We start from the raw sequence: 57671 nt of genomic DNA on the forward strand, positions 1-57671 counted from the left end.
TTTATGCCTCGTGCGAAACGGTATTTCGTCCAGACCTGCGGGGGCTACCCGTCGTCGTTCTCAGTAACAATGACGGCTGCGTAATTGCCCGGTCTGCTGAAGCGAAGAAGCTCGGCATAAAAATGGGTGATCCGTTCTTCAAAATGAAAGATGACCTGCGCCGCCACAGGGTGCAGGTTTTCAGTTCAAACTACGCGCTTTATGCCGACATGAGCAGCCGCGTGATGATGACGCTGGAAGATATGGCGCCCAACGTAGAAATTTATTCGATTGACGAAGCTTTCCTGAACCTTTCAGGCATGCGCCGGCTTAAGCCGCTTGAGAATTACGGGCGCGATATACGGGAGCGGGTAAAAAGCGAAACGCATTTGACCGTGGGCGTCGGAATAGCGCAAACCAAGACGCTGGCAAAGCTGGCAAATCATGCTGCCAAAAAGTGGAGCCAGACGGGTGGCGTCGTGGATTTATCTAACGTTGAACGGCAGAAAAAACTCATGGCGCTGGTGGCGGTTGAGGATGTGTGGGGCGTGGGCCGCCGCATCAGCAAAAAGCTCAACGCCATGGGCATCGTCACGGCTAAAGACCTGTCAGAGCAGAGCACGTACATCATACGCAAACACTTCAATGTGGTTCTTGAGAGAACGGTCAGAGAACTGCGCGGCGAGCCATGCCTTGAGCTGGAAGAGTTTGCGCCAACCAAGCAGCAGATTGTTTGCTCCCGGTCATTTGGACACCGCATCACCGATTATATGGAGATGAGGCAGGCGGTGTGTGCTTTCGCTGAGCGTGCTGCAGAAAAGCTGCGGGGCGAAAAACAGTATTGCCGCCATGTCGCCGTATTCGTCAGAACCAGCCCTCATGCCGTGGGTGAGGTTTTTTATGGCAATCAGGCCATGAGAAAGCTGAGCACCCCGACCAACGACACCAGAGACATTATCCGTGTCGCTATGGAGGCACTGGATCGTATCTGGCTGAGCGGTCATCGCTATATGAAAGCTGGCGTAATGCTGGGTGATTTTTTCAGCCAGGGCGTTGCGCAGCTCAACCTCTTTGATGAATTTAAACCACAGGCCAATAGCGAGGCGCTTATGCGCGTCGTTGACGGTATTAACCAGAGCGGTAAGGGGAAACTATGGTTTGCAGGGCAGGGTATCCAGAAAGCGTGGGCTATGAAGCGAGAGATGCTGTCACCGGCATACACAACAAGGTATTCGGACCTTCCCGTTGCGAAGTGACTTTTATCCTTCAGCCGCTGCAGCAGATACTTCCTACCAGTCGGACGTGTTACCTGACTGAGTGGAAGGGGCGCAGTTGCATCGTTGATGAATTGAGGCGGCCACAGAACGGCGATACCGTGCTGCTTGATATGTCGGGCTTATCGGAATGGGGGCAGATATTTTTCCATCCATACAGGATCATCACTGACAATGGATTGACGTTGGTAGATGACTGGCTTGAGGATGTGGTAGTGGTCAGGGTTGTTACGCATGAAATCAGCATACTACATCAAAATATTGACGACATTGCACTTTGAAAGATTTAAGATTTTTCATTAGTCTAGTATAAAAATTTCTCCATTATATAAAGCATCGAATATAAAAGCAGCCGTAAGAAGATGCTTTTGCCTGGGTTTTTATCAGTCCGGGAGAAATGTGAATTAACGGCCTGAAGGTCCTTTAAAAAAAGCTAAGCGAAGTTGTTGATTTTATTTATTAATGTAAAAACTGATTTTACATAGCTTTCTGCGCTTTCCTTTGTAATCTTCATATCTGTTCTGCGATTGGCCATGTTTCTAACTGAGTTTAATTCCCTGAATAAAATTTGTTCGTCATCACCGATCAGTTCATAATTACGAAAAATGCTGGCCATTCTAGATAAAGTCAAGGAGGATGGGTTTCTCTTTAACAGTTTTAAATTCTTATTTGATATCCTACCAGAGTCAGTTAATTTATCAAAAGCGAAGTAAGAAGTTTGGTATAGTTTGTTAAAAGACCTAATGACAGCTTCAAAAGGGCTAAATAAAAGAAATTCTTGGTAGTCTTTATCTAACGCATCTTGATTTTCGTCAGCTATAACATCAGCTTGAGAGGCAGCTTCTTCTATTCTTTGTTCGAATAATATTTCAAATTTATCGTATTTAAATGATTTGAGCTCTCTAACAAGTTTGAGAATATCATTTCTGCCGAAATAGAGTGTGAAAATTACTACAAATGGCCATGCTATTGATTTAATAATTGATGATAAAAACGTTAAAAAATCCATGGAGTATCGCCATGTGAATATATTGGTGGAATAGTAATCTAAGTCAATTGCAATCACTAAGTCAATGATTTTTATGGCATACTTTAAATTTTAGTTATGGAGATAGGAATTAAATGCATGACTTAATGTAAGAAATGGTTTTAGATAGGCTGGTTATGTCCTTTATATCAATAGGTTACTTAGCAATCTCACGATGTGTCTGCCTGCGACATCAAAGCTGTAAGCCAACAGAATAATCCATAAAAGCAAAGGCAAGCTAGGATTAGTAAAAAATAATCTAATAACAATTTTGTCTCAATGCGCAAGCGGCTTAGTGAAGGCATACTCGCAGGATAGGCATCAACCAATGAGTATGCTTATCACCTGATACAGTTGGCCACCATGGTTGAGCGCACTCCAGCATTCAGGCCCATTGTAGAGAAATGGTTGTGATAAATTATGCGATGAAGTAACTCCAAAAGCATCAAAAATAATTTTATAGAAAATAATTTAATAAATTCCTAGCAACAGTGCATTAAATCTTCCTGTATTTTGAATACAAGTCCCACAATGGAAAAGCGACGCGTGCCAGCAAAACTCCACATATGACGCCAATTACCACGTCACCCATTGTGGTAGATATATGATCAAATAGGTTTTCTGCTCTGCCAAAAAACTTTATGTATACGTAGGAAAAAATAAGCGTTCCTAAAGCCAAAAGGTTTGCGATAACATCCATATAGGCTTTTAAAGCCTTTTGCCTGTTCGGGAATGTTCCATAAATACTGTAAAGCATTAAGAAGTATATAAAGCAAACACAACCTACGCCGTATATCCCTATCCATGCATTCTTGTGTTCATGCATAAACTTACTCATGAACATAATACCAATTACCAAGAGAAGGGTTGCAGCTCTCATCCACCACTTAATTATGTAAATAACATCATTTTGCATTACATTTTGAGTAGGTTTTTGTTCGCCATTATATTCATTTTTACTGTTTTCCATCTGAGTCTTCCTTACCTTATTCCATTCCTAATTTTTGTATTACGTTGATTAATATAACGAATTGCTGCGCTAATTTTTGAGCTATAGATGCAAGGGTATTGTGGGAGTATTGGGTGTTTTGCTGCTCCTGAATGTGACCGGCCGGAAAATTCTTAAATCTAATTATAGCTAGAAAAGTGTCTCTTTCGCTGGAAATCATACCAAATCTGTAAACTCAGACTCTCGTCGTTCGATGCTAAATTTTTCAAGTCGTGTCATATAACTGCAAGGGCTGTGTGAATATACAGTTCTGTTATGCGCTTTGAAACGTTAAGGTAAGAGTTTAATGTTACAGATGCCTCCTGACCTTACTTGGAAGAAATGCCCGCTGAGAGGCGGGCATTAGTCTTAACGATTCGAAATGTACAAGGTCACTTCAAGACCGAGACGCATATCTACAAATTCTGGCTTCTTCCACATGTTGGATTCTCCTGAAAGTTCTGAAAGTCCCAACCCACTAGAATAACTTTAAGTGAATTGAGTACATAAATGAGTACATATTTTTTATGACCCATTCCATATTATCCTTTAATAACAATGGGATAATGTAAAATAAGCCATTGTTTTTTACGAGTATTCATAGTTTTGGCGGTTTTGCAGCTGCAAACCCGGCACGCCGTTGAGGCTTTCCGAGAGGTTGACGCGCGGCGTGGCGTGGCGCATCTCATCGCCGCTCACCACGCTCAGTGCGGCAGGGGTATCTAATTCGGACAGGCCAGCGCTGGCTGGCGCGGCGCTGACCACCAGCGTTTGATTGACGCTTTCCGCTGCCAGTAGCGGAAAAGGAAGGAGCGCAGGCAGCACCCAGAGCGGTGCCTGCTGCAGTCGTGTAATTTTCATTGTGAAAGACCGTATAAAGCGCGGCGTCTGCCGCCGAAGTAACAAAACGCGCTCAGGGTAATGGTTTTGTCGCATTTTGCAAAACGCGGTAACAGTAGCACGGACTATGCTGCCCGGTGCGGGCAAAATGCGATGCGCGGTGGCTGACGGCGCAATTATCTGTCAGTCTCAATGTTTGGTCTGAAGCTATTTAAGGAAGAAATCATGAGTCAGCAACCGGCAGTTGCCGTACTGGGCTTAGGCGCAATGGGTCACGCCTTTGCCGCCAATCTGTTGAAAAAAGGCTTTGTGGTGCGCGGCTGGAATCGCACGCGCGCCAAAGGCGAGGATTTGATTGATGCGGGCCTGCACCTCGCAGCTACGCCGCGTGAGGCGGTAGAGGGCGCCGACGTGGTGATCGCCATGCTCGCCGACGGCGATACCACGCGTCAGACGCTGCGTGAAGCCGTGCCAGGGCTGAAGCAGGGTGCAACGGTATGCCAGATGGGCACCATCGGCATTGACGCAACCGACGCGCTGATCGCCGATCTTACGCAGTCGCGCCCTGACGTGCTGTTTATTGATGCGCCGGTTTCCGGCACCAAAGCGCCAGCGGAAAATGCACAGATTCTGGTACTGGCCAGCGGCGATCGCACGCGGGCGCAGGCGGCTGAGCAGGTGTTTGCCGCCATCGGCAAAGGCACCCAGTGGTTGGGCGAGGCCGGGGCCAGCTCGCGCATGAAGCTGGTGGTCAACAGCTGGCTAATTGGCCTGATGCAGAGCCTGGCAGAAAGCACACGCCTTGCGGCGGAGTTTGGTTTTAGCACCGACGACCTCTGGCAGGTATTGGACGGCGGCCCGCTGGCTGCACCCTATGCCAAAATGAAGCTGGGCATGATCGCCAGCGGCGATTACACCCCGCAAATGCACCTCAACTGGGCGTTGAAAGATGCCCGCCTGGCACTGGACGCAGCACAAGAGGCGCGCCTGCCAGCGCTGGAAAACATTGTTGATGTCTGGCAACAGGCCGTCGACGCAGGCTATGGTGAGCAAGATTTGGCGGCGGTCTATCAATATCTCGCCACTCCCTCACGCTAACGCAATCAGGAGTCGATCATGCCCGATTTTCTCTTTTACAAAAAAGGCCGTCAGGTGGTGGCAGTAGAACGGCAGGACGCGCAGAGTGCGGAAACGCTGGTGGCGCAGGGATTTGAGAAGCAGTTCAACGAGGTGACCGCCACCTGCGCCGAAAATGCCCTGAAGCGCTATTACGCCATTCGCAAAGATGAGGCCGATCTGGAATATGGCTTCATGACGGGAGGCCTATTTGGCCTGGTGACGCTACTGGTGCGAGGGTAAAGCGAGGCAGAGCAAGCGGGGCGCAATTCAGCACGCTGCCGAATCGCGCTCCGCGTGCCGTTTTACCACATTAAATCGTCGGGCACTTTAAAGTCGGCGTAGGGATCGTCTTCGTCCAGCGCATCCTGCGTCAGGGCGCTGTTCAGAACAATATAGCTGGCGTCGCGCTGGGCGATTTTATCCGCTACGCTGGCGGGGATCAGCGCATAGCGTGGCTCACCGTCGCGGTCTGCGTCTTCGCGCGCAATCGCTAAGCGCCCGTTAACCAGCTGCGCGTGCGTCAGCTTATTTACCGTGATTTTTTTAATCAGGCTGCCGTCGGTGAAGTTAAAAGCGATATCGCCTTGGGCAGCGGTAAGCTTGTTCATTGCGATCAGCTGTTTGATCTGCGCCTTATACTCTTTGGCTAATGCGTCCTGCTTTTGCTGTTCGTTCAGCTGCTTATCGCGCGCCTGCTGCGCTTTCTTATTTTCTTCCACGGCTTCACGCGCCTCGCGCGCCTGCACGCGGGATTTCTTCGCGGTGCGCTGGACTTTCGCCATTTTTTTGCTGCTAACCAGACCGGCCTGCAGCATCTGCTCTTGTAAGGTGAGTTTGCTCATTGTCATCTCTGAATGCGGTACATGATGCGCGGGATTATAGCGGCAGTTGGCGGATGCGTCACAGCGGCGTAGCATACGCGCATTCTATTTTAGGTAATGCGTTATGTTGAATCCTGTGTTTGATGGCCACAACGATCTGCTGCTGCATTTGTGGCTGCATCATCGTGCCGATCCCGCCGCCGCGTTTTTTAACGGCATCGCTGGCAATCATCTTGATTTCCCCCGCATGCAGCAGAGCGGCTTTGCAGGCGGCCTGTTTGCGCTGTTTGTGCCGCCGCTGCGCTATGTCAAAGACGTGGCGCCTCAGCGCGCAGCCGATCGCTGGCAGCCGCTGGATGTGCTGTGGCAGCAGCTGGACATTCTGCACACGCTGGCGGCGCGATCCGAAGGGCGGGCGCGGGTGTGCCTTACCGCCGCCGATATCATTGCCTGTCGCGCCGACGGCGTGCTCGCCATGGTGGCGCATATTGAAGGGGCGGACGGGTTTGACGCCGAGGGCGATGCGCTGGCGGCTTTTTATCGGGCTGGCGTGCGCAGTCTCGGACCCTTCTGGAATCTCCCTAATCGCTTTGGCGCAGGCGTCACCGGTGCCTTTCCCGGCACGCCGGACAGCGGCCCAGGTTTAACCCCCGCCGGTGAGGCGCTGATTGCCGCCGCCAATCAGCACCGTATGCTGATCGATGTTTCGCACATGAATGAAAACGCCTTTTGGGACACGGCGCGTCTATCGCGCGCGCCGCTGGTGGCGACGCACTCCAACGCCCACGCGCGCTGCGCGCAGCCGCGCAATCTTACCGATGCGCAACTGCGCGCCATTGCGGCCAGCGGCGGCGTTGTGGGGATAAACTTCGGCAATGCGTTCTTGCGCCCCGACGGCAAACGCGACGGCGACACGCCATTGATCGAAATTGCTAAACACCTTGCGCATTTGATTGCCATAATGGGCGAGGAAAACGTAGCATTTGGTTCGGATTTCGATGGTGTCGCAGTGCCTCTCGCGCTGAAAGATGTCACCGGCTTACCGCGCCTCTGTGCGCTGCTGCGTGAGCTCGACTATGATCAGTCAACGCTCACGCGCATTACGTGGGACAACTGGCTGCGGGTGTTACAGCGAATTTGGCAGGAATAGCGATCTTTTCCCGTCAAATCAGGCTTGATCTCTCTGTGACATTGGCGCAACATCGCCGCGCGTTTGGCTGTGCTGTCAGTGGATTCGTTCACTGATGCGCGCGTTTCTCGCAGATTTGCTCTGCGTTTTACTTAATGAGGATAAGAGTATGTGGAAAAAACCTGAATTTGTTGACCTGCGTCTGGGCCTGGAAGTGACCCTTTACATTTCCAACCGCTAAGACCTCTTGCCCGCCTTCTGTGCGGGCTTTCTCTTTTTTAGCTGGCTTTTTCTCATGTTCATCAAAGTTCTTGGTTCCGCAGCAGGCGGAGGCTTCCCGCAGTGGAATTGCAACTGTGCGAATTGCAGCGGTTTACGCAACGGCACGCTGCAGGCGCAGCCGCGCACGCAATCCTCCATTATTGTCAGCGATAACGGTGAAGATTGGGTGCTGTGCAACGCTTCGCCGGATATCGCCCAGCAAATTGCCCACACGCCAGAGTTGGTGAAGCAAGGCGTTCTGCGCGGCACGGCAATTGGTAGTATCATTTTGACCGACAGCCAGATCGACCATACCACCGGCCTGCTAAGCCTGCGTGAGGGCTGCCCGCATCAGGTATGGTGCACGCCAGAAGTCCACGGCGATCTCACCAGCGGCTTCCCCCTTTTTACCATGCTGCAGCACTGGAATGGCGGCCTGCAGCATCATACGTTAACGCCGCTTGAACCGTTCACGGTGGCGGTGTGTTCAACCTTGCAGTTCACCGCTATCCCGATCCTCAGTAACGCGCCGCCGTACTCGCCCTATCGCGATCGGCCGCTGCCTGGCCACAACGTGGCGCTGTTTATTGAAAATCTCGCCAACGGCCAGACGTTGCTGTACGCCCCGGGGCTCGGTGAACCCGATGCGGTCATCATGCCGTGGCTGCATAAAGCCGACTGCTTGCTGATTGACGGCACCGTGTGGCAGGACGACGAACTGCTGACCACCGGCGTGGGCAAAAATACCGGCAAAGCCATGGGCCATTTGGCGCTGGCGGAAGAGCAGGGGCTGATGGCGCTGCTGGCGTCATTACCGGCCAAACGCAAAATTTTGATCCACATTAACAACACCAATCCGATTCTCAACGAACAGTCGCCGCAGCGGCAGTATCTGACGCAGCAGGGCATTGAAGTGAGCTGGGACGGGATGACGATTCATTTACAGGAGCGCGCATCGTGATCATTACCGACGCACTGACGCCCGCTGAATTTGAGCAGGCACTGCGGGCCAAAGGGGCTTTCTACCATATTCATCATCCGTACCACATCGCCATGCACAACGGCGACGCTACGCGTGAGCAGATTCAGGGCTGGGTAGCCAACCGCTTCTATTACCAGACCAATATTCCGCTGAAAGATGCCGCCATCATGGCAAACTGCCCGGATGCCGCCACGCGCCGCAAATGGGTGCAGCGCATCCTCGATCACGATGGCAGCAACGGCCAAGAGGGCGGCATTGAAGCCTGGCTTCAGCTCGGCGAGGCGGTGGGCCTGCCGCGCGACGTGCTGCTGTCGGAAAAACTGGTGCTGCCCGGCGTGCGCTTTGCCGTGGACGCTTACGTCAACTTTGCGCGCCGTGCGAACTGGCAGGAAGCCGCGTGCAGCTCGTTGACTGAGCTGTTCGCGCCGCAGATCCACCAGTCGCGCCTTGACAGCTGGCCGCAGCACTATCCGTGGATCAAAGAAGAGGGGTATTTCTACTTCCGCAATCGCCTCAGCCAGGCGAATCGCGACGTGGAACACGGCCTGGCGCTGGCGCTGGAGGTGTTTACCACCGCTGAGCAGCAAACGCGGATGCTGGAGATCCTGCAATTCAAACTCGACATACTCTGGACGATGCTGGATGCCATGACTATGGCCTATGCGCTGCAGCGTCCGCCGTATCATACCGTCACCGACCAGATCGCCTGGCATAGCACGAGATTGGTATAACATGATGAAAGACAACCTGATTCCGGCATTTCGCCGTGGTTATCGTCTGCAATGGGAACCGGCGCAGGACAGCCATGTGGTGCTCTATCCAGAAGGCATGGCAAAACTCAACGAGACCGCGACGGCGATCCTTGAATTAGTCACCGGCAAGCAGGATGTCGCCGCGATCATTGCCACGCTTAACGCCCGTTTTCCCGAGGCGGGTGGGGTGGATGACGATGTAAAAGCCTTCTTGCAATCCGCCATCGAACAGAAATGGATCCAGTGCCGTGAACCCGAATAACCCTGCTACACCGCCGCTGTGGCTGCTGGCCGAGCTGACGTATCGCTGTCCATTACAGTGTCCTTACTGCTCCAATCCGCTGGATTTTGCGCAGCAGGAGCAGGAGCTCACCACCGCGCAGTGGATTGAGGTGTTTCGTCAGGCGCGCGCCATGGGCAGTGTGCAGCTCGGCTTCTCCGGCGGTGAACCGCTGACGCGCAAAGATCTGCCCGAACTGATTCAGGCCGCGCGCGATCTGGGTTTTTATACCAATCTGATCACCTCTGGCATTGGCCTGACCGCCAAAAAACTCGACGCCTTTGCCGACGCCGGACTGGATCATATTCAGATCAGTTTTCAGGCCAGCGACGAAACGCTGAATGCCGCGCTGGCCGGCTCAAAAAAAGCCTTCCAGCAAAAGCTGGAGATGGCGAAAGCGGTCAAGGCGCACGGCTATCCGATGGTGCTGAATTTTGTGCTGCACCGGCACAATATCGATCAGATCGGCAACATCATCGACCTGTGCATCGAGCTGGAGGCCGATGACGTGGAGCTGGCTACCTGCCAGTTTTACGGCTGGGCGCACCTGAACCGTCAGGGACTGCTGCCGACGCGCGAGCAGATCGCACGCGCGGAAGCGGTGGTGGCAGAGTACCGTGCGCGCATGAGCGAGAGCGGCAATCTCACGAATCTGTTGTTTGTGACGCCCGATTATTATGAGGAGCGGCCTAAGCCCTGCATGGGCGGTTGGGGATCGATCTTCCTCAGCGTCACGCCGGAAGGCACCGCGCTGCCTTGTCACAGCGCGCGCCAGCTGCCGATTGAATTTCCGTCGGTGCTCACCCAGAGCCTGCAGGATATTTGGTACAACTCGTTTGGCTTCAACCGCTACCGCGGCTTTGATTGGATGCCGGAACCGTGCCGCTCCTGCGACGAAAAAGAGAAAGATTTCGGCGGATGTCGCTGCCAGGCGTACATGCTCACCGGTAACGCGGATAACACCGATCCGGTTTGCAGCAAGTCTCCGCATCACGGCAAAATTCTTGAGGCGCGGCGGGAAGCGAGCTGCAGCGACATTAAAATCGCACAGCTGCAGTTCCGCAACCGCAGCAACTCCGATCTGATTTTCAAACAGCGGATCCGCTGATGGGCGTGCGTCAGCTTGTGCTGGCCAACGGCCTGCGCTGCCACCTACACCACCAGCCCGAGGCGCGAGAGGCGGCCGCGCTGGTTAGCGTGCAGGTGGGAAGCCTGAATGAGCCCGAGGGCTGGCCGGGACTGGCGCACCTGCTGGAGCACACGCTGTTTGGCGACTGCCAGCACTTTAACGATGCGCAGCGGCTGATGCCGTGGGTTCAGCAGCAGGGCGGCGAGGTCAACGCCACCACGCAGCTAAGCCAGAGCGCATTTTTCTTTCAGGTGCCTGCACCCAAGCTGGCAGCAGGCGCAGCTCGCCTTAGCGCCATGCTGACGACTCCGCAGTTTAGCGCGGCGTCCGTGGCACAAGAGTGTGCGGTGATCGACGCCGAATACCGGTTATTGGCGCACCACGGCGAAACGCTGTGCGAAGCGGCGCTGCTGGCGGCGGCAGGGGAACCTTACACGCGCTTTCGCATTGGCAGTCGCGCGGCTTTCGGTGACAACGTCACCGAGGTGCAGCACGCGCTGCGAGATTTCCACCGCCGTTTTTACCACGCGGGCGCCATGCAGCTTTGGCTGCAAGGTCCGCAGTCGCTGGCGGAGTTGGCTGACGTTGCGCAGCAGTTCGCTTCGCTGCCGTCTGGTGGCGACGCGCCATCGCCGCTGCCGTTACCGCAGGTCAGTGACACCCTGTTGCAACTGGCAGGCGATGAGCACTTTTGGCTGACGCTTCTCTTAGACGCCCCTGCGCCAGTTTTACGTGACGCTGTCACTTTGGTGGGGGCTTTTTGGCAGGATGACGCGCCAGGTAGTCTACTGGCGCAGCTGCGTCAGGCGGGCCTGTGCGATTCACTCCACATGCAGTGGCTGCAGCTTGCCTCCGACCATTGCTGGCTGGCGCTGCGTTTCAGTGCGCCGCGCATTACGCCCGCGATGGCGCAGCAGATCGAGTCGATGTTCTGGCAGCATCAGACGGCGCTGTGTGCCACGTCGAGGTGCCAGCGGCAGCACTATCAGCGTCGGGTGCAGCAGGACTTCAACGCCCAGTCGCCGCTGGCCCAGCTGCGCGCGCGCGCATTCGGATTCGCGCCCGGGCCGACGCTGCCGGATAGCGAGCCGCTGTTGGCCGCGCTACCTCAGGCACCGCGCCGTCGTTTGCTCACCCAGCGGGACGTGACGCAAGGCGTGGAGGTTCACTCGCAGGGCCTCACTTTGCAGCTGGCCGCGTGGCCGCCTGGTGCTGCGCCCGCAGCAACGCCCGCAGTTTTTACCTTTTACCCGACAGCATCGGCACCCGAGCCGCTTACGCTGCCGCCGCATCCTCAGCCGCTTTTGCTGGTGCCGATGTATCAACCCGGCCGCCTGTTACTGCTGCGGCCCGCGTTTTATCAGCCGCTGAGCGAACCCGCGGCCCGCGCACGCCAGCGCATGCTGCGCGGCGCGCTGGCGCTGCTGCGCCATGCGGGAGGCGCGGGCAGTTGGCAGTTTACGCAGGGGGCGTGGCAGCTGCGCCTGGATTTGCCGCCCGCGCCCGATCTGCACAGCGTGCAGGCGGTGCTGGCGGCATTAAATGCGGATGAAGCGTGCAGCGTGCCTGCGCCCGAGGGCAACCTCGCCATCCGTCAGCTCTTGGCGGCCATGCCGACGGCGCTGATCGCGCCCGTTGTGGAACCCGCCTGGATCGCGGCGTGGTGCGGCGAGGAGGGCGCAGAGGCACAGACGCTGGCGCATCTGCTCAGCCAGCTGCGCGCGCCGCTCACCGATCGTGCCCCTATGCTCGTCGTGCAGCGCGGCCTGACGCGCATCGCCTGCGGCACAGCCGATCACGCGCTGCTGATTTTCATGCCGCTGCTGAATGCCGATGACCAGCGTCTCGCCGCGCTTCAGGCGCTGGCATTGATGCTGGGCCCGCGCTTTTTCCAGCGGCTGCGGGTGGACGAGCCGGTTGGCTACGTGGTGTCGGCGCGCTACCAGCGCGTTGCCGATATCGACGGCATCCTGCTGGCGCTGCAGTCGCCCGCGACACCGTGGCCGCAGTTGCTTAAACATTGCCGTGCTTTTCTGCGTGAAATGTCACAGGCGCTTAATGACGCCCCGCCCGCGATGCTGGCCGCCTGGCAGGCCACGCTGCGTGAGCAATGTGTGCCAAAAGATAACGCGGATGCGGCGCTGCAGGCGCTGCGTCAGCAGCAGGGCCTGGCAAACCTGACGCCTTACGCCATCGATGCGCTTACTGTGCCGCTGATTCAGGATGTGCACGAGACGCTGCGGCGCGGGCGCCGCCGCTGGCGCGTGCTGGTCGCGGGGCAGTAGTGGGAAGTTTACGGCAGTAATGACGTTATACGCTTACGCCCCGCTCGCAGCCCATGGTACGGCACAGGAGTTTGCAGGTGCAGCGCGATAAGATCGGCCTTTGCGCAGGAATAGCTTTCTCCGTGTGCAGAACAACCTCTTGAATGCACCCAATGTATGCGCGATGAATCCATCATTCGATTACGACGCGCATGCGGCGCGCGGGTTAACGTTCTCGTGCTGCGTTTCAGTAATAAGCACGAAGCCCCGGCAAAAAATACGCTGGCCGAACGCCGTGTTTCTGGATAAGGTCAGGGTGTGCGACCGAGTATTAAGGCGCGTCGCGACATGTAAGGGCAGAAATGTATCCACAGGCCAGGCTCGTTTTATAAGGAAATAAAGTTCATGAAACTGTTAAAACCCGTGATGCCACTGCTGTTATTAGGGCTCATCTCCACAGCGTCATTAGCGAATGAGGCCCACGTTTGTCGTTCAGCCGCGTTGCCACAGTCTAATAAAGATGCGGAACTGTCTGACACCACATCCTTTACCTGTGGACGCGGACTAACGGGCACGGTTTCCTCACTGTCACAGGCCGGATGGCAAATCACGCATGTGATTGAGCAGGCGGATACCACCGCGTTATCAGCGATAAAACCCGGCCAAATCCCGCCAAACCCCGAAGAGTTAGCAAAAACCTATTGGGTGCTGGTCATTCAGAAGTGACGGGTATAAACGTTGCTGGGGCCTTCATCGGATAGTTGTCGCAGCGCACTGGGCGAATCAGCATGCGCCAGCTTGGACAGTTCAACATGCACGCTGCAATGCTGAATAAAGGGGCAATCCTGAACGCTGCGTATTCTCGCTTTTTGGCTGACCAGATTACGCGTCTTGAACAACGTCGGTGAGTGAATTCTCTGCTTTGTGCTGGGCGCGGACATTTTCAACATCGGCAGCTACGCATCCGTGGAGAACAATTTTCACTGCACCGTCACGCGGAAATATCGGAATTAAACGTGCTTCAAGGTTTACTCAGCGTAAACGCAGGAAAAGGCCATTCCGCTACAGAATCGCGCTGAGTAGCGTACGGCGGTGCCGTTGACACCTGTTATAAAAAATAGACTTTTTACCTGGATTATTGATATGAGAATACTCTTTTTATTGCTTTGCCTCTTCCCTACACTCGCGCTCGCTGAAAGCGATGAGGCTGCTGTTATGAATATCTGCGGTAAACACCCGCAGAGGGAGGACGTAATGAAAGCGTTGACCATCCAGCCTCTGGACCTGACGATTAAAATCCCTGAGAACTTCACCAAAATGCCAGATGTGTTAGCGGACATTAAATATCCATCGTTAAAAAATAAACCTAAATATATTTATGCTAACGATGATGGTGCCGTCTCTTTGGGGTTAACTGAAAAAGCCTCGTCGGGTCTTGTTGATATTGACAGTGTAAAAGAGGGAATGTTGGATCTTGTAAAAGCGCTAAAGCCCAAGGCGTTACCCGTGACTGTCGATGGGAACAAAGCTTGGCTGATTGTTTTTAAGTCAAACGCCAAAGATGGCAGTAGCATATTAAATATCCAATTATTCACACTGACAGAGACAAAGTTCGTAGTAGGGACATTCAACATGACGGATAAATATATCAATCAATATTGCGATGTAGGCGTCTTATCTTTGATGTCTTTGCAAGCGGCATCGCGGTAATTTCAGGCAAAAATGACCTCATGTTTTAGCATTGAGATTCCGTGTAGCAGGCCACGCGGCAGGAAAACTCCGCGCAGCGTTTTGCATTCAATCGCACGCGCTGCGCTGCGTATTCAATTACCTCGTGGCGCTCAACGGCCTTGCTGCTCACGCCGCATCTATCACGCGATAACCGTCCCACACCTGCATGATTTCCGCGATCGCGTTGTGGAGTTCCTCAATGCTGACTCCGTCACGCGCCTGAATGGAAATACCGAAGAGAAAACCGCAAAACAAGGCGGCGAGGGCAGTGATGTTTGCGTCGTCACGCAGCTCGCCTGCCGCGATACCACGTTGGATCGTTGCGATGACCCCCGCACGCGTTCGCTCGCGCGAGCGCATCAGCGGCTCTGCCACGGCTTTATGCTCGGAGGAGGTCGCGCTCATCACGCCCAGCGACACCATGCAGCCTGCCGGATGGCCGGGCTCGCACTGCATTTTGGCGGACTGGCGTAACGTGGTTTCCAGGGCTTCGCGTGGAGAGAGAGCGCTGTCCCACAAGAAGCGCGTTACCTGGCCATAGGTTGCCAAATAGCGCTGTATACACTCGCGATACAGCGCCTCTTTTGAGCCAAACGCGGCATAAAAACTGGGTGACGAAATACCGTTGCCCATGGCTGCTTTCAGTTGGGCAAGCGACGTAGACTCGTAGCCATGCTGCCAAAAAAGCAGCATCGCTTGCTCAACGGCATTGTCCCGATTAAACGTTCTGGGGCGTCCCATCGTTGCCATCTGTCATCTCCACGCATCCCATTGTGACTAATATACTAAACGATACACATGTAGTTGACAAACCCTGCGTGTCTCACTAGTTTACCAATCAATACATAAGTGGGGCGACTCAAGCGCCTCGGGTGATGCGATGCCCAAACAGCCTACGCTTATATATATACCGGTCGATACATAATTGTGAGGGAACCTATGGAGAATAAAAGAGCCGTGAGCAGAAGCGAGGCACGTGTGGAGCAACCAGACGTACTGCCTGTATCAGCCCTGCTGGCGCTGGCAATGACGGGCTTCATTTGCATTATTACGGAAACGTTGCCTGCGGGGCTGCTGCCCCCAATGGCAGAAGGGCTGGGGGTTTCACTTTCGCTTGCCGGACAAACGGTGACGGCCTACGCGCTGGGTTCGCTGATCGCCGCGATTCCGCTGACGCTGGCCACGCAAAGCTGGCGGCGCAGAACGGTATTGCTGCTCGCCATTGTGGGTTTTCTGATCTTCAACTCGGTAACGGCGTGGTCGAGTCACTACGGGTTAACCCTCATCGCGCGTTTCTGCGCCGGCGTCGCGGCTGGCCTTTCCTGGAGCCTGCTGGCTGGCTATGCGCGTCGAATGGTGGCGGTTTCACAACAGGGCAAAGCCATGGCAATTGCGATGGTTGGCACCCCGATTGCGCTGTCGCTTGGGCTACCCCTTGGCACGTGGTTAGGCGGATGGCTTGGCTGGCGCGTGGTGTTCGTCTCAATTTCTGCGCTGACGGTAGTGTTGATCGGGTGGGTGCTGGCCTACGTCCCGGATTATCCTGGCCAGCCGCGCCAAAAAAGCGGGGGGATTGCGCAGGTGTTCACCACACCCGGCGTGCGGCCCGTTCTGGGTGTGGTCATGGGCTGGATGCTGGCGCACAACATCCTTTACACCTATATCGCGCCGTTTCTCACCTTATCAGGGCTGGAGGGGCGGACGGATACCGTCTTGCTGGTGTTTGGGCTTGCAGCCCTTGCGGCCATTGCCGTGACGGGGCGGCTCGTCGACCACGCTCTGCGCCTTAGCGTGTTAATCAGCTTGGTGGGTTTCATGCTGGTGTCTCTCGCTTTCCTCTTTTACGCACACACGCCCGCCGTGGTGTACGCAGGCGTGGTGATCTGGGGGCTGACGTTTGGCGGTGCGGCAACGCTACTGCAAACCGCATTGGCCGATGCTGCAGGTGCCGGCGCTGATATCGCGCTTTCCATGAACGTGGTGGCCTGGAACGGCGCCATCGCCGCTGGCGGTGTGACGGGGGGAATTCTGCTTGAGCACGCAGGCGCCGGGGCATTTCCGCCCGTGCTGATCGTGCTTCTGCTCGTGGCGTTTTACATCGCCTGGCAGGCAAAACATCACGGCTTTAAAACCGGCGCGCGCGCCAACCACAGATAACGCACAGGAAAAAATATGTTTAATCGACTCGTTACCCCGTTCAAGCTTCTCATTCTGCTACTCGCCAGTGCCACGGCCGTTGACGCCGAGGCGTTCCCTCTGCCTCAGGGGTTCACCAGCGAATACCGCGATATTGACGGCGTGCGCATGCATTACGTGAAAGGCGGCAAAGGTCCGCTGGTGTATCTGGTGCACGGATTTGGGCAGACCTGGTATGAATGGCATCAGTTGCTGCCTGAGCTCGCGAAAAACCACACCGTTGTGGCTCCGGATCTACCCGGCTTGGGTGAGTCTGGCGTGCCGCGATCCTATCGCGCAACAGAAGTCGCGCCGATCCTGTATAAATTGGCTGTGACATTCAGCGGGGGAAAACCGTTTGATGTGGTCTCCCACGATATCGGCAACTGGAATACCTATCCGATGCTGGTGAAGCATCAAGATCAGTTGCGTCGCGTGGTGCTGATGGAAGCGCCTATTCCCGATGACAGCATTTATACCTTTCCGGCCTTCACCCCGCAGGGAGAATCACTGGTGTGGCACTTCAGCTTTTTTGCCGCGCAGAACCAACTGGCTGAAACGCTGATTAAAGGAAGAGAGTCGGCCTTTTTCACCCATTTCATCAAAGAACACGCCACTAATAAGGCCGTTTTCACCGATGAGTTACTGGGCATGTACGCACGATCCTATGCTAAGCCCCACAGCCTGCATGCCGCATTTGAATATTATCGCGTGCTGAATCAGGGCGTAGAGGACAATAAACGCCTGTCGCAATCCCCCATCGACGTGCCGGTTCTGGCCATTGGCGGCGGCGGCCATGGCGGCATGGGGGAGTATCAGGCACAACAAATTCGTCACTTTGCTTCTAATGTGACAGGCAAAGTGTTACCTGGCTGTGGCCACTGGCTCCCTGAGGAGTGTTCTGCGGCGCTTAACGCGGCGGTGCTTGATTTTCTCAACGCCCCCTAAATCTACGCCTGACCGCTGAGCGTGCGCATCTGCGCGTCGCGTCAGGCTGGCGCAGGGTGGAGAAGGCCAAAGGTCGAGCGTTCGGCCTTTGGCGCCTATACCGCAGCGGGGCGGCAGCCACTCCCGGAAGCCGTCCAGGGTAAGCCAGCGTCACGGGAAGCGACCCGCGTCTACGACAGCCCCACCGACTGAGCGGCCAGATTCCGCGTCCTCCGTTCCCCCAATAATGAGCGTGCAGTCACAAATCAAAGCGAAAGCAAAATTATCCCACGCTCACCAAAACAGCGGCGTGATTTAAATGCGCGGCTAAGCTACAACCTGCTGAAATAAAAAAGATAATATTTATTGCGCCCGCGCTTCTCTCCGTGATGTTAATCACAAAAAACGCCTCGTGGCGCCCTTTGTCAACGGTTCTTGCCGCGTAATACGTAATGAATATGTGATCTCACTTGCAAATACAAAAGCCTCAGCCCGGAACAATGTGCCTCAGACGCAATTCACGGGAGCGCGGCAATGAGAATTGGCATAGCGATCAGCGGCGGAGATGTAAGCGGTATTAATAATTTCATCTATCAAATCTCGCGCATGATGCAAGCAGAGATGGTGTTATTTAATGGCGGCATACCCGGGTTGCTGGAAAATCGTCACCAGGAAATATCCTCGCGCGATTTAGTGGATTTTTCTATCACCGCCATTCCGATTATGCAGTCCGGGCGCACCACGCGGAAATTAATGCGTCAGGAGTATGACGTGATTGCCAAACAGCTCAAGTCGCTGCGCATCGATGTATTAATTATGGCGGGCGGGGATGGTTCGCTGCAATTTCTCCATGCGCTCAGTGAATGCGGGGTGAACTGTTTTGGCGTGGGCATGACAATCGACAATGATGTCTTCGGCAGCGATTACACCATCGGCTTTTCTACCGCGTGTGAACAGGTATTAAAAGAGGTCACTAAATTACGCAATACCGGGCGGGCTTTGACCGGCCGCGTATTTATGGTCGAACTGCTCGGCGGTTATTGTGGTGAATTAACGCTGCAATCAGCGATTAAATCCAACGCCGACTTCGCGCTGATTCCGGAGTGTCAAATCGCGCCTGCGCTATTAGCAGAGCGCATCACCCAACGGCTGGCGGCACAAAACAGCGTAGTGATTCTGTGCTCGGAGGGCTATACGCGCGAATATTCTCCCGGCTTTCAGGGGGCAATAGATACGCTGATCAAACAGCTCGAGCCGCTGATTGGGGTACGTATTCGCAAAACCATTATCGGTTACGGGTTACGCAGTGGCGATCCCACCTGCGAGGAAATATACCAGGGCACCATTATGGCCAGTGAAGTCGCGCGCTGTATTCAATCGGGAATGCGCAATAAGGCGGTGATTATTAATAGCAATCATCGACCGATACCGATCGATTTAATAAGCATGAAAAAACGCCTGGTTGATGTTGAAGGGCACTATTACAAACTCGCTAAACAATTGCATATCCTGTGAGGAAATAACCATGCTGAAAATATTATGTGTGTGTGGCTGTGGTTTAGGTTCAAGTTTTGCGATCGAAATGAGCGCGAAGTCGGTATTAAAAAAGCTTGAAATCGATGCGGATATTGATCACACCACCATTTCTGAAGCCAACGCCTTTAAGTCTGACATGATTCTCACGCAAAAAGCATTTGCCGATGTATTAAATGCTGATGCCAGCCCGGAACAAATGAAACGCGTCATTATTCTTAATCGCCTGACTGATAAAGCGGAAATCGAAGAGAAAATCGTCGCATTTATGAAAGAGCACAATATTAAGGCAGCCAGCCATGAATAGTGTAATGAACTTCCTGATTAAAGATTTGCTGGGCCAGGCCTCCATACTGATTGCATTTATCGCGCTTATTGGTCTGGTGCTGCAAAAAAAATCCCCGGGCAAAGTGGTGGAGGGCACCTTTAAAACGCTGCTGGGCTTTTTAATTATGATGGCCGGCATCAACATTATTGTGGGTGCCTTGACCTTCCTCAATACCATCTTCACCCACGGTTTTGGCATGCAGGGTTATATCACCGACGTGGCCGCCATTGCCGGATTAGCGAACCGCGAGCTGGGTTCAGAAGTGGCGCTGACGCTGCTGGTGATCTTTGTGGTGAACATCATCATCGCCCGCATTACGCCGTTTAAATACATCTTCCTCACCGGACAAGCGCTGCTGTGGATGGCCACGATTGGCGCGGTCATTGGCTACAAAGCCGGGCTCACCGGTCTGCCGCTGATTCTCACCGGCGGCATTTTTGGCGGCGTGATGGCGGTGGTCATGCCCGCGCTGGCACAGCCGGTGGTGCGGCGCATTACCGACTCTGACGATGTGGCGCTCGGCCACTTCTGCACCATCGGCTATCTGCTAACGGCGGCGGTGGCGAAAGTGGTGGGTAAAGGATCGCGCTCCACTGAGGATCTCAAGCTTCCCGATAACTTCAAGTTTCTGCAGGACACCTATCTGTCGATGGCGGTAGTCATGGTGCCGATGTACCTGATCCCGGCGCTGGCGGCCGGCCCGTCGTTTATTGCGCAGTACAGCAACGGCATGAACTACCTGATGTACGCCTTTATGCAATCCATTCAGTTTGTCGCCGGGGTATTTGTGCTCTACAGCGGCGTGCGGTTACTGCTGAATGAGCTGGTCCCGGCGTTTCGCGGCATTGCCATGCGCCTGGTGCCGGACGCCAAGCCCGCGCTGGATTGCCCGGTGATGTTCCCGTACGCGCCCAACGCGGTGATCGTCGGCTTCCTCGCCACCACGTTGGGATCGGTGGTCGGCATGTTGGTGTTCCCAATGTTCGGGCTGGCGATGATCCTGCCCGGCCTGCTCACCAACTTCTTTGCAGGCGGCACCGCCGGCGTGTTTGGCAACGCGTTGGGCGGTCGACGCGGCGCGATGATTGGCGGTTTCGTGCACGGCCTGTTTATCACCTTCCTGCCGGCCATTTTGGTACCGATGCTGGAGAGCTATGGCTTCACCGGTGTGACCTTCAGCGATTCTGACGTCATTAGCACCGGACTGGTGCTGGGACACGCTTTCCAAAATAACTGGCTGTTTGTCGCGCTGTTTGTCCTGTTCATTACCGTCATTGCCTGGTTTGTTAACGGAAAATCCACTCACTCCCACGAGGAAAAACCGCATGAAACTGTATAACTTCACCGAGCTGTTACAGGTGGCTAAACAGCGTGATTTCAAAGCGCTGGGCTCCTTCAACCTGCACTGTCTGGAGATGCTGCCCGCCTTTTTCAGCGCGGCGGAAAAAACCCACAGTCCGTTAATGATTCAGATTTCAACTGGCACCGCAAAATACCTCGGCCATAAACTGCTGGTGGATGCCATTCGCTCGCTGTCAGAAAGCCGCGATGTGCCCGCCTGCTTGCACCTCGACCACTGCTCGGATTTACCGGCGATTCAAACGGCCATCGACGCGGGCTTTAGCTCGGTAATGTACGACGGCTCGCATCTGCCGATTGATGAGAATATTGCTAACACGCGGCGGGTGATCGACATGGCACGTCCGGCGAATGTTTCGGTTGAGGCTGAGCTGGGCGCCATTGGCGGGTCAGAAGATGGCAAGTGCGTCGCCATGAGCGAAACCGCGTTTACCACGGTGGATGACGCCCGGCGCTTTGTGCAGGAAACCGGCGTGGATATGCTGGCCATCTCCATCGGTACCGTGCACGGCCTCTATACCGGCAAAGCGCAGATCCAGCACCAGCGGCTGGCTGACATCACTGCCGCCACACACACGCCGCTGGTGCTGCACGGGGGAACCGGCGTCAGCGACGAAGATATGCGTTTGGCGGTGCAAAGCGGTATCGAAAAGGTCAACGTGGGCACCGAAATGAACGTGCAGTGGGTCGCCAACTGCAAACAAACCTTTGAAAAGGGCAAGGTCAACGACAGCGTGCGGAATTTTCTGGTGCCGGCCAACGATGCCGTGACGCATGTTTTAGTGGAGAAAATGTCGCTGTTCCGCTAGGCCAGCGCATTCACCATGTCCCTTTCACGTCAGGCAGGAGACGCTATGTTTGGATTATTTAAAAAGGGCGCCGACGCAGCGCGCCCGCAAAATCAGGACATTGAGCAGCAAGCCGAAAGCCTCAGCGCTGAGATCCACCAGCTGGAGCAGCGGTTGGCCAGCGCACCGCGCGAGACAGAAACGCAAAAACAGCTGATGCTCGCCTATAACCGCGCGCTGCCGCTGTATGCGAAAAGCGCGCGGTTTCGTCCGGAAATCGACGCGTTATTCGTGAAGATTGATGCGCTGCGCAACACCATTCGCAGCTCAATCCAGGAGGCGGGATGAGCATAAAACAGTTGCTGCAGGAGGCGGACGCCATTCAGGTGGGCATTACCACCAGCGACTGGCGGGAAGCGATCGCCCTGGCCGCCAGCCCTTTGGTGAAAGGCGGCTACCTCCAGCCGTCGTATCCCGAGGCCGTGATCGCCAATACCTTAACCCACGGCGCGTATTACGTGTTTGACGAAGGGATCGCTATTCCGCACGCCCGGCCGGAGAGCGGGGTGCTGAAAGACTGTTTTAGTCTGGTGGTGCTGACGCATCCCATCTCCTTTCAGGGCAGTGAAAAAGCGGACATTGTGATCCTGTTCGGCGCGCGCGACAGTAATGCCCACATTGAAGAGGGGATCCGCGCCATCGTCACGTTATTGGACGATGAGCAAACGCTGGTGCGCCTGCGTCACGCCAGCAGTGCAGCGGAGGTCATCGATATTCTATGAATATGTCCTGCAAACAGAAAACGGTGGTGCTGGTGAACGGTATCCCGGCGTCGGGAAAAAGCACGTTGACTCGCGCGCTGGCGCAGCAGTTGGGTTTTCCCGTGCTGACGCTGGATAGCCTTAAAGAGCCGTTTATGCGCTATTTTGCGCCGGTGGATCGCCAGCGTAACCGCCAGCTAGGCTGTGCGGCCTATCAGGCGATGTGGAACGTGGTGGGTCAGGCGCCAGCCGAGTGCACCTGGCTGATTGACGCCTGGTTCGGATTTCAGCCAGTTTCGGTGCTGCAGGAAGGGCTTGAGCAGGCTGGCGTCACGCGCGTGCTGGAGCTGTGGTTGGCGATCTCGCCGGATGAGGCGGTGTCACGCTACCAGGCGCGTCTCACGCAGCGCCTGCCCGGTCATCCCGGCGCGGAATACCTGCCAGAACTGCATAAGCTGGCGGAGACGGCGCGTCCGATGGCGCTGGGGCCGGTGCTGTCGCTGGCGGCAGGCGCGCTGGATGTTGACGCCGCTTGCCGCTGGTTGCATGGTCAGCTTGCAGCGTCGGCCTTGCCATCGCGCCTGTCACGTTCGGGCTAACGCACTCCCGCAGGCAGAGAATCTTCGCGCGTAAGGTATCGAAACGCAGCGGCTTTTATGCTTAAAAAAAGCGTGGATTGCCGATCTCGCTGCGTTTGCAAAATGCACCATCCTCTTCCATATATACATCAACGCCTGTTATCTCTTGCTTCGTTTATTTCTTTCTCGCGCAGAGTTTTCTGCGCTTTTTTTTTTAGGAGCGGCCTGTGCGTATTCATCATCTTAACTGCGGATGCATGTGTCCTGTTGGCGGTGCGCTGTTTGATGGCGTTAGCCGCGGGCTTTTCGCCCATCTGGTGTGTCACTGCTTATTACTCGAAACCGAAAGGCAGGGACTGGTATTAGTGGATACCGGTTTCGGCCGTGAGGATGTTGCGCATCCCGCCCAGCGACTCTCCGGCTTTTTCCGTGCGCTAAATAATATTCGCTACCGCGAGTCCTTATGCGCAAAAACGCAAATTGAATTATTGGGCTTTCGTGCGGCGGACGTGCGCCATATTATTTTGACCCACCTCGACTTCGATCACGCAGGTGGCATCAGTGATTTTCCGTCAGCGAAAATCCACCTTTTGCAGCATGAACTGGATTACATGAGCCAGCGCAACGCCACCTGGCTTAATCGACAGCGCTACCGGCCCCAGCAGTGGCGCACGCATGACGGCTGGCGCGGCTATCCCAGCCAGGGAGAGCGGTGGTTCGGGTTTGATGCCGTGCGCGCGCTGGATGATTTTAACGATGACATCTTATTTGTGCCGCTGCCGGGACACACGCCGGGCCACAGCGGCGTGGCGATCCGCCATGCGGGCGGCTGGCTGCTGCACGGCGGAGATGCCTGGTTTTATCGCGATGAAATGCGCCATACCGAACGCCACTGCACACCCGGCCTGCGTGCGTATCAGCGTCTCATGTGCAGCGACGTGGCCGCCTGGCGACATAATCAACAGCGGCTGCGCGCGCTCTCTTTAGAGCATGCCAGCACGATCCAACTGTTTTGCAGCCACGATGCGCGCGAACTGGCGCAATGCCAGTCCGCCCCCTAGCTTTTCGCGATTCATCACCGCGGCATGCTTTATCTCTACTAATCTTTTACAGGCGGTGTCGCGCTGCGCGGCGACCGTCGGATAATAAACAGGAATAGGGAGAGTAACATGCTGTATACCTCGGGACGATCGCGACTCGGCGTGGCGATTTACACGCTGCTGGAGCCGCTGCCGCTGGGCTTTTTCTTTGCTGCCTGGCTGTTTGACATCATTTATCTGCAAACCTTTGTGATTATGTGGACCAAATCCGCGAGCTGGCTTATTGCCTTTGGACTGGTGCTGGCTATTCTGCCTCGACTTATCAGCCTGATTTACCTATTTCGCGGCGCGACAGCGGGAGAAAAGACGCACTTCTGGCTGACGCTGGCCGCCATTGTGCTGGCGATTGTGAATGCGTTTATTCACAGCCGCGACGCCTATGTCGTGGTGCCGCTTGGCGTCACGCTCTCCACGCTGGTGGTGGCGCTGATGCTGCTGGCCAATCTGCTACAAACGCTGCGCGCGCCGCGTGTGCTGGGAGGTCAGCCATGAAACCGATGCTCAGTGTAATCGCCCTGGCGGTGCTGCTCAGCGGCTGTGATGACGGCGCCAGACTCGATCCGCAAAAACAGATTGGTCCCAATCCGGAATTGCCGCAGGCGCAGAACTTTCTGATGCCGCCGATGCAGGTGCCGGAAGGCGTCGCGTGGAAAGCGGGAGAGATGCCGAAGGTGGCGCAGGGATTGAAGATTGAAAAAATTGCCGACCAGTTACAGCATCCGCGTCAGGTGCTGGTGCTGCCGAACAATGATGTATTGGTTGCCGAGTCAAACGGGCAGCCCAAACCCATCACCGCCCCCAAACAGCTGATCATGGGGATCGTGCAGAAGGCCTCAGGCAAGGGCGGCGAGGGCGGCAACCGTATCACGTTGCTGCGCAATGTGAATGGCAAATGGGAGCAGCATCGCTTTATTGAGCACTTAACGTCGCCGTTTGGCATGCAGCTGGTGGGCAACACGCTCTACGTAGCCAATGCCGATAGCCTGGTAAAATTCCCCTATGAAACCGGGCAGACGGAAATTCGCACCCCGCCAGAACTCGTCACCGAGCTGCCTGGCGGGCCTATCAATCACCACTGGACCAAATCGCTGCTGGCAAGTCCGGACGGCAGCAAACTCTATGTCGGCGTCGGATCGAACAGCAACGTCGGGGAAAATGGCCTGGGTGAAGAGTATCGCCGCGCGGCGGTGCTAGAGGTGGATGCGGCAAGCGGCGCAAGCCGAATTTTTGCCAGCGGCATCCGTAATCCAACGGGGCTGCAGTGGGAACCGCAGAGCGGCAAGCTGTGGGCAGTGGTCAACGAACGCGATGAGATCGGCTCCGATCTGGTGCCGGACTATATGACGTCGGTGCAAGATAAAGGTTTTTATGGCTGGCCCTATAGCTATTTTGGTCAGCACGTTGACGTGCGGGCGCAGCCGCCACGGCCCGATCTGGTGGAGAAAGCCATCAAGCCCGATTACGCGCTCAGTTCACACGTTGCGCCGCTGGGGCTGCTGTTTTACGGCGCGGAGAATATGCCGCAGTATCGCGGCGGCGCCTTTATTAGCGAGCACGGAAGCTGGAACCGCACGCCGCTTAATGGCTATCAGGTGGTGTGGGTGAAATTTGAAAACGGCAAGCCCGTGGGGGAACCGCAGCCGGTGGTGACCGGTTTCCTGACGGACGATGGCAAACAGGTGCGCGGTCTGCCGGTGGGGTTAGCCGCGGATCAGCAGGGAGGTGTGCTGATCGCCGATGACGCGGGGAACGCCATTTGGCGCATTAGCGCTGCGCAGTAGCCCACAGCAGGCATAAAAAAAGGATTTGGCCCCTAAAGCCAAATCCTTATTTTTTTGTTCGCGTTGCGGCTGGTAACCGGACGGCGAACGGGTGCTCAGCACTCCTCACAGGGCAAATCATAAAATGTGACGGGAAATATTTCAAGTTTCGCTAAAATACTGTATGTTTATACATGTGTTGAGTGATGAGCGCGACCTCATTGGTTTTCTGATGACTCCCAGGGGCGCGGATAGTAAATCCCGGCAGGTTTCAGGTGGTGCTGGCCTGTGGCTTTTACCATGAGAGCCGCTCAGCACTCCTCACAGATGTGCTCAGGCCGTCGGCGGGTGGAGTCAAAGCCCCGGTAGCTGAAAGGCGCGCTCCTGTCAGAGGAGAAGGAAAGTGATGGAACTTGTTCGGTTAATCCTGGATCTGATCCGGGTGATCCTGCAAATCATCGTTGCCCTTTTGCAACTGACCGGTCAGGCGCACTGACCGGAACTTGAAACAAGGCGGAGCTCACCCCTCCGCCTTTTTTCGCGTGACGGTTTTAACGTTGTGCCGCTCAGCGATCGGGCGTCAGCGACGAGTGCAGCGGCCAGGAATCGAACAGATAGCCGTCAAAGTCGATATCATCCACGTCGGAAAACTCCAGCAGGCGCTGTTTAACATTCTCCAGGTGCTGCCACATGGCCTGCTTTGCCGCTCGCGCATCTTTTTTGATCAAGGCGGCCAAAATCTTTTTGTGATCCTCAAGCCACTGTTTGCGGTAATCGCTATCCACCAGATGGCGGTGCAGCTGGCTCCACATGACATTATCTTCGCGCCACTGCCAGGATTGCTTAAACAGCTCCACCAGCATGCTATTGTGCGTGGCTTCGGCAATCGCTAAATGAAAGTTGCGATCGCCATCCTCACTTTGGTCCACGGTGGCCTGCGCCAGCTCGCGCTCTTCCAGCGCCAGCGCCTGCCGCATTTTAACGATGTCGTCGCGCGTTGCCTGCAGCGCCGCAAACTCAGCGATGTTACTTTCCAGCAGCTGTCGCGCCTGCAGCATTTCAAACGGGCCGGCATCGTTGCTGGCGCTAGGGACTGCGGCGCGTGCCACTGGCGCGTCGTTGATCACGTAAATGCCCGCACCGCGCCGCACCTCTATCAAGCCCTCCAGCTCCAGCATGATCAGCGCCTCGCGCACCAGCGTGCGCGTCACGTTCAGCTGCTGCGCCAGTTCGCGCTCGGGCGGCAACCGTTCACCTACGGCAACCTGCTTTTGCGTAATCATGTTGCGCAGCATTTCTCCCACTTCCTGATAAGGGCGCTGCGGCGAAACCGGTGTTTTCATAAGGCGTAATCTGCTGATTAAAGAAGTCATGGGACGGATTGATGCGCCCGGCACTATAGCACAGGGCGCGGTGTTCAAGCCGCCTTCTGGGTAAAGTAGCGCTGGGCGTTGGTGAAACAGACCGCTTTGACCAACTCGCCCAGCATCGCTTCATCATGCGGCACCAGGCCCTGCAGCACCCACTCGCCAAGGCGATTGCACAAGATGCGCCGGAAATATTCATGCCGCGTATACGAGAGGAAACTGCGCGAATCGGTTAGCATCCCAACAAACTGGCTCAGCAGACCCATTTGCGCCAGCTGCTCTAGCTGTCGCAACATACCGTCACGCTGATCGTTGAACCACCAGCCCGAACCAAACTGCACTTTTCCGGCGATACCGCCGCCCTGGAAATTGCCTGCCAGCGTGGCCAGCACTTCGTTGTCGCGCGGATTCAGGCAGTAAAGAATGGTTTTAGGCAGTTGATTGTTGCTGTCCATCGCGTCGAGCAGCCGCGACAGCGGCCGCGCCACCGGATCATCGCCAATAGAATCAAAACCGCTATCCGGTCCCAGCAGCCGATACATGCGGCTGTTGTTATTGCGGATCGCACCGATGTGCAGCTGCATCACCCAGCCACGGCGGGCGTATTCACCGCCCATCCATACCAGTAGGGCGGTACTGAACTGGGCGATCTCCTCCTCTGTGAGCACCTCACCGCGCCGCCGTTTCGTGAGAATCGCGTCCAGCTCGCGGTCATCCGGCACGGGCGCGAAACGCGGCGTTTCAATGCCGTGATCGGACGCGCGACAGCCGTGGGCAGCAAAGTGGTCCAGCCGACGCAACAGCGCCGCGCGCAGGGACGCGATGCCGTCGATGGCGATATCGGCTACCGCTTCCAGTTGCGTGAGATAGTCAACGAATCCCTCAAGCTCAATCTTAAAGGCTTTGTCGGGTCGCCAGCTGGGTGCGACCTCAATATCAAACGCGCGGTCAGCCGCAATCGCCCGATGGTGCTGCAAGCTGTCGAGAGGATCGTCGGTGGTGCCTACCATGCGGACGTTCATTTGGCGCATAATGCCGCGCGCTGAAAAGGCGGGCGTTGCCAGCTGCTCAGCGCAGGCGTGCCAAATAGTCTCTGCGGTATCTGGACCCAACAGCGTGTTGCAGAGGCCAAACGGGCGGCGCAGCTCCAGATGCGTCCAGTGATACAGCGGATTCCCCAGCGTTTTGGGCACCGTATGCGCCCAGGCCAGGTATTTGTCGTAATCGCTGCGCGTGTTGCCCGTGATCAGGGATTCATCCACGCCCGCCGCGCGCATCGCACGCCACTTATAGTGATCGCCTTCAAGCCAAATCTGGCTCAGGTTGGCAAACTGCCGATCTTCCGCAATATCCTGTGGATTGAGGTGGCAGTGATAGTCGTAAATCGGCATCGCGGCCGCGTAATCATGGTACAGGCGGCAGGCAACCGGGCTCTGCAACAGAAAATCGTCATCCATAAAGGGTTTCATTGGTCCTCCGGGAAGAGGGCGGCGACGGCGGCCTGCGCACCGTGCTGACATAAAGCGGCATAGGCGTTCTGTAGCGTCTCAACAAACGCTGCATGCGCGGGAAGATCATCGGAAAAGATCGCACGCAGGCCTAACAGTGCCGTGACCCTGTCACGCCCATCGGGGTGCTGCTGATTGATCTGCTGTACTGTGACATAAAGCGGGTCCACCACTTCATAAGGTTCACCGTGCTCATCTTCGCCCAACACATAGCGCATCCAGCCCGCGACACCCAAGGCCAGACAGCGGTAGTCACCGCCGTGCTGTAAGTGGTAGCGCACGCTGTCCAGCATCCGCTGCGGCAGCTTCTGGCTGCCGTCAGAGGCGATTTGCGCCGTGCGATGACGCAGCGAGGGATTGCTGAAGCGCGACAGTAAGGCATCGGCATAGGCATCAAGATCGATATCGTCAGGCATTCGCAGTGTAGGACGCTGTTCATTCAGCATCAGCGCGCGCACTGCCCGTCGCCAGGCTGGCTGCTGCATGGTTTCCGCCACCGTGGAATAGCCGGCGAGAAAGCCCAGCCAGGCGAGGAACGAGTGGCTGCCATTGAGCATGCGCAGCTTCATCAATTCAAACGGCGCCACATCGGCGACCAATTGTGCCCCGACGCGATCCCACGCCGGGCGTCCGTTAACAAAATTATCTTCAATGACCCACTGACTAAATGGCTCACAGAGCACGCCGCAAGGATCGTTAACGCCGAGTAGGGCGGCGATCTCTTGCTGCGTCTCTTCGGTCACGGCGGGAACAATGCGGTCCACCATGGTGCAGGGGAACGTCACCTGCGCTTCAATCCATGCCGCCAGCGTCGGGTCGCGCAGCTGCGCCAGCCCCACCACGGCGGCTCGCGCCACATGGCCATTTTCGCGCAGGTTATCACATGACAGCACAGTAAAGCCCGGCAGCCCCGCATCGCGGCGCAGGCGCAGCGCTTCAACAATAAAGCCCACGGTAGACTTTGGTGTGCCGGGATCGCTGAGATCGTGCTGGATCAGCGGGTGGTGGCCGTCGAGTTTGCCGCTGGCGGGATTCACGCAGTAGCCTTTTTCGGTGACGGTTAAGGACACGATCGCCGTTTCCGGGCGGGCCAGCGTGTGCAAAATCGCGTCAACGCCGTCCAGGGCCGGATGCAGCGCTTCTTTAATCGCGCCAATGACCGTTTGTGTCTGCCCGCTCTCGCCGCTTTCCGTCACGCTATAAAGCATCGCCTGCTCGCGCAGCTGTTCAACCAGCCGTTTACCGCTCTCGGACATCAAATTCACTGCGCAGATGCCCCAGTCACAGTCGCTGCTCGCCAGCAGCCGGTGCAGATACACCGCCTGATGCGCGCGATGAAATGCGCCACAGCCAATGTGTACGATCCGCGGCACCAGGCGCGTGCGATGCCAGGCAGGGCGGGGCACCGTGAGTGCGGCATCGGGATGGGCAAGGTTAAGTTCCATAGTGACTCCGTTTCGGCACGCTTGAGTTCAGAAAAAGGCGCGGTGGATAGCCAGTTCAACGCCGCGGATTTCCGCCAGGCCTTTGAGTCGGCCAATCGCCGAGTAACCTGGGTTGGTTTGCTTATGCAGGTCGTCGAGCATCTGATGGCCGTGGTCTGGACGCATGGGGATCGCCGCGTTGCGGCGCCGCTCCTCTTCCGCAATGGCTTTGATCACCGCAAACATGTCCACGTCGCCCTCAAGGTGGGCCGCTTCGTGAAACGTTTTTGGATTCGCCTCACGCTGAGTCGCTCGCAGATGGAGAAAATAGATACGCGGACCAAAGCGGCGGATCATGCCTGGCAGATCGTTTTCCGGCAGTACGCCATAAGAGCCTGTGCACAGCGTGAAGCCATTCGCCGGGCTGCTGACGGTATCGATCATCCACTGTAAGTCTTCTGCGGTGGAAACAATGCGCGGTAAACCCAGGATAGGCCGCGGCGGATCGTCTGGATGCACCGCCATGCGCACGCCCACCTCTTCAGCGACCGGCACGATAGCGCGCAGGAAGGTGGCAAAGTTTTCACGCAGCCGGGCTTTATCGATGCCGTCGTAACGCGCCAGCTGGGCGCGGAACTGGTCCAGCGTATATCCCTCTTCAGCACCGGGCAAACCGGCGATGATATTGCGCGTCAGTTGCTGTTTATGCGCATCGCTCATGCTGGTGAAACGCGCTGCGGCTTCGTCGATTTCAGCGGCAGTGTAATCCTGCTCCGCGCCGGGGCGCTGCAAAATATGCAGCTCAAACACGGCAAATTCAATGTGGTCGAAGCGCAGTGCCTTGGCGCCATTGGGCAGGGCATAGGCTAAGTCGGTGCGCGTCCAGTCGAGAATCGGCATGAAGTTGTAGCACACGGTGCGAATGCCGCACTGCGCCAGGTTACGCAGCGACTGCTGGTAGTTGGCAATCCATTGCTTCGCATCCCCGCTGCCGGTCTTGATCTCCTCGTGGATAGGCACGCTTTCTACCACTGCCCATACCAGTCCGGCCGCTTCAATCTCCGCCTTACGCGTCATGATTTCCGTCACGGGCCACACTTCGCCGTTAGGGATGTGGTGTAGCGCGGTCACGATGCCGGTCGCACCAGCCTGGCGCGCATCAGCAAGTGAAACAGGGTCTTTTGGGCCGTACCAGCGCCAGGTTTGCTGCATGTTGATTCCTCCTGTCGTGTTGAGCGATGCCTTAACACGACATTAAATTGGTTGACTATTCGTTTTGCGTGTCACACCAAAAAAACAGCGTAACAGGACGGTGATGGCTCACGTTCTGCGCTTTAGCGGTGAATGTCAACCAAGCCAACCATTTTGGTTAACCAGATCACAAAAGCCATCATCGCATGACGACCCCTTGTTTTATCTGTGTTTCACTCCGGTCGGAGGAGAGGTGACAGCTAACAGCATCGCATCCTGACGACACCAGACAAGCGCCGTGAGACGCTCGACGGCACCAATCGAAATTGGTCAACCAAGGCGCCGGCGAGCGTGTGAAACGCACACGGTCAATAAAAAGGGAGAATCCAATGAACCGCAGTTTAGATCCGGGGATCACCGCCGTCGGTACACGACGCGCCATACGTAACCTGCGCTGGTGGGTGCTCGTGCTGTTTTTAGCCGGCGTGACGGTTAACTACATCACGCGTAACTCGCTGGGCATTTTAGCGCCGGAGCTGAAGACCAGCCTCGGCATCACCACCGAACAATACTCCTGGATTGTGGGGGCCTTTCAGTTGGCCTACACCTTCTTCCAGCCCATCTGTGGTTGGCTAATTGACGTGATTGGCCTGAAGCTTGGCTTCTTTATTTGCGCCGCTATCTGGGCGCTGGCCTGTCTGATGCACGCCGGTGCGGCCAGCTGGTTGCATCTGGCGATACTGCGCTTTGTGATGGGAGGCGCCGAGGCGGCGGCCACGCCAGCCAACGCCAAAGTGATTGGTGAGTGGTTTCCGCGCAAGGAGCGTCCCATTGCCGCAGGCTGGGCTGGCGTCGGCTTCTCTATTGGCGCCATGCTGGCACCGCCCATTATCTACTTTGCTCACGCCTCCTTTGGCTGGCAAGGTGCTTTTCTGTTTAGCGGTGGCCTCGCGCTGGCGTGGGTGGTGCTGTGGTGGCTGTTCTACCGCGACCCCGAGCGTCACGGAAATTTGAGTCAGGATGAGCTGGCCTTCATTCGTCAGGACAATGAACCGCCTGCCGTGAAGTTACCGTTCTTTACCGCGCTAAAAACCGTGTCAAAAAACAAACGTTTCTATGGCATTGCCATCCCGGCGTTTATGGCGGAACCGGCGTGGGGCGTGCTGAGCTTCTGGGTGCCGCTTTATCTGGCGAAAGATTTGGGCATGGATCTTAAACAGATCGCGATGTTTGCCTGGTTGCCTTTCCTCGCGGCCGACCTGGGCAGTGCCGCGAGCGGCTATTTGACGCGGGTCTATACCCGAATGTTTGGCTTTACGCAGGTGAATTCCGTGGTCGCCAGCTCCGTGACCGGCGCGTTTTTGATGCTGTCGTTGGCGCTGGTGGCCATGACCAAAAGCCCGTATGTCGCCATTGCGCTGATCTCCATCGGCGGCTTTGGCCACCAGATTATCTCCTGCATGTTAAGCGCGCTGGTGGTGGAGAAATTCGACAAAGGCCAGATGGCCACGGTCAATGGAATGCGCGGCTCGTTTGCCTGGATCTCCAGCTTTCTCTTCTCGCTGGTGATCGGCGTCACCGCCGACAAAATTGGCTTTAACCCGCTGTTTGTCGCCATGGGGTTCTTTGACCTGATTGGCGCACTCTTCCTGATCGCTTTTATTGCTGAACGTCGCGCGCAGCGACTGAATTAAGTAGGTAACGATGAAAACGTTGAAAAATTGGTGTGTTACGCATGCCGACAGCCATCATGTTGCGCTTACCGTAGATGATAAGCACACCCTGTGTATTTACGTGCTGGAGGCGGGACTGTTCCGCGTCGCGGTGAAACGAGAAGGGGCATTTAGCCTTGATCGCACCTGGAGTATTGCGCCTGAAAGCGATGTGCCCTGGGAAGGGCGTCCGCGTGAGAGCCTGGCGGGCTTCACGCTGCCGGCGTTTACGCTGGAGGAGCAGGACGACCGCCTGACCCTCAGCACGGACGTATTGCGCGTGGTCGTACAGCGTCCGCTGGCGCTGGAGTGGCACTACCGCGACCGTGAAGGCCACTGGCAGCTGCTGGCGCGCGATCGCCCCACCAGCGCTTATCAGCTCAATGCGCACGGCGACGGCGTGGCGCACTATCAGCAGCGCGGGCCAGACGACCGCTATTTCGGTCTGGGCGAAAAGACGGGCGACTTACAGCGCAATGGCCGCCGTTATGAAATGCGCAATCTCGATGCCATGGGCTATGACGCGTCCTCCACCGATCCGCTTTACAAGCACGTGCCGTTCACCCTCACGCGCCGCAGCGACATCAGCTTTGGCCTGTTTTACGATAACCTCAGCAGCAGCTGGTTCGATCTCGGCAATGAACTGGATAATTACCATCAGCCCTATCGGCGTTGGCAGGCCGAAAGCGGGGACATTGATTACTATCTGTTTGTCGGGGAAAAGGTGCTGGACGTCACCAAAGCTTTTGTACGTTTGACGGGAAAAACGCTGTTTGGGCCTAAATGGAGCCTGGGATACAGCGGGTCAACCATGCATTACACCGATGCACCCGATGCGCAGCAGCAACTCATGAACTTCATTCGTCTGTGCGAGGCGCATCAGATCCCCTGCGACTCCTTCCAGCTCTCATCGGGTTATACCTCGATCAACGACAAACGCTACGTGTTTCATTGGAACCACGACAAAGTGCCTGAGCCGGAGGCCATGAGTCAGGCGTTTCACGAGGCGGGGCTGCGCCTTGCGGCGAACATCAAACCCTGCCTGCTGCAAGATCATCCGCGCTACCGCGAGGTGGCGGCGCAGGGCCTGTTCGTGCGTGATTCAGAGCGCGATGCGCCTGAACGCTCGGTGTTTTGGGATGATGAAGGTTCACATCTTGATTTTACCCATCCTGATGCCATTGCCTGGTGGCAGGACAACGTGACCCGGCAGCTGCTGGAGAAGGGCATCGACAGCACCTGGAACGACAACAACGAATACGAAGTGTGGGACGGCGAAGCGCGCTGCTACGGCTTCGGTTCGCCGATCGCCATTAAACACATTCGTCCGGTGATGCCGCTGTTGATGATGCGCGCCTCCATGGAAGCGCAGCAGCGCTTCGCGCCGCACAAGCGTCCGTTTCTGATTTCTCGCTCTGGCTGCGCTGGCATGCAGCGCTACGTGCAAACCTGGAGCGGTGATAACCGCACCAACTGGACCTCGCTGCGCTACAACATCCGCATGGGGCTGGGCATGAGTCTCTCCGGCCTCTATAACGTTGGGCATGACGTCGGCGGTTTCTCTGGAGATAAGCCGGACGCCGAACTCTTTGTGCGCTGGGTGCAAAACGGTGTGATGCATCCGCGCTTTACCATTCATTCATGGAATGACGATCGCACGGTGAATGAGCCGTGGATGTATCCGGCGGTGACGCCAGCCATTCGCGCGGCCATTGAGCTGCGCTATCGGCTGTTGCCGTACCTTTATACGCTGCTGTGGCAGGCCCATGCGCAGGATGAACCCATGCTGCGACCTACCTTCCTCGATCACGAGCACGATGCGCAGACCTTTGAGGCGTGCGACGAGTTCATGCTGGGGCGCGATCTGCTGGTGGCCAGCGTGGTTGAGCCGGGTCAGCGAACGCGTCGCTTATGGCTGCCGGACAATCTTGCGGGCTGGTATGACTTCGCCACGCAGCAGTGGTACAGCGGCGGACAGTGGATCACGCTGCCTGCGCCGCTGGAATCGCAGCCGATGCTGGTACGCGCCGGAGCCGGACTGCCGTTGAGCCATCGCCTGCGGCACGTGGACGCCGCAGCGGACGATCGCCGTACCCTGCAGCTCTACCCGCTGCCGGGCAACGGCGCAAGCGAGGGTGAGCTGTTTGAAGACGATGGCGAATCCTGGGGCTATCAGCAGGGCCACGCGCTGTGGTTGCGCTGGGAGATGCGCTGTGACGCAGAGGCCATTCACTTAAGTTTTCGGCGTGAAGGGGACTACCAACCTGCCTGGCAAACGCTGGATATCACGCTGCCCGCGGCAGAACAGCGTGCGCTCTATATCCACGGTCAGCGCGTTGACGCGGCGCACCGGCAGATCCTCCTCGCCGATATCGCTCACTAAGCGACACCGTCCGTGACGGCGTTTACGTCACGGACGCTAGCGGTGGCATAGGGCACGTAATCTCTTGCGTGCGGGGGCGCTGCAACCCCGCCTTTAACGCCCCCTGGTTTGCGAAGGGCGCGCCGCCGCGTTGTACCGTTATCTTTCTGTCATCTCTAAGGGATATCTTCACGGGGTAATGTCAAACAGACGCTGTGGTCCAGATTGGATCGACATGGAGCACCCTATGGCCCTTGCTGCTGTACAGGCTGCAAAATTGCAGCATACCGTGATTGATGCCAGCGTGCGGATGCGCGATACCCGCATCGGCGCACAGTGTGAAATCCTCGCGCACAGTTACCTTGAGTACAGTGAGGTGGGTGATTTTTCCTACCTCGGTGAACACTGCTGCATTGCCGATGCGCACATTGGCCGCTTCACGGCGATGGCCAACTACGTGCGCATTGGCGCGCCCAATCACCCGCTGGATCGCCCCGCACAGCATCGATTCACCTATTGTCCTGAGTATTACGATGCGCAGGCGCAGCGCGATAGCGGCTTCTTTGCCCAGCGTCGGGCCGATCGCGTGATCATTGGCAACGATGTGTGGATAGGACACGGCGTGATTGTGCTGCCTGGCGTGCGCGTCGGCGACGGTGCAGTGTTGGCAGCCGGCGCGGTGGTGACGCGAGATGTGGCGCCTTACACGCTGGTGGGCGGGGTGCCTGCCAGAGTGATTCGCCCGCGTTTTGCCCCGGAGATTGCGGCCCAGCTACAGGCCATTGCGTGGTGGAACTGGCCGCTGGAGAAACTGATGGCGCATCTGGCGGATTTTCAATCGCCAGATATCGCCGCGTTCTGCCAGCGGCACGCGGTGTAATTTATAGCGCCGGGCGCGCGGCGACCGCAGCGTGTTCGGCCTGCAGCGGTTTCTCAGGCTGTAACAGGGTCATCGCGACCATACTGCCCAGCGCAATACAGGCGGTGACGGTGAACATCGCGTCATAGCCGTAATATTCTGCCAGCCAGCCGCAGAGCATGGGGGAAATGATCGCGGCCAGGTTCGCGATAGCCAGCGTCATGCCGCTGAAGGCCCCCACGGAGGCCTTCGGCGTCACATCGATCACCACAGACCAATACACGTTATTGACCAGCGCGTTTAGCGCATTGCCCAGCGTCATTAACGCGATAATCCCCGCCGCCGATCCCATCCACGGAATGGCCATAAAGCAGCAGGCCGTCGCGCACAGCGTCACGGCGGCAAAGACGTTGCGTGCCAGGCGCAAATTACCGTAGCGCGCCAAGAGGCGATCGGCAATGCGGCCGCCGAGCAGCACGGTCAGGCAGGCGCCACTCCACGGAATCATCGCCACATACCAAAGCGAGTGCAAATCGTAATGGAAGGTGTCCTGCAGGTATTTTGGCAGCCAGGTCACTAGTGTGAAGGTGATGTAAAGGAAGCTGAAGTAACCCAGCGCGTTGCACACCAGCGTGCGGTTGGTAAAGAAGCGCCACCACGGCAGCGCGGCATCGTCACGGCCTTCGCGCCGCTGTCCGGTGGCGATCAGGGCGCGCTCCACACCGTTGGCACGTGGATGCTGCTCGGGCGTATCGGTGAAATAGCGAGCAAACAGCAGCATGGCCAGCAGCGATATGCCGCCGAGCAGAATAAACATCATGCGCCAGTCATCGGTCAGCAGCAGCAGGCCCACGGCAATTGGCGCGGTCAATAGCGATCCCACTTGCGTACTCAGTAAACCAATCCCCAGGGCGAAACCGCGTTCATTATCCGGTGCCCAGTGGGCAATGGTTTTATTCATCAGCGCGTAAGCGGGGCCTTCCGCGATGCCAAACAGAATGCGCATCGCGGCGAACCCCATAATGGCGGACCCGCCAAACATCGCTATGCCAATATCGCCGGCCCATGCGGTGGCTATCTCCAGCAGCGACCAGAGAATGCCGGCCATCAGCCACACTTTTTTGGTACCGAGGCGATCGGCGAGAAAGCCGCCGCACAGTGATCCCAGCAGATAGCCAAAGCCAAAATAACCCAGTACGGCGCCAAGCTGTACCTTGTTAAAGTGATAGGCCTGTGAAATCGCGTTAGCCGCAAACGACAGTGCGCCGCGATCGACATAGTTAATGAGCGCAACCAGAAACAGCAGCGAAAAAATGGTATAGCGGGTAGATGTCGGCGTCATTACGCAGCTCCTGAGAAAAATACACAGAAATAGGTAAGCAAAGCTGATGCCAAAACATGACGAACATCACAATTGAACGGCGTGCGCCGGGGCAGGCGGGCGCACCCCATGTCGGACGGGCGTCGGTTAGCGCGCGAATGCGCTTTTTTAGTGCAAGAGGGGGCGCCATGGCAATGGCAGGTGCTTTTGCCACTTGCAGTGGCGGGGCTTGTGCTGCAGGCAGCGGCAGGGTGCTTTTCCGCTGGCGCGGCGCAAATTTCGTTCGCCATGGCACCGGCAGGTGCTTTTGCCACTTGCAGTGGCGTGACTTATGCCGCAGGCAGCGGCTGGCGTGCCTTTTCGCTGGCACGGAGCGACTTTCGTTCGCCACAGGCTGTGGCAGGTGCCTTTGCCGCGTAGCGGCGACCGAGCAGAGGGCGCCAGGCCGCGCCCTCTGCACTCCCCGGCCCTGCGCCAGCCCCACTCGCCGCTGCGCGGTGCCTTCACTCCCTCAGCCTTCCTGACGGACCGGCGTCGATTCGCTCCTGCTCAACGCCGCCTCTCGCGGCATCCATGCCGCTCGTCCTGGAAGCCTTCAGTCGTTCAGCGAGTGGGGATGGCGCCCAGCAACCCTCGCTGTGAGTCTTTTATGTTTTTCGCAGCCACTGCGCGGCGGTAAGACTTTTAAGGTGTATTCATACCGCGCGGCGCTAAGCAAAACCCTTCTTTTATGTTTTTACGTCTTTTAAGGCCACTGAGTAGCGGAAAAGACTTTTAAGCAATCTCCCGCCCGCGAAGTGTTAACGAGAAGCCGTTTCTGTCTTTTGTTTCTGTCTTCTGTCTTTTCCAGCCAGCCACTGTCTGTGCAGACCTGCCTGCGGTCAACCAGACAATACCTGACCAAAAACAAGAAAAGGCTCTTAAAGGCGAGGTGTTGAGCGCCATCCGGAGCGCCGAACGGAGCGTAACGGCCAGGACGAAGCGGCATGGATGCCGCTGAGAGCGCGGAATGAGCCAGGGATGGCGAATCCGCGCGGTCCTTGAGGCCGTTGCGGCGGAGTGAGGGAACAGTGGAGGCTGGCGCAGGGCGCGGATTGCAAAGGGCCGCGCCCATCGGCCCTTTGCCCGTACGCCGCAGCGGGGCGGCTGAAACTGCCGTGCGGTTAGCGGGCGGAACCCGCTCATAGTCATACCGGCTTTGCGGGCCGGGACCCGCTCAGGGTCAAGCCAGCACAGCGGCCAATGCGCGAGCCCGTGCAACTAAAAACCGGCATAGCGGGCCGGAAACCGCTCAGAGCCATACCAGCTGAGCGGCCGGACCCCGCTCAGGGTCCAGTAACCGGCATGGCGGGCCTGAACCCGCCAAACATCTTATTGCTTAGCTCTTTCTTCCTGCACTTTCTGGGCAATCCGGTCGCCCACAACCTGATCGATCTTGCGCCAATACTCAAATGCCCGCGACAGCACCGGCTCTTCCACGCCTTTCAGCAGATGGCCGGTGACGTTTTCAACCAAGCGATCGCGCGCGGCCTGATCCATCACCTTATTGACCAGCGTGTTAGCCTGGCCAAAATCATCGTCATCTTTGCGCAGGGTGTAGGGTGCATGCACCATCTCGCCGTGGGCTTCCCAAGTTGAATCGGTGGGATAGCGATCGCCATCGGCTTTGGGGCCGCCTTTGGAATTGGGCGCATAGACCGGATCGGTTACCGGATTAATGCGCATCGCGCCATCTTTGCTGTAGCTGTTAACCGGTGCCTGTGGGGCATTCACCGGGATCTGTTTATAGTTAACACCCAAGCGCGCGCGGTGTGCATCGGCGTAGGCAAAGACGCGGCCGAGCAACATTTTATCCGGGCTCAGGCCGATCCCAGGTACCAGATTGTTAGGCTCAAATGCCGCCTGTTCAATCTGCGCATGGTTATCAGTGGGGTTTCGATCCAGCTGTAGCTTGCCCACTTTGATCAGCGGGTAATCGCTGTGCGGCCACACTTTGGTGAGATCAAACGGGTTAAAACGGTAAGTTTCGGCATCGGCAAACGGCATGATTTGCATGTAGAGCGTCCAGCTGGGGAAATGGCCGTTTTTGATCGACATGAACAGGTCGCGCATATGGTAATCGCTGTCTTCCCCGGCGAGTTTATCGGCTTCCTGTTGCGTTAAGAATTCAATCCCCTGGTCGGTTTTGAAGTGGTATTTCACCCAAAACTTCTCACCCTGCGCGTTCACCCACATATACGTGTGGCTGGAGTAGCCGTTCATATGACGCCAGCTTTTGGGGATGCCGCGATCGCCCATGAGCCATGTCACCTGGTGCGCGGATTCCGGCGACAGCGACCAGAAATCCCACTGCATATCATTGTCGCGCAGATTGTTGTCGGCACGACGCTTCTGTGAGCGAATGAAGTGCTGGAACTTCATCGGATCGCGAATAAAGAACACCGGCGTATTGTTGCCTACCATGTCGTAGTTGCCTTCGCTGGTGTAGAACTTGATGGAGAAACCGCGCGGATCGCGCCAGGTGTCCGGGCTGCCGCGCTCACCGGCGACGGTAGAAAAGCGCATCACCACATCGGTTTTGGTGCCTGGCTGAAACACCGCCGCCTTGGTGTAGCGACTCACATCTTCTGTCACTTCAAAATGCCCAAATGCACCGCTGCCTTTCGCGTGTGGCTGACGCTCCGGAATACGTTCCCGGTTAAAATTGGCCATCTGCTCAATCAGATAGTGGTCATGTAGCACCAGTGGGCCGTCGGCGCCCACGGAGAGGGAGTGTTCATCACTGGCAACCGGAATGCCAGCGTCCGTGGTGGTCGGTTTGCGATCGTCACTGCTCATAATATCTCCAGCGTTTATAGGGGTAATGCGAACAGTAAGCGTAGCAGCAGACGCGGAGCTTGCTGATAAAGTCAGGATGAGCGTCAGGCAGACTTGTGTAAAGATGGGGGGGCGTAACCTTAAAACCCTGAACACACAAGGAATGCTGATGCTCGTTGCCTGCCTACACACCGCCGCCAGTAATATTGCGCTGTTCGATGCTGCCGCCCATGAGTGGGTGGGAAGCCCGATGACGTTAAATCATATGGTGATGCCTCAGTTGCTGATGGAGGCAGAAGCGAGCGGTGGCATGACGCAGGCGCAGCAGCAGCATATTGCGCGGCTGTTGCATAGCCTGACGCCGTGGTTTGACGTCATTCTGATTACCTGTTCGACGATCGGAGCGGTGGCCGATACATTTCCAATGCAAGAAACGGGCTGTCGCGTCTATCGCACCGATCGCATGCTGGCGGATCGGCTGCACCAGCTCAGCGGACCGTCGCGGGTGCTGTGTGCCGCGCCGTCAACGCTCACGGCCACGCGCGCGCTCTTTTGTCCGGCGTCTCTGCCTGCGGAGCGTCAACCTACTGTGCACCTGGTGCCGGACGCCTGGGACGCCTTTAAAGCAGGCGAGGTGGCGCGCTATTACGCACTGATTCGTGATGCCGTGCAGCAAAGTCGGCAGCAGGGCGCGAAGCAAGTCGCACTGGCGCAGGTCTCTATGGCGGCGGCGATCGCAGGGAAAGATAGCGCTTTCCCTGTACTGACTATTCCAGCGTTAGCGCTGCAGGCTCTTCTTGGTCGTTAGCGAGTCGCACCCCTGCGCGCGCGGGCACGGTGGTGCAATGTGTGCGGCATACGAAACCTTTTCGCTTTCCTGACACTCCGTTTTTTACCGCTTTGATAAAGTACTTATCCTGAGAATGAACGTTCACTACAGGATAATCCATGAAGCTTTTTCAACGCAGTGTGATGGCGGGGCTGGTGTTATTGCTGGCGGCCTGCGATCAAAAGAGCGCGCAGCAAATGCCCTCAGGCACGCCGGAAGTCGGCGTAATGACGTTGCACAGTCAATCCGTCACGCTGGAGAGCACGCTATCGGGACGCGTGACGGGCAGCATGACTGCGGATGTGCGGCCGCAGGTTGATGGCATCATAAAGCAGCGGTTATTTACCGAAGGTGAAGAGGTCAAAGCGGGTCAGGTACTCTATCAAATCGATCCGGCGAGCTACCAGGCCAGCTACGATCAGGCGCTGGCCCAGCTTAAAAACGCGCAGGCGCTGGTGAAAAGCAGCCAGTTAAAAGCACAGCGCTATGCGGCCTTGGTGAAGGAGAATGGCGTATCGCGCCAGGACGCCGATGATGCCTTGGCCACCTATCAGCAAAATGTGGCCTCGGTGGAGCAATACCGTGCTGCCGTGGAAAGTGCGCGCATTAATCTTAATTATACCCGCATCACCGCGCCGATCGCTGGCCGCATCGGTATCTCTACCGTCACGCCGGGGGCGCTGGTCACGGCCAGCCAGACCACGGCGCTGGCAACTATCCGCCAGTTGGATCCCATCTACGTCGATCTCACGCAGTCGAGCGTGCAATTACTCAAGCTGAAGCGTCAGCAAGCCTCCTTGCAAAAGGGCGACGCAGTGCCAGTGACCGTCACGCTGGAGGATGGCTCGTCTTATGCCCACGCCGGTAGGTTGGAACTCACCGAAGTGGCCGTGGATGAATCCACCGGTACCGTGACGCTGCGTGCGCTGTTCCCCAACCCCGAGCACACGCTGCTACCGGGCATGTACGTGCGTGCTAAGGTCACCAATGGCGTGAAAACCGATGCGATCCTGGCCCCGCAGCAGGGTATCACCCGCGATGCCAAGGGCAACGCCACTGCGCTGGTGGTCAATCAGCAAAACACCGTCGAAAGCCGCGAGGTGGAAACGCTTCAGGTCATGGGGGATAAGTGGCTGATCGGTTCCGGGCTGAACAACGGCGACCGGGTCATTGTTGAAGGCACGGGCAAAGTTCAGGCGGGCATGAAGGTCAATGCAGTGGACGTCACCGCCGACAAAACCGCCACAAGCGGCGAGGGACACTGATTATGCTGGCCCAATTTTTTATTCGCCGCCCGGTTTTCGCGTGGGTGATTGCCATCTGCATCATGTTGTTTGGCGCGATCAGCATTCGCAGTTTGCCAATCGCGCAATATCCCGATGTGGCCCCGCCACAAATCAGTATTAAGGCGACCTACACCGGCGCCTCGGCGGAAACGCTGGAAAGCAGCGTTACGCAGGTGATTGAACAGCAGCTCACCGGGCTGGATGGGCTGCTCTACTTTAGCGCCACCAGTACCGCATCCACGGGACAGGTGAAAATCAATGTCACGTTCAAGCAGGGCACCGATCCTGATATCGCGCAGGTGCAGGTGCAAAACAAGGTGCAACAGGCAGAAAGCCGCTTACCCTCAGCGGTGACGTCACAGGGCGTGACGGTGGAAAAAGCGCAGAGCGACTTCCTCCTGATTTTGGCCCTTTACGACAAAACCAACAAAAGCACCTCCGCTGACGTGGCGGACTATATGGTCAGTAATATGGAAGACACGCTGGCGCGCGTACCGGGTGTCGGCAGCGTGCAGGTGTTTGGGGCTGAATATGCGATGCGCATTTGGCTGGACCCGGCCAAGCTGGCCTCCTATTCCCTGATGCCATCGGATATCACCAGCGCGTTAGAGAGCCAAAACACCCAAGTTTCATCGGGACAGTTAGGCGCGCAGCCCGCCAGCGCAACACAGCAGCTTGTGGCGACCGTGCGATCCCGATCGCGACTGCAAACGCCGGAGCAGTTCCGCGCGATTGTGCTGAAAAGCCAAAGCGACGGTTCGGTGGTTCGGCTTGAAGATGTCGCCCGCGTTGAAATGGGGGCCGAGGACTATAGCGCGAATGTGTTGGCCAATGGCCATCCTGCCTCCGGTATCGCCATCCAGCTGGCCTCGGGCGCGAACGCGCTCTCCACCGCTGAGCAGGTTAAAGCGACCATTGAGACCTTCCGCAGCAGCATGCCCGCAGGTTATGACATTGCTTACCCGCTTGATAGCACCGATTTTGTGAAAATTTCCATCGAGGAGGTGATTAAAACCCTGGTGGAAGCCATGGTGTTAGTGGTGATCGTGATGTTTATTTTCCTGCAAAATATCCGTACCACGCTGATCCCCACCATTGCTGTGCCGGTGGTGCTGCTGGGCACCTTTGGCGTGCTGGCCCTGTTTGGTTACTCCATTAATACCTTAACGCTGTTCGGTATGGTGCTCGCCATCGGCTTGCTGGTGGACGATGCCATTGTCGTGGTGGAAAACGTAGAGCGCGTCATGCGTGAGGAGGGGTTACCGCCGCGCCAGGCCACCGAAAAATCGATGCGTGAGATCACCGGCGCGCTGATCGGCATTGCGCTGGTGCTCTCCGCCGTGTTTCTACCGATGACGTTTTTCAGTGGCTCAACCGGCGTGATTTATCGGCAGTTTGCCATCACGATTGTATCGTCAATGGTGCTGTCGGTGCTGGTTGCGCTGACGCTCACGCCCGCGCTCTGCGCCACCCTGTTAAAACCGCACGGCGAACAGCACGGCACGACGGGCTTTTTCGGCTGGTTTAACCGTCACTATTCCCGCATTGAGCGACGCTATGAAAACGGCGTCGGGCATGTGGTCCATCGTTCCGTGCGCTATTTGCTGGTGTATGGCGTGCTGCTGGCGGGGTGCGCGTTGCTCTATATGCGTTTGCCCACCGGCTTTCTGCCGACCGAAGATCAAGGCTACATCATGGTGCAGTATCAATTAGCGCCCGGTGCGACGGAGAATCGGACGGATGAGGTGCGTCGTCAGGTGCAGGCGTACTTCGCCACGAAGGAGAAGCACAACGTTAACGTCAGCATGCTGGTAAACGGCTTTAGCTTTGCCGGCAGCGGACAAAACGCCGGGGTAGGGTTTATCGCCTTGAAGAACTGGCGCGATCGTGAAGGCGCGGAGAACAGCGCGGACGCCATCGCCGGACGCGCTATGGCCGCGCTGTCGCACGTACGTGACGCGCAAATTTTTGTGCTGTCGCCGCCCGCGGTATCCGGGCTTGGGCAATCCAACGGCTTCACCTTCGAGTTACAGGGCAAGGGCGCCACCACGCGTGATGAACTGCTCAAAATGCGGGATACGTTGATTGCCAAGGCCAATCACGATCCGGCGATGAGCGCGGTGCGCGCCAATACGCTGCCGGATTTGCCTCAGCTGCAAGTAACGATTGACGACGCCAAGGCACAGTCGCTGGGCCTCACCCTGAGCGATATCAATACCACGCTGAGCGCAGCGCTGGGTGGCAGTTACGTCAATGACTTTACCGATCGTGGCCGCGTGAAAAAAGTCTATATCCAGGGCGATGAAGCGTTTCGCAGTAAGCCGGAAGATATCGACCAATGGTATGTGCGCGGCAGTGACAGTAGCAGCAATACCACCATGGTGCCGTTCTCTTCCTTTGCCGCGTCGAACTGGATGTACGGCCCTGATGTGCTGTCGCGCTACAACGGCCTTGCTGCCTATGAGATTCAGGGCTCGGCGGCCGCTGGCAAAAGCTCCGGCGATGCCATGGCCGCGATGGAGCGGCTGGCGGCGGACTTGCCCGCCGGCTCGACGTTTGCCTGGAGCGGCCTCTCTTATCAAGAAAAGCTAGCCGGTAATCAAGCGATATCGCTGTATGCCATATCGTTGCTGGTGGTCTTCCTGTGTTTGGCCGCGCTGTATGAGAGTTGGTCAGTGCCGTTTTCGGTGATGATGGTGGTGCCGTTGGGCGTGATTGGGGCGCTGCTGGCCGTCACCTTGCGCGGGCTGGAGAATGATGTCTATTTCCAGGTGGCACTGCTCACCATCATTGGCCTCTCGGCGAAAAACGCCATTCTGATCGTTGAGTTTGCCGAGGAGCGCTACCGCAGTGGTGAGAGCCCGGTGAAAGCGGCGATCCATGCGGCCACAATGCGTTTACGCCCGATTATCATGACGTCATTAGCCTTTACCGCCGGGGTGTTGCCGTTGGCGATTGCTACCGGCGCAGGTGCCAATAGCCGTATTGCCATTGGCACCGGTATCATTGGCGGCACGCTCTCGGCCACGTTACTGGCCATCTTCCTGGTGCCGCTGTTCTTTATTTTGGTCCGTCGCGTCTTTCCGGCAAAGCCTCATGACGCTGCCTCAACCACCCACTCTGCAGCGAACCCGGAGGCGTAACGATGTCTAAACCTATTCTGTTGTGGTTACCTTTGCTACTGACGGGCTGCGTCTCGCTGGACCCACACTACGATCGACCTGAAGGGGCGGTGAGCAGCCAGGCGCCCCGCGGCGAGGCGTATCGCGATTTGCCCGCCTCTACGTCGGACTATCGCACTATCCGCTGGCAAGACTACGTGCTTGATGCGCAGTTGCGTCAGGTGGTGGCGATGGCGCTGGATAGCAGCCGCGACCTGCGCGAGGCGGTGGCGAATGTTAAATCGGCGCATGCGCAGTATGGCGAGCAGCGGGCCGATCTCTTCCCCTCGCTGAGTGCGGGCCTCAGCGGCACGCGCGCCCGCACCTTAAGCGGCGAGGGCAATCAAACCGCGCTAAGCAGCAGCTATTCGGCAGAAGGCAGCGTCAGCGCTTTTGAGCTCGATCTGTTTGGCAAAAATCAAAGCTTAACCCGCCAGCAGTATGAGACCTATCTGGGCACGCTGGAGGGCGCGCGCAGTACGCGTCTGACGGTGCTCTATAACACGGTAAGCTATTGGCTACAGCTTGCGGCCGATCGCAGCAATCTGACCATCGCGAAAGAGACCGCGAAGAGTGCAGAGCAGTCTCTGGCGGTCACGCGTAAGCGGATGGAAAGCGGGGTGGCGTCAATGGTGGATGTCTCCTCGGCGGAGACCACCTGGCAATCGGCGCAGGCCGATGTTGCCAGCTATACCACCAGCGTGGCTCAGGATAAAAACGCGTTGGATTTGGTGGTGGGAAAAAGCGTACCGGATACGCTCCTGCCTGCGGATATTGACTCGCTGGGGCAGGCTTTGCGTGATGTGCCCGCCGGCGTTTCCTCTGCGGTGTTGCAGAATCGCCCGGATGTGCTGCAAGCCGAGCACAACCTCAAGGCGGCAAATGCCAATATCGGCGCGGCGCGGGCTAACTTCTTTCCCAGCATCACGCTTACCGCCAGCGGTGGCGTAGGCAGCAGCGACCTCTCTGCGCTGTTCAAAAACGGTGCGGGTATCTGGTCCTTTGCACCGTCTATTTCGCTGCCCATCTTCAAGGGGGGCTACAATGTGGCCTACCTGAATTACACCAAGGCGCAAAAAGAGTACTACGTGGCCGCCTATGAGAAAGCGGTGCAGACCGCTTTCCAGGAGGTGGCGGATGCGCTGGCGCGGCGAGGTACTCTCAATAGCCAACTCAGCAGCCAGCGTAATAATGTGGCGGCCGCGCAGACCTATTGGCATTTAGCCGATCTGCGCTACCAGAACGGCGTGGATACGTGGCTGAATGCCTTAACCGCGCAGCGCACGCTCTACAGCGCGCGGACGAGCTTAGTCACCGTCCAGCAGGCGTATTACCAAAACCTGATCACCTTTTATAAGGTTATGGGGGGTGGAATGGCGTTAGATGCCGACGATCGACCAATATAGTGCTTGCTGGGGATAAGTGTCGTTCACGTGAAAGGTCGGCCATCACGGCGACCTTTTCGGCATGCGTGTGACATTTTTTCCCTGTCTCCCGTATTATCCGCCTGCAAAAAAGTACACTATCCGGCGCAGACGGTTCCAGGAGGGATTTTGAGTAAATCTGATCATGACGCGTTTACTGAGCAGCGCCAGCAGTGGATTATTTCAGCCGCAGAGGCCTGCTTTAGCCGGGCGGGGTTTCACGGTACCAGCATGGCGGATATCTGTCGTGAATCAGGCTTAGGCGCGGGGCAAATCTATCGTCATTTCAGCAGTAAGGAGAGCATTGTCTGGGCGGCCATCAACGCGATCGCCGTGCGCTGGCGCCTTTTTTTGCAGCATACGCTGCCGCAGCAAAACAGCGTCGAGCACCTTGTGGATCCGCATTCGACGTTTTGGCACGGCTGGCCCCAGCAAGATCGCTGTTTGTTACTTGAGATGTATTCAGAAGCCTCACGCAATGAAGCGGTGCGCGAGGTGTTAGCACAGCAGGAGCAGCAACTGGTACGCGAACTGTCGCACGCGTTTGCCCTTACGTATCCTGTAATGAGTGCCGAACAACGTCATCAGCGCATTCAATTTTTATTGGTACTCGTGGATGGTGTGGCGTGCCGGGCCGTTGACGACGGTGACAAGGACGCGCAGGAGCGACGGCGCATCAATGCGATACTGGATCGCCATCTGTTTACCTGACGTCATGCCCCGTCGGGCCGATGCACTTCGCGGTTAATCTCAGCAAAGAAGGGGAGAAATCCCTCAGGAATGGCCTGCTGTTTCATGCAGCGACGAATAATCAAGCCATCAATGATCAGCGACATGGTAGAGAGCCGCGAACGAATAACCCGCGCCTCCAGGGTGGGATTCAGCGCTTGTTCCTGACGGATAAAGTTATTGCCCAGCTCTTGCCAGGCCTCCTGCATGATGTGATGAATGCGGGCATTGCGCGTGGCTTCCGCAGACACTTCCATCAGTAATACGATGCTTTGTTCCACTGCGGGCGGCACAATATCCTGCGCCGAGTGGGTGGCAGCGTGCGCGGCGTGCTTAAAATCAGCGTTGAGCAGGGTAATCATCCGTTGCACCACGCGCGTCACCAGCGCTTCGATGATGGCTTCTTTGTTTTTGTAATATTTATAAATCAGCCCAATGCTCACCCCGGATTCACGGGCAATCTGTTGCACCGAGGTTTGATAAAATCCGTGCTGACGCATGCAGCGCTCGGCTGCGTCAAGAATGTTTTCGCTGCGGCTCATGGTGGGTTCTCACAAGGGCGGAAGCGCTAGTTTACGCATAATTTCCCGCAGCGTCATGGGGAGCGTTAGCCACTTGCAGTGGCTGGTGGCTTGCGCCGCAGGCAGCGGCGGGGTGCTTTAGCCACTTGCAGTGGCGGGCTTATGCCGCAGGCAGGTGCCTTTGCCACTTGCTGTGGCGGGGCTTGTGCCGCAGGCAGCGGCACGGCGCTGGCGTTAGCACGGAGCGACTTTCGTTCGCCATCGCAATGGCAGGTGCCTTTACCGCGCTGCGGCGACCGAGCAGAGGGCGCCAGGCCGCGCCCTCTGCACTCCCCGGCCCTGCGCCAGCCCCACTCGCCGCTGCGCGGTACCTTCACTCTCTCAGCCTTCCTGACGGACCGGCGTCGATTCGCTCCTGCTCAACGCCGCCTCTCGCGGCATCCATGCCGCTCGCCCTGGAAGGCCTCCTTCGTTCAGCGAGTGGGGATGGCGCTTCACACCCCCTGCTGCACGCCATGACTTTTTTCGCAGCCGCCGCGTGGCGGGAAGATTTTTAAGGTGCGTTCAGGCTGCGCTGCTTTAAGTAAAACCCTTCGTTCGTGTTTTTAAGTCTTTTGAGGTTACTGGGTGGTTGAAAGACTTTTAACTAGCATCCCGCCCGCGCGGTGTTCATCAGAAACCTTCTGTCTTCTGTCTTCTGTTTTTTCCAGCCAGCCGCTTTCTTCGCAGACCCGTTTACAGCCCTCCAGACAACACCACACACAAAAAAAGAAAAAGGCTCTTAAAGGCGAGGTTTGTGGCGCCATCCGGAGCGCCGAACGGAGCGTGACGGCCAGGACGAAGCGGCAGGGATGCCGCTGAGAGGGCGGAATGAGCCAGGGATGGCGAATCCGCGCGGTCCGTGAGGCTGGCGCGGCGGAGTGAGGGAACAGCGGAGGCTGGCGCAGGGCGCGGATTGCAAAGGGCCGCGCCCATCGGCCCTTTGCCCGTACGCCGCAGCGGGGTGGATGAAACTGCCGTGCGCTTAGCGGGCGGAACCCGCTCAGGGTTTACTACAGACCGGCTGAGCGGTCGGAACCCGCTCAGGGTTCAGTGAAGACCGGCTGAGCGGGCCGGACCCCGCTCTCCATTTACCGGCTCGAGCGGTCGGAACCCGCTCACCCTCCACCGGCAGTTGAGCGGGCCGGAACCCGCTCACGCATTCCCGGCTTTGCGGGCCGGACTCCCGCAGCGCTCCACCAACGCCTTGGTCACCGTCCCGTCATCTTGCTGCCATAAAACCTTCATTCCGCTGCGCTAGCTTACCGCCATTCTGATTTCAGGACCTTGGCTGCATGAGCGCGCTTACGCTTCATCACATTAAAAAAAACTGGGGCGATCACCTTGCCCTGAACGACATCAGCTTCACCGTGGAACCAGGCAGCTTTGTAGCACTGCTGGGGCCATCGGGATGCGGCAAAACCACGCTGTTGCGCACCATTGCCGGATTGGAAAGTGCTGATGAAGGAGAGATCCAGCTGCAACAGCAGGACGTCACGCATCTGCCGCCGTCACAGCGCAGGCTTTCGATGGTGTTTCAATCTTACGCGCTGTTTCCCCATCTCAACGTGCGGGAAAATCTGCTGTTTGGCCTGAAAGCGCGCGGTGAAGACAAGCAGACCTTTGGGGCACGCCTGCACGATGTCAGCAGCTTGCTGGAGTTAGACAACTTGCTTGATCGTTTACCGTCTCAACTGTCGGGCGGGCAGCAGCAGCGCGTGGCGCTGGGAAGGGCGGTGATTGCTAACCATAGGCTGTGTCTGATGGATGAGCCGCTGTCGAATCTTGATGCGCGCCTGCGCCAGAGTATGCGCCGTGAAATTCGCGCGTTGCAAAAGAAACTGGGCCTCACCTTAATCTACGTGACGCACGATCAAACCGAAGCCATGAGTATGGCGGACAGTATCATTCTGCTGAACGCTGGCAAGATAGAGCAAATCGGCACGCCAGAGGCGCTCTATCACCAGCCGGCCAGCCTTTTCGCCGCCCAATTCATCGGTGCGCCGCCGATGAACATCCTGCCGCTACAGGCACGCGGCGAGAACCATTATCTCAGTACGCTTGCGGCACCGGTGGTGACGCACCCGTCTGCCGAATCACTCAGCCTCGGCCTGCGCGCAGAAGATATCGACGTGACCGCGCCCAACTCATCGGCGCTGATCGCGCGGGCACTCAGTTATGAATATATGGGGGCGGACACGCTGCTGGCCTGCCAGCTTTCGGCAATCAAGGCCCCCCTGATTGTAAAAGTCCCTGGGCTGCAACGTTTTAACGAAGGGGACTCGGTCGGCCTGCAATGGTCCGCTGCGCGCCAATACCTGTTCTCCAGCCGCACGGGCCAACGCTGCGCGGCGGCGGAACAGAGACTCACCGGTAACGAAAAAAAATACGCTGTTTAACTGTTGTTTTTGCCCAAGGAAAACGCATGTCTGCAACTCGTTATTCACGCCTGGCTTGTGCATGGTTGTTGTCAGCAACGGCTACCTGTGCCGCTGAGCCGGTCACGCTTCAGATGTACTACCCGATTGCGGTCGGCGGTAAAGTCAGTCACACCGTGGAATCGCTGGTCTCCGACTTTGAACGTACCCATGCTGATGTGCACATCCAGCCGGTTTATACCGGTGATTACGCCACCACCGTCACCAAGGCGTTAACCGCCTTTCGCGGTGGCAATGCGCCGCAGATGGCCGTAATGGGGGATATCGAAGCCTATTCGCTGATGGATGCTGGCGCGATTGTTGCCGCCAGCGATTTAGCGAACGATGACGCGGGCAAGGCGTGGCTTACGGGATTCTATCCGGCGTTTCTGCGTCCTATCGATGGCAAAATATGGGGCGTCCCGTTTCAGCGCTCGACGGTGGTGCTGTATTGGAACAAACAGGCCTTTGAAAAAGCCGGGTTAAACGGGGAGACGCCACCTGCCACGTGGCAGCAAGTGGTGGATTTCGGGAAAAAGTTAACGCTTAAGGACGCCAGCGGCGTGACGCAGTGGGGGATTGAGATTCCGTCAACGCCAAATGGCTACTGGAATTTTCAAGGGCTGGCGGCGACCAACGGCGGTCATCTCGATAACGGCAAAGGCACAGCGGTCACGTTCAATACGCCAACCAATGTAGAAACGCTGCAGTGGCTGACCGATCTGGGGCAAAAAGAGCAGGTCTCACCGAAAGGCACGGTGGCATGGGGTACCACGCCGCAGGACTTTATTAGCGGTAAAACCGCGATGATGGTCACCACCACCGGTAATTTGGCTAACGTGCACGAGAATGCAAAATTCCCGTTTGGTGTTGCGATGCTGCCGGAGAAAACCCAGCGCGGCAGTCCCACCGGCGGCGGTAACCTGTATGTGTTCAGCAGCGCCTCGCCGGCGCAGCAGAAAGCGGCCATGACGTTTATCCGCTGGGTCACCTCACCCGAACAGGCTGCGCGCTGGAGTATTGCCACGGGCTATGTGGCAACGTCGCCCGGCGCGTGGGACACCCCCGCGATGAAAGCCTATGTCAAAGTGGTCCCGCAAGCGTTGGTGGCGCGCGAACAGCTGAAATATGCGCAACCCGAACTCTCTACCTATAACAGCGTGCAGATTCAGGAGACGTTGAATCACGCCATTGAAGCCGCCGTCACCCAGGCTAAAACCCCGGCAGAGGCGTTGGAGAGCGCGCAGAAACAAGCCGACCGCCTGTTGAAACCCTATCAGTGATGCGCGCGCTGGCTTTGCGTACCGCGCGGACGCGCTTACTGTCCGCGCAGATCTACGGGTATCTGCTGTTACTGCCAGCGATGAGTTTCTTGCTGCTGTTCACGCACTATCCGGCGATCGCCACCCTGTGGGAGAGCGTATTCAGCGCGTCGCGAGCCAACCATCCAGCCCATTTTGTCGGGCTGGATAACTACGCGGCCCTGCTGGACGACGATATCTTCATTCAGTCGCTGTGGAATACGCTGCGCTATGCGCTGATTACGGTGCCGCTGGCCGTCATGCTGGCGCTCCTGATGGCGCTGGCGGTTAATCAACGCCTGCGCGGCACGTCGCTGTTGCGCGCCGCGTTTTTTATTCCCTCACTGCTGCCGATGATCGCCATCGCCAATCTTTGGCTGTTTTTCTATACGCCGCAGCTCGGGCTATTAAACAAGTGCCTTGCGCTGTTTTCGCTGCCTGCGGTGAATTGGCTGGGCGAGCCGGATACGGCGCTCTACAGCCTGATGGCGATATCAATTTGGCGGGAAGCGGGCTTTTTTATGATTTTCTATCTCGCCGCGCTGCAGCAAATCGATCCGCGCTTAGGCGAGGCGGCGCAAATCGAGGGGGCCTCGCGGCTGTACTTTTTCCGCCGCGTGCAGTGGCCGCTGCTGATGCCGACCACGCTGTTTGTCCTGATTAATGCCGCCATGAACGCTTTTCGTATTGTCGATCAGGTCATCGCGCTTACCAACGGCGGGCCCGATAACAGCACCAGCCTTTTACTGTTTTATATCTATCGCACCGCGTTTAGCTACTGGAACCTTCCCGCGGCGGCGGCCATGACGGTGGTGCTGCTGGTGATCCTCGCTGCCGTTGCCTTGCTGAAATTCAAACTGCTGGATAAGCGAGCACACTATCAATGAAAACGCCGTTTTCGCTGGGTCGCCTGGCGCTGAATATCACCCTCTGGCTGGCGGCACTGCTGTGGTGTTTGCCGATTCTCACTGCCATCTGGGTCGCCATTCATCCCACCGCGCAGCAGGGCCGCTTCGAACTGTTCTCACCGCTGACGCTGGAGAATTTTGTTGCAGCCTGGCACGCCGCGCCGTTTGCGCGCTACTTCATCAACACCACGCTGCTGGTGCTGATGATTGTGGGGGTGCAGTTGGTTCTCGCGACGTTGGCGGCCTATGCGCTGGTGCGGTATAAGTTGAAATTTGGCGGTGTGCTGTTTGCGTTGATTCTGCTGCAGCTGATGATCAGTCCAGACGTGCTGATCCTCAACAACTATAAAACCATCAGCGCGCTGGGACTGCGTGACACGCTGACCGGTATAGCCCTGCCGTACTTTGCCTCCGCCTTTGCCATTTTCCTGCTCAGGCAAACCTTCAAGGGGATACCGCGCGTGCTGGAGGAGGCGGCAATTATGGAAGGGGCCAGTCGCCTGTATATCTTACGTAAGCTGTACGTGCCGCTGGCGAAACCCACCTACATGGCCTTTGCGCTGGTCTCGATCAGCTTTCACTGGAACGATTTTCTTTGGCCGCTGGTGATTGCTGATTCAGTCAATGTGCGGCCGCTGACCGTTGGCCTACAGCTGTTTTCCGCGCCGGAGCAAGGCGTGCAGTGGGCATTGATAGGTGCAGGAACGCTGATGACCACGCTGCCGCTGCTGGTGCTGTTTCTGTTGTTCCAGCGTCAGTTTGTGCAGTCTTTTATGCGAGCGGGTATTCGTTAAGGAGAAAAGGGGATGGATTGTCCGTGTCCATTGACCGCCACCCAGCGCGCGCTGCTGGGCAACGTCGCCGCGCTATTCACGCCGCCAGCGGTGGGGCAGACGCTACGCGATAGCACGACCTTGCGCTTTGGTCTGATGACCGATCCGCAATATGCCGATGTGGATGCCGACGTCGCGCAGCACCTCTATTACCGCCATGCGCTGCAAAAGCTGCCGCAGGCTATCGCGGCCTTTAACCAGCTGCCGCTGGATTTTGTGGTGACGTTAGGGGATATCGTTGATCGCCAGGCCGACGATTATGCTGCCGTGCTGCCGCTCTATACGCGGCTCATTCATCCCCATGCGGTGGTGTTGGGCAACCATGACGCGCTCGCGCTCACCACACTGCTGGCCGATCGCGCCGCATTGCCTAAGCACTATTACGCCTTTCGTCTGCCGGGCTGGCGTTTTGTGGTTTACGATGGCAATGACGTCAGCCTCTACTGCAACGCCCTTAACGGCGATGATCGCTATCAGGCCGAAACGCTGCTGAACGCGCTGCGCGCGCAGGGGCAGCCGCAGGCCGAGCCGTGGAATGGGGCGGTCGGGCAGCAGCAGCTGGCGTGGATTGAACAGCAGCTTCAACAGGCGCAGCGCTGCGGCGAACGCGTTATCATCTTCGGGCATTATCCGCTCGCGCCACTGACGCGGCATAACTTAATGAACAGCAACGTGTTAGTCGATCTCGTTACTAGTTACAACATACCTTGCTGTTTTGCAGGACACGATCACAAAGGCAATCATGCCATTATCGGTCAGTCAGGGTTCGTGACCCTTAAAGGCATGCTAAACGGCCCTGATGCGGTACCTTTTGCCGTCGTCGAAATCACCAAGGACCGGGTCGCTATTCAGGGATTTGGCGGCGAAGCCAGCACCTGCTTCGCCATCCAGGCGCGTTAGCGGGCGCGGGTTAACGTCGGTGTTGCCTGCTGACGGCGCAGGGCGATCGCCTCGGCGCGCTGCAACAGCAGCTGCACATCCGCTTCATCAATGTCCAACAGTTCGCCGCTTTCCAGCGCCTGATGGAGATCATCGCGGGTAATGGGCACCGCAAGGGCGATATGTTGTGGCTGACTCTCAGTTGCAGCAGAGTGAGGGTAACGGCGACCCGCGATAGCATTAAACAGCAGCGCCAGCAGGGCCAGGCACAGTGAATTAAGCAAGACCGGCGTCACAACGAAGTGATAACCCAACTGCTGCACGCCGTCACCGCCTAACACCGCCGTGAGCGCAATGGCACCGCTGGGCGGATGCAAACAGCGCAGTTGATACATTGCTAAAAGAGTCAAACCCGCGGCGACCCCACACGCCACAGCCGGATCGGAGACCCACTGCGCAACAGTGACGCCAATCGCTGCGGCAAGCCCATTACCGCCCACAATTGACCACGGCTGGGCCAGCGGGCTGCTGGGCAAACCAAACAGCAGTACCGCTGAGGCACCCATCGGCGCAACAAACCACAAATTCACTTCGCCCAGCAGCGCATGGCTTACCAAACTGGTGAGCAGTAATCCCAACCCGGCACCCACGCTGGCAGTTACCCGCTGCCTTTTGGCAACGGGCAGGGGATGCGGCCATAAGCGTGCGCAGAAGGTCCGCGCGACAGTGAAAAGCGATGTAAACATGCAGGAACCACGTGATAGCCAAAAACAGGGGCGCAGATTGTCGCTGATCGTCCGTCACGCCACAAGCTCAAGCTTGGCTCGCTATCTGTACAGGTAGCGCACGGCGGCTTACCAATCCTTTTGGCATGTTGTATAGTCCGTTTTTTTTCGGAGGAACCATGCTGCCAAACTCATCTACGCGCCTGAACAAATACATCAGCGAGAGCGGAATCTGCTCGCGCCGTGATGCCGATCGCTATATCGAACAGGGCAATGTTTTTATTAATGGAAAACGGGCCAGCGTCGGTGCGCAGGTGTTCGCCGGGGATGAGGTCAAAGTTAACGGCCAGCTGATTGAACCGCGTAACGAAGAAGACCTGGTGCTGATTGCGCTGAATAAACCGGTGGGGATTGTTACCACCATGGAAGAGGGCGAGCGCGACAACATCGGTGATTTCGTGAATCACAGCAAACGCGTGTTCCCGATTGGGCGTCTGGATAAAGATTCGCAGGGGCTGATTTTCCTCACCAATCACGGCGATCTGGTGAATAAAATCCTGCGCGCGGGTAACAACCATGAAAAAGAGTATGTGGTCACGGTCGATAAACCGATCACGGACGAGTTTATCGCGGGCATGGCGGGCGGGGTGCCGATGCTGGGCACTGTCACAAAAAAATGCAAAGTGAAAAAAGAATCTACCTTTGTGTTTCGCATTATCCTGGTGCAGGGCCTGAACCGCCAAATTCGCCGTATGACCAAGCATTTCGGCTATGAAGTCACCAAGCTGGAACGCACACGCATCATGAACGTTAGCCTCAAAGGCATTCCACTGGGTGAGTGGCGCGATCTGACCGATGATGAGCTCATCGAACTGTTTAACCTGATCGAAGACTCGTCGTCCGAAGATCAAAAAACGCAGAAAGCGCAGGCGAAAAAGAAACCGGCCAGCGCTGCGAAAAAAACCGCGGGCGCGGCGCCACGCGGCGGGGAAAAACCCGCCGGAAAACCGGCGGGACGCCAGCGCTTTACGCAGCCAGGCCGCAAGAAAAAAGGGCGCTAGCGGGCAACGCCCCGCGCGGGCAGACGCGGGAACGCCTTATTTGTCGTTGCCAAAACCCTGTTTTTTCAGCGCGGGCAGCACGTCTGGGAAGTAGATTTTGCTGTAATAGCCGCTGACACTCTCGCTCCAGCTCTCGCCATCGCTGCGTCCGATGGTTTTCCAGTGCTGTACCATCTCGGCATTGTAATCCGCGATGTGCTGCGTCAGGCCATCTTGTTGATAACGCTCTTCATGACGGAAGGTCGGCATTGGCAGACGCGGCTTTTGCGCCGCCGGTTGGTCAACGTGACCAATCACCACGCCCGCGACCGGGAAGGTGTATTCTGGCAGATCCAACAAGGCGATCATTGCCTGCGGATCGCGGCGAATACCGCCAATGGGCACGATACCCAAACCTTCTGAGCGGGCCACGGCCATAATGCTGCCCAGCGCGATCCCCACGTCTGTGGCACCGGACACAATGCTCTCAATGCTCTGCTGCGCCACCTGCTGTTGATCAATCGCGTTCATTGCCAGGCGAGATTTGTGCATATCCAGGACCAGCGTAATAAACACCGCACCTTTGGCAATCCACGGTTGTCCACCGGCAATCTGCGCAATCTCAGCGCGCTTGGCGGCGTCACGTGTGACCACAAGAGACACCTGCTGTGAGTTCACCGAGGTGGGCGCGCGGTAAGCGGCCTCAATAATGCGGTCCAGCGCCGCGTCATCAACGGGCTGGTCGGTAAAGCTGCGCTCGCTTTTGTGCGAGGTAAAAATATCGATGAATGATTGCATGGAACCTCCTGATTGGGAGGCAAAGGTTAGCAGAGAGCGGACGCGGATGACTTAACCGTTATTGCCATCCGCAACTGATTATTTTGTATGAATTTTCCACACAGGCATGTGCCCGCGTAGTCGGGAAGGCCGCAGGCCTTCCCGCACCGTTAATCGCTGACTTTCACGACCGTTTTGCCAAAGTTTTTGCCTTTTAGCATGTCGAAAAACGCCTGCGGCGCGTTCTCCAGTCCTTCGATCATGTGTTCGCGGTAGTGGATTTTCTCTTGCTCCACCAGCGGCGTCATGGCCTTGAGGAATTCTGGATAGCGATCGCCATAATCCTGGAAAATAAT

The 57671-nt window shown here is 57.0% G+C and carries 53 protein-coding genes and 1 pseudogene (1 of these 54 running past the window's edge); 38 read left to right on the forward strand and 16 right to left on the reverse strand.

Features of this window, described 5'->3' with window-relative positions; all coding sequences use genetic code 11:
• A partial coding sequence (gene umuC, locus LU196_RS18635) for a translesion error-prone DNA polymerase V subunit UmuC (protein WP_232778291.1) occupies positions 1 to 1235 on the forward strand: 1235 nt, incomplete at its 5' end.
• Between the two features lie 451 nt (positions 1236 to 1686).
• Here umuC and LU196_RS18640 read toward each other — a convergent pair.
• From LU196_RS18640 to LU196_RS18655, 4 genes and pseudogenes are all read right to left on the reverse strand, one after another.
• A complete protein-coding gene (locus LU196_RS18640) occupies positions 1687 to 2262 on the reverse strand; it encodes a hypothetical protein (protein ID WP_232757378.1) in 576 nt (191 codons plus the stop codon).
• 514 nt (positions 2263 to 2776) lie between these two features.
• On the reverse strand, positions 2777 to 3250 hold the full coding sequence (locus tag LU196_RS18645) for a hypothetical protein (protein WP_232757377.1): 474 nt from the start codon (positions 3248 to 3250) through the stop codon (positions 2777 to 2779).
• A 387-nt stretch (positions 3251 to 3637) separates the two neighbouring features.
• Entirely contained in the window at positions 3638 to 3709 is a 72-nt protein-coding gene (gene pqqA / locus LU196_RS18650) for a pyrroloquinoline quinone precursor peptide PqqA (RefSeq protein WP_232758216.1), read from the reverse strand.
• Between the two features lie 159 nt (positions 3710 to 3868).
• A pseudogene (locus LU196_RS18655) lies at positions 3869 to 4129 on the reverse strand (TonB-dependent siderophore receptor); the annotation flags it as partial.
• A 204-nt stretch (positions 4130 to 4333) separates the two neighbouring features.
• On the opposite strand from LU196_RS18655, the gene LU196_RS18660 reads away from it, so the two are divergent.
• On the forward strand, positions 4334 to 5206 hold the full coding sequence (locus LU196_RS18660; protein WP_232757376.1) for an NAD(P)-dependent oxidoreductase: 873 nt from the start codon (positions 4334 to 4336) through the stop codon (positions 5204 to 5206).
• Between the two features lie 18 nt (positions 5207 to 5224).
• Positions 5225 to 5467, forward strand: coding sequence for a hypothetical protein (locus tag LU196_RS18665; RefSeq protein ID WP_232757375.1), 243 nt, complete (start codon positions 5225 to 5227; stop codon positions 5465 to 5467).
• Positions 5468 to 5529: 62 nt separating this feature from the next.
• Here LU196_RS18665 and LU196_RS18670 read toward each other — a convergent pair whose 3' ends face one another.
• Positions 5530 to 6069 (reverse strand): DUF2058 domain-containing protein, encoded by a 540-nt coding sequence (locus LU196_RS18670; protein ID WP_232757374.1) that lies wholly within the window; start codon positions 6067 to 6069, stop codon positions 5530 to 5532.
• A gap of 103 nt (positions 6070 to 6172) precedes the next feature.
• Between LU196_RS18670 and LU196_RS18675 the strand changes: the two genes are divergently transcribed.
• The 9 genes from LU196_RS18675 (at position 6173) to LU196_RS18715 (ending at position 14555) form a co-directional block, all read left to right on the forward strand.
• Entirely contained in the window at positions 6173 to 7198 is a 1026-nt protein-coding gene (locus LU196_RS18675) for a dipeptidase (protein WP_232757373.1), read from the forward strand.
• 148 nt (positions 7199 to 7346) lie between these two features.
• Positions 7347 to 7418 (forward strand): pyrroloquinoline quinone precursor peptide PqqA, encoded by a 72-nt coding sequence (gene pqqA / locus LU196_RS18680; protein WP_010617686.1) that lies wholly within the window; start codon positions 7347 to 7349, stop codon positions 7416 to 7418.
• Positions 7419 to 7472: 54 nt separating this feature from the next.
• A complete protein-coding gene (gene pqqB, locus LU196_RS18685) occupies positions 7473 to 8399 on the forward strand; it encodes a pyrroloquinoline quinone biosynthesis protein PqqB (protein WP_232757372.1) in 927 nt (308 codons plus the stop codon).
• Positions 8396 to 9151 (forward strand): pyrroloquinoline-quinone synthase PqqC, encoded by a 756-nt coding sequence (pqqC, locus tag LU196_RS18690; RefSeq protein ID WP_232757371.1) that lies wholly within the window; start codon positions 8396 to 8398, stop codon positions 9149 to 9151. Before pqqB ends, pqqC begins: the two co-directional genes overlap by 4 nt.
• A gap of 4 nt (positions 9152 to 9155) precedes the next feature.
• Positions 9156 to 9434, forward strand: coding sequence for a pyrroloquinoline quinone biosynthesis peptide chaperone PqqD (pqqD, locus tag LU196_RS18695; RefSeq protein WP_232758215.1), 279 nt, complete (start codon positions 9156 to 9158; stop codon positions 9432 to 9434).
• Positions 9421 to 10560 carry a pyrroloquinoline quinone biosynthesis protein PqqE gene (gene pqqE / locus LU196_RS18700; protein WP_232757370.1) on the forward strand — a complete coding sequence of 380 codons (1140 nt, stop codon included), beginning with the start codon at positions 9421 to 9423 and terminating at the stop codon, positions 10558 to 10560. The genes pqqD and pqqE overlap by 14 nt, the downstream gene beginning before the upstream one ends.
• Complete coding sequence (gene pqqF, locus LU196_RS18705; RefSeq protein ID WP_232757369.1) at positions 10560 to 12866, forward strand: pyrroloquinoline quinone biosynthesis protein PqqF; 2307 nt, start codon at positions 10560 to 10562, stop codon at positions 12864 to 12866. The genes pqqE and pqqF overlap by 1 nt, the downstream gene beginning before the upstream one ends.
• A gap of 384 nt (positions 12867 to 13250) precedes the next feature.
• Positions 13251 to 13571: a hypothetical protein gene (locus tag LU196_RS18710; protein ID WP_232757368.1), complete on the forward strand. Its 321-nt coding sequence runs from the start codon at positions 13251 to 13253 to the stop codon at positions 13569 to 13571.
• 528 nt (positions 13572 to 14099) lie between these two features.
• Positions 14100 to 14555: a hypothetical protein gene (locus LU196_RS18715; RefSeq protein ID WP_232757367.1), complete on the forward strand. Its 456-nt coding sequence runs from the start codon at positions 14100 to 14102 to the stop codon at positions 14553 to 14555.
• Between the two features lie 147 nt (positions 14556 to 14702).
• Here the strand turns inward: LU196_RS18715 and LU196_RS18720 are convergent, their stop codons facing one another.
• Entirely contained in the window at positions 14703 to 15326 is a 624-nt protein-coding gene (locus tag LU196_RS18720) for a TetR/AcrR family transcriptional regulator (RefSeq protein ID WP_232757366.1), read from the reverse strand.
• A 276-nt stretch (positions 15327 to 15602) separates the two neighbouring features.
• On the opposite strand from LU196_RS18720, the gene LU196_RS18725 reads away from it, so the two are divergent.
• The 12 genes from LU196_RS18725 to LU196_RS18780 all read left to right on the forward strand — a co-directional run bounded on the left by LU196_RS18725 (position 15603) and on the right by LU196_RS18780 (position 25906).
• Complete coding sequence (locus LU196_RS18725) at positions 15603 to 16733, forward strand: MFS transporter (RefSeq protein ID WP_232758214.1); 1131 nt, start codon at positions 15603 to 15605, stop codon at positions 16731 to 16733.
• A gap of 15 nt (positions 16734 to 16748) precedes the next feature.
• Complete coding sequence (locus LU196_RS18730; RefSeq protein WP_304622743.1) at positions 16749 to 17699, forward strand: alpha/beta fold hydrolase; 951 nt, start codon at positions 16749 to 16751, stop codon at positions 17697 to 17699.
• Between the two features lie 513 nt (positions 17700 to 18212).
• Positions 18213 to 19193 carry a 6-phosphofructokinase gene (locus LU196_RS18735; RefSeq protein WP_232757365.1) on the forward strand — a complete coding sequence of 327 codons (981 nt, stop codon included), beginning with the start codon at positions 18213 to 18215 and terminating at the stop codon, positions 19191 to 19193.
• Between the two features lie 10 nt (positions 19194 to 19203).
• Positions 19204 to 19518 carry a PTS sugar transporter subunit IIB gene (locus LU196_RS18740; protein ID WP_232757364.1) on the forward strand — a complete coding sequence of 105 codons (315 nt, stop codon included), beginning with the start codon at positions 19204 to 19206 and terminating at the stop codon, positions 19516 to 19518.
• Positions 19511 to 20878: a PTS sugar transporter subunit IIC gene (locus LU196_RS18745; protein WP_232757363.1), complete on the forward strand. Its 1368-nt coding sequence runs from the start codon at positions 19511 to 19513 to the stop codon at positions 20876 to 20878. Before LU196_RS18740 ends, LU196_RS18745 begins: the two co-directional genes overlap by 8 nt.
• On the forward strand, positions 20865 to 21707 hold the full coding sequence (locus LU196_RS18750) for a class II fructose-bisphosphate aldolase (RefSeq protein WP_232757362.1): 843 nt from the start codon (positions 20865 to 20867) through the stop codon (positions 21705 to 21707). Before LU196_RS18745 ends, LU196_RS18750 begins: the two co-directional genes overlap by 14 nt.
• 45 nt (positions 21708 to 21752) lie before the next feature.
• Positions 21753 to 22034, forward strand: coding sequence for a hypothetical protein (locus LU196_RS18755; protein WP_232757361.1), 282 nt, complete (start codon positions 21753 to 21755; stop codon positions 22032 to 22034).
• Positions 22031 to 22468 carry a PTS sugar transporter subunit IIA gene (locus LU196_RS18760; RefSeq protein WP_232757360.1) on the forward strand — a complete coding sequence of 146 codons (438 nt, stop codon included), beginning with the start codon at positions 22031 to 22033 and terminating at the stop codon, positions 22466 to 22468. The genes LU196_RS18755 and LU196_RS18760 overlap by 4 nt, the downstream gene beginning before the upstream one ends.
• Entirely contained in the window at positions 22465 to 23046 is a 582-nt protein-coding gene (locus tag LU196_RS18765; RefSeq protein ID WP_232757359.1) for an AAA family ATPase, read from the forward strand. The genes LU196_RS18760 and LU196_RS18765 overlap by 4 nt, the downstream gene beginning before the upstream one ends.
• Positions 23047 to 23252: 206 nt before the next feature.
• Positions 23253 to 24086, forward strand: a complete 834-nt coding sequence (locus LU196_RS18770; RefSeq protein ID WP_232757358.1) for an MBL fold metallo-hydrolase — start codon at positions 23253 to 23255, stop codon at positions 24084 to 24086.
• Positions 24087 to 24194: 108 nt separating this feature from the next.
• Positions 24195 to 24617 carry a DUF2231 domain-containing protein gene (locus LU196_RS18775; RefSeq protein ID WP_232757357.1) on the forward strand — a complete coding sequence of 141 codons (423 nt, stop codon included), beginning with the start codon at positions 24195 to 24197 and terminating at the stop codon, positions 24615 to 24617.
• Positions 24614 to 25906, forward strand: coding sequence for a sorbosone dehydrogenase family protein (locus tag LU196_RS18780; protein ID WP_232757356.1), 1293 nt, complete (start codon positions 24614 to 24616; stop codon positions 25904 to 25906). Before LU196_RS18775 ends, LU196_RS18780 begins: the two co-directional genes overlap by 4 nt.
• 545 nt (positions 25907 to 26451) lie before the next feature.
• Here LU196_RS18780 and uxuR read toward each other — a convergent pair.
• The 4 genes from uxuR to uxuA all read right to left on the reverse strand — a co-directional run bounded on the left by uxuR (position 26452) and on the right by uxuA (position 31396).
• Positions 26452 to 27228, reverse strand: a complete 777-nt coding sequence (uxuR, locus tag LU196_RS18785; protein WP_232757355.1) for a Uxu operon transcriptional regulator — start codon at positions 27226 to 27228, stop codon at positions 26452 to 26454.
• Positions 27229 to 27302: 74 nt separating this feature from the next.
• A complete protein-coding gene (uxaC, locus tag LU196_RS18790; protein ID WP_232757354.1) occupies positions 27303 to 28721 on the reverse strand; it encodes a glucuronate isomerase in 1419 nt (472 codons plus the stop codon).
• Positions 28718 to 30205 carry a fructuronate reductase gene (locus tag LU196_RS18795; RefSeq protein WP_232757353.1) on the reverse strand — a complete coding sequence of 496 codons (1488 nt, stop codon included), beginning with the start codon at positions 30203 to 30205 and terminating at the stop codon, positions 28718 to 28720. Before LU196_RS18795 ends, uxaC begins: the two co-directional genes overlap by 4 nt.
• Positions 30206 to 30232: 27 nt before the next feature.
• A complete protein-coding gene (gene uxuA, locus LU196_RS18800; protein ID WP_232757352.1) occupies positions 30233 to 31396 on the reverse strand; it encodes a mannonate dehydratase in 1164 nt (387 codons plus the stop codon).
• Positions 31397 to 31764: 368 nt separating this feature from the next.
• Here uxuA and LU196_RS18805 point away from each other — a divergent pair, with 368 nt between their 5' ends.
• From LU196_RS18805 to LU196_RS18815, 3 genes are all read left to right on the forward strand, one after another.
• Positions 31765 to 33069 carry an MFS transporter gene (locus tag LU196_RS18805; RefSeq protein ID WP_232757351.1) on the forward strand — a complete coding sequence of 435 codons (1305 nt, stop codon included), beginning with the start codon at positions 31765 to 31767 and terminating at the stop codon, positions 33067 to 33069.
• A 10-nt stretch (positions 33070 to 33079) separates the two neighbouring features.
• Positions 33080 to 35470 (forward strand): TIM-barrel domain-containing protein, encoded by a 2391-nt coding sequence (locus LU196_RS18810; RefSeq protein WP_232757350.1) that lies wholly within the window; start codon positions 33080 to 33082, stop codon positions 35468 to 35470.
• A gap of 226 nt (positions 35471 to 35696) precedes the next feature.
• Complete coding sequence (locus tag LU196_RS18815) at positions 35697 to 36329, forward strand: DapH/DapD/GlmU-related protein (protein WP_232757349.1); 633 nt, start codon at positions 35697 to 35699, stop codon at positions 36327 to 36329.
• Between the two features lies 1 nt (position 36330).
• Here LU196_RS18815 and LU196_RS18820 read toward each other — a convergent pair whose 3' ends face one another.
• Both LU196_RS18820 and LU196_RS18825 read right to left on the reverse strand, forming a co-directional pair.
• Positions 36331 to 37650, reverse strand: a complete 1320-nt coding sequence (locus tag LU196_RS18820) for an MFS transporter (RefSeq protein ID WP_232757348.1) — start codon at positions 37648 to 37650, stop codon at positions 36331 to 36333.
• Positions 37651 to 39000: 1350 nt separating this feature from the next.
• Positions 39001 to 40467: a catalase gene (locus tag LU196_RS18825; protein ID WP_232760082.1), complete on the reverse strand. Its 1467-nt coding sequence runs from the start codon at positions 40465 to 40467 to the stop codon at positions 39001 to 39003.
• A 148-nt stretch (positions 40468 to 40615) separates the two neighbouring features.
• On the opposite strand from LU196_RS18825, the gene LU196_RS18830 reads away from it, so the two are divergent.
• From LU196_RS18830 to LU196_RS18850, 5 genes are all read left to right on the forward strand, one after another.
• A complete protein-coding gene (locus tag LU196_RS18830; protein ID WP_232760081.1) occupies positions 40616 to 41254 on the forward strand; it encodes a glutamate racemase in 639 nt (212 codons plus the stop codon).
• 140 nt (positions 41255 to 41394) lie between these two features.
• Positions 41395 to 42540 (forward strand): efflux RND transporter periplasmic adaptor subunit, encoded by a 1146-nt coding sequence (locus tag LU196_RS18835; RefSeq protein WP_232760080.1) that lies wholly within the window; start codon positions 41395 to 41397, stop codon positions 42538 to 42540.
• A gap of 2 nt (positions 42541 to 42542) precedes the next feature.
• Positions 42543 to 45704, forward strand: coding sequence for an efflux RND transporter permease subunit (locus LU196_RS18840; RefSeq protein ID WP_232760079.1), 3162 nt, complete (start codon positions 42543 to 42545; stop codon positions 45702 to 45704).
• A gap of 2 nt (positions 45705 to 45706) precedes the next feature.
• A complete protein-coding gene (locus LU196_RS18845) occupies positions 45707 to 47128 on the forward strand; it encodes an efflux transporter outer membrane subunit (RefSeq protein ID WP_232760078.1) in 1422 nt (473 codons plus the stop codon).
• Between the two features lie 147 nt (positions 47129 to 47275).
• Positions 47276 to 47857, forward strand: a complete 582-nt coding sequence (locus LU196_RS18850) for a TetR/AcrR family transcriptional regulator (protein ID WP_232760077.1) — start codon at positions 47276 to 47278, stop codon at positions 47855 to 47857.
• A gap of 2 nt (positions 47858 to 47859) precedes the next feature.
• Here the strand turns inward: LU196_RS18850 and LU196_RS18855 are convergent, their stop codons facing one another.
• Positions 47860 to 48417, reverse strand: a complete 558-nt coding sequence (locus LU196_RS18855) for a TetR/AcrR family transcriptional regulator (RefSeq protein WP_232760076.1) — start codon at positions 48415 to 48417, stop codon at positions 47860 to 47862.
• 1313 nt (positions 48418 to 49730) lie between these two features.
• Between LU196_RS18855 and LU196_RS18860 the strand changes: the two genes are divergently transcribed.
• The 5 genes from LU196_RS18860 to LU196_RS18880 are packed head-to-tail and all read left to right on the forward strand — an operon-like array spanning position 49731 to position 54794.
• Entirely contained in the window at positions 49731 to 50834 is a 1104-nt protein-coding gene (locus LU196_RS18860; protein WP_232760075.1) for an ABC transporter ATP-binding protein, read from the forward strand.
• 26 nt (positions 50835 to 50860) lie between these two features.
• Complete coding sequence (locus LU196_RS18865; protein ID WP_232760074.1) at positions 50861 to 52135, forward strand: ABC transporter substrate-binding protein; 1275 nt, start codon at positions 50861 to 50863, stop codon at positions 52133 to 52135.
• Positions 52135 to 53040, forward strand: a complete 906-nt coding sequence (locus LU196_RS18870) for a carbohydrate ABC transporter permease (RefSeq protein WP_232760073.1) — start codon at positions 52135 to 52137, stop codon at positions 53038 to 53040. Before LU196_RS18865 ends, LU196_RS18870 begins: the two co-directional genes overlap by 1 nt.
• Complete coding sequence (locus tag LU196_RS18875) at positions 53037 to 53855, forward strand: carbohydrate ABC transporter permease (protein ID WP_232760072.1); 819 nt, start codon at positions 53037 to 53039, stop codon at positions 53853 to 53855. The genes LU196_RS18870 and LU196_RS18875 overlap by 4 nt, the downstream gene beginning before the upstream one ends.
• A 12-nt stretch (positions 53856 to 53867) precedes the next feature.
• Positions 53868 to 54794 (forward strand): metallophosphoesterase, encoded by a 927-nt coding sequence (locus tag LU196_RS18880; RefSeq protein WP_232760071.1) that lies wholly within the window; start codon positions 53868 to 53870, stop codon positions 54792 to 54794.
• On the opposite strand, the gene LU196_RS18885 is transcribed toward LU196_RS18880, so the two are convergent.
• On the reverse strand, positions 54791 to 55519 hold the full coding sequence (locus tag LU196_RS18885; RefSeq protein WP_232760070.1) for an HPP family protein: 729 nt from the start codon (positions 55517 to 55519) through the stop codon (positions 54791 to 54793). The two genes, LU196_RS18880 and LU196_RS18885, sit on opposite strands and share 4 nt — an antisense overlap.
• A gap of 158 nt (positions 55520 to 55677) precedes the next feature.
• Between LU196_RS18885 and rluF the strand changes: the two genes are divergently transcribed.
• Positions 55678 to 56559, forward strand: coding sequence for a 23S rRNA pseudouridine(2604) synthase RluF (rluF, locus tag LU196_RS18890; protein WP_232760069.1), 882 nt, complete (start codon positions 55678 to 55680; stop codon positions 56557 to 56559).
• A gap of 36 nt (positions 56560 to 56595) precedes the next feature.
• On the opposite strand, the gene LU196_RS18895 is transcribed toward rluF, so the two are convergent.
• The gene (locus tag LU196_RS18895; protein WP_232760068.1) at positions 56596 to 57336 is read right to left on the reverse strand and encodes a nitroreductase family protein; all 741 of its coding nucleotides are present in this window, start codon (positions 57334 to 57336) and stop codon (positions 56596 to 56598) included.
• Positions 57337 to 57485: 149 nt separating this feature from the next.
• A protein-coding gene (locus LU196_RS18900) for an NADP-dependent oxidoreductase (protein WP_232760067.1) crosses the window boundary here: on the reverse strand, positions 57486 to 57671 show its 3' end. The gene runs 846 nt beyond the window's last position; the window shows 186 of its 1032 coding nt (coding positions 847-1032); the start codon falls outside the window, past its right edge — the gene reads right to left on this strand; it ends in the stop codon at positions 57486 to 57488.

Source organism: Pantoea sp. Mb-10 (assembly GCF_021272205.1).
Lineage (GTDB): Bacteria > Pseudomonadota > Gammaproteobacteria > Enterobacterales > Enterobacteriaceae > Pantoea.

Bases quoted from the DNA above. Each gene is read 5' to 3' on its own strand.
- LU196_RS18760 (WP_232757360.1), top strand. From the start codon at position 22,031: ATGAGCATAAAACAGTTGCTGCAGGAGGCGGACGCCATTCAGGTGGGC.
- LU196_RS18810 (WP_232757350.1), top strand. From the start codon at position 33,080: ATGAAAACGTTGAAAAATTGGTGTGTTACGCATGCCGACAGCCATCAT.
- LU196_RS18780 (WP_232757356.1), top strand. From the start codon at position 24,614: ATGAAACCGATGCTCAGTGTAATCGCCCTGGCGGTGCTGCTCAGCGGC.
- LU196_RS18755 (WP_232757361.1), top strand. From the start codon at position 21,753: ATGTTTGGATTATTTAAAAAGGGCGCCGACGCAGCGCGCCCGCAAAAT.
- LU196_RS18740 (WP_232757364.1), top strand. From the start codon at position 19,204: ATGCTGAAAATATTATGTGTGTGTGGCTGTGGTTTAGGTTCAAGTTTT.
- LU196_RS18730 (WP_304622743.1), top strand. From the start codon at position 16,749: ATGTTTAATCGACTCGTTACCCCGTTCAAGCTTCTCATTCTGCTACTC.
- LU196_RS18675 (WP_232757373.1), top strand. From the start codon at position 6,173: ATGTTGAATCCTGTGTTTGATGGCCACAACGATCTGCTGCTGCATTTG.
- LU196_RS18885 (WP_232760070.1), bottom strand. From the start codon at position 55,519: ATGTTTACATCGCTTTTCACTGTCGCGCGGACCTTCTGCGCACGCTTA.
- LU196_RS18720 (WP_232757366.1), bottom strand. From the start codon at position 15,326: ATGGCAACGATGGGACGCCCCAGAACGTTTAATCGGGACAATGCCGTT.
- pqqB (WP_232757372.1), top strand. From the start codon at position 7,473: ATGTTCATCAAAGTTCTTGGTTCCGCAGCAGGCGGAGGCTTCCCGCAG.
- LU196_RS18895 (WP_232760068.1), bottom strand. From the start codon at position 57,336: ATGCAATCATTCATCGATATTTTTACCTCGCACAAAAGCGAGCGCAGC.
- LU196_RS18735 (WP_232757365.1), top strand. From the start codon at position 18,213: ATGAGAATTGGCATAGCGATCAGCGGCGGAGATGTAAGCGGTATTAAT.
- LU196_RS18870 (WP_232760073.1), top strand. From the start codon at position 52,135: ATGCGCGCGCTGGCTTTGCGTACCGCGCGGACGCGCTTACTGTCCGCG.
- LU196_RS18875 (WP_232760072.1), top strand. From the start codon at position 53,037: ATGAAAACGCCGTTTTCGCTGGGTCGCCTGGCGCTGAATATCACCCTC.
- LU196_RS18835 (WP_232760080.1), top strand. From the start codon at position 41,395: ATGAAGCTTTTTCAACGCAGTGTGATGGCGGGGCTGGTGTTATTGCTG.
- LU196_RS18880 (WP_232760071.1), top strand. From the start codon at position 53,868: ATGGATTGTCCGTGTCCATTGACCGCCACCCAGCGCGCGCTGCTGGGC.
- LU196_RS18660 (WP_232757376.1), top strand. From the start codon at position 4,334: ATGAGTCAGCAACCGGCAGTTGCCGTACTGGGCTTAGGCGCAATGGGT.
- LU196_RS18765 (WP_232757359.1), top strand. From the start codon at position 22,465: ATGAATATGTCCTGCAAACAGAAAACGGTGGTGCTGGTGAACGGTATC.
- LU196_RS18855 (WP_232760076.1), bottom strand. From the start codon at position 48,417: ATGAGCCGCAGCGAAAACATTCTTGACGCAGCCGAGCGCTGCATGCGT.
- LU196_RS18825 (WP_232760082.1), bottom strand. From the start codon at position 40,467: ATGAGCAGTGACGATCGCAAACCGACCACCACGGACGCTGGCATTCCG.
- LU196_RS18715 (WP_232757367.1), top strand. From the start codon at position 14,100: ATGAAAGCGTTGACCATCCAGCCTCTGGACCTGACGATTAAAATCCCT.
- uxaC (WP_232757354.1), bottom strand. From the start codon at position 28,721: ATGAAACCCTTTATGGATGACGATTTTCTGTTGCAGAGCCCGGTTGCC.
- LU196_RS18815 (WP_232757349.1), top strand. From the start codon at position 35,697: ATGGCCCTTGCTGCTGTACAGGCTGCAAAATTGCAGCATACCGTGATT.
- pqqD (WP_232758215.1), top strand. From the start codon at position 9,156: ATGAAAGACAACCTGATTCCGGCATTTCGCCGTGGTTATCGTCTGCAA.
- LU196_RS18805 (WP_232757351.1), top strand. From the start codon at position 31,765: ATGAACCGCAGTTTAGATCCGGGGATCACCGCCGTCGGTACACGACGC.
- LU196_RS18670 (WP_232757374.1), bottom strand. From the start codon at position 6,069: ATGAGCAAACTCACCTTACAAGAGCAGATGCTGCAGGCCGGTCTGGTT.
- LU196_RS18820 (WP_232757348.1), bottom strand. From the start codon at position 37,650: ATGACGCCGACATCTACCCGCTATACCATTTTTTCGCTGCTGTTTCTG.
- LU196_RS18775 (WP_232757357.1), top strand. From the start codon at position 24,195: ATGCTGTATACCTCGGGACGATCGCGACTCGGCGTGGCGATTTACACG.
- LU196_RS18710 (WP_232757368.1), top strand. From the start codon at position 13,251: ATGAAACTGTTAAAACCCGTGATGCCACTGCTGTTATTAGGGCTCATC.
- uxuR (WP_232757355.1), bottom strand. From the start codon at position 27,228: ATGAAAACACCGGTTTCGCCGCAGCGCCCTTATCAGGAAGTGGGAGAA.
- LU196_RS18845 (WP_232760078.1), top strand. From the start codon at position 45,707: ATGTCTAAACCTATTCTGTTGTGGTTACCTTTGCTACTGACGGGCTGC.
- LU196_RS18865 (WP_232760074.1), top strand. From the start codon at position 50,861: ATGTCTGCAACTCGTTATTCACGCCTGGCTTGTGCATGGTTGTTGTCA.
- uxuA (WP_232757352.1), bottom strand. From the start codon at position 31,396: ATGCAGCAAACCTGGCGCTGGTACGGCCCAAAAGACCCTGTTTCACTT.
- LU196_RS18860 (WP_232760075.1), top strand. From the start codon at position 49,731: ATGAGCGCGCTTACGCTTCATCACATTAAAAAAAACTGGGGCGATCAC.
- LU196_RS18645 (WP_232757377.1), bottom strand. From the start codon at position 3,250: ATGGAAAACAGTAAAAATGAATATAATGGCGAACAAAAACCTACTCAA.
- LU196_RS18725 (WP_232758214.1), top strand. From the start codon at position 15,603: ATGACGGGCTTCATTTGCATTATTACGGAAACGTTGCCTGCGGGGCTG.
- LU196_RS18795 (WP_232757353.1), bottom strand. From the start codon at position 30,205: ATGGAACTTAACCTTGCCCATCCCGATGCCGCACTCACGGTGCCCCGC.
- LU196_RS18830 (WP_232760081.1), top strand. From the start codon at position 40,616: ATGCTCGTTGCCTGCCTACACACCGCCGCCAGTAATATTGCGCTGTTC.
- LU196_RS18665 (WP_232757375.1), top strand. From the start codon at position 5,225: ATGCCCGATTTTCTCTTTTACAAAAAAGGCCGTCAGGTGGTGGCAGTA.
- pqqF (WP_232757369.1), top strand. From the start codon at position 10,560: ATGGGCGTGCGTCAGCTTGTGCTGGCCAACGGCCTGCGCTGCCACCTA.
- LU196_RS18750 (WP_232757362.1), top strand. From the start codon at position 20,865: ATGAAACTGTATAACTTCACCGAGCTGTTACAGGTGGCTAAACAGCGT.
- LU196_RS18745 (WP_232757363.1), top strand. From the start codon at position 19,511: ATGAATAGTGTAATGAACTTCCTGATTAAAGATTTGCTGGGCCAGGCC.
- rluF (WP_232760069.1), top strand. From the start codon at position 55,678: ATGCTGCCAAACTCATCTACGCGCCTGAACAAATACATCAGCGAGAGC.
- LU196_RS18640 (WP_232757378.1), bottom strand. From the start codon at position 2,262: ATGGATTTTTTAACGTTTTTATCATCAATTATTAAATCAATAGCATGG.
- LU196_RS18840 (WP_232760079.1), top strand. From the start codon at position 42,543: ATGCTGGCCCAATTTTTTATTCGCCGCCCGGTTTTCGCGTGGGTGATT.